General features: G+C 67.4%; 55 protein-coding genes, 6 pseudogenes and 1 riboswitch (1 of these 62 running past the window's edge). Of the genes and pseudogenes, 32 read left to right on the forward strand and 29 right to left on the reverse strand.

Going from position 1 to position 55,292, the window contains the following annotated elements:
* Positions 1-197: 197 nt before the first annotated feature.
* The 3 genes and pseudogenes from AYX06_RS17835 (at position 198) to AYX06_RS17845 (ending at position 1,432) form a co-directional block, all read left to right on the forward strand.
* The gene (locus AYX06_RS17835; RefSeq protein ID WP_062737280.1) at positions 198-569 is read left to right on the forward strand and encodes a hypothetical protein; all 372 of its coding nucleotides are present in this window, start codon (positions 198-200) and stop codon (positions 567-569) included.
* A 66-nt stretch (positions 570-635) separates the two neighbouring features.
* Positions 636-884: pseudogene (locus AYX06_RS20985) on the forward strand (transposase); the annotation flags it as partial.
* Positions 885-1,015: 131 nt separating this feature from the next.
* Complete coding sequence (locus AYX06_RS17845) at positions 1,016-1,432, forward strand: IS3 family transposase (RefSeq protein ID WP_062737282.1); 417 nt, start codon at positions 1,016-1,018, stop codon at positions 1,430-1,432.
* Here the strand turns inward: AYX06_RS17845 and AYX06_RS17850 are convergent.
* The 4 genes and pseudogenes from AYX06_RS17850 to AYX06_RS17855 form a co-directional block, all read right to left on the reverse strand.
* Positions 1,427-2,466 (reverse strand): annotated as a pseudogene (locus AYX06_RS17850) (IS481 family transposase). The gene AYX06_RS17845 and the pseudogene AYX06_RS17850 overlap by 6 nt on opposite strands.
* 463 nt (positions 2,467-2,929) lie before the next feature.
* A pseudogene (locus AYX06_RS19525) lies at positions 2,930-3,154 on the reverse strand (helix-turn-helix domain-containing protein); the annotation flags it as partial.
* Positions 3,141-3,287 (reverse strand): hypothetical protein, encoded by a 147-nt coding sequence (locus AYX06_RS19530; protein WP_222596089.1) that lies wholly within the window; start codon positions 3,285-3,287, stop codon positions 3,141-3,143. The pseudogene AYX06_RS19525 and the gene AYX06_RS19530, both read right to left, overlap by 14 nt.
* A gap of 70 nt (positions 3,288-3,357) precedes the next feature.
* Positions 3,358-3,615: a metal-sensitive transcriptional regulator gene (locus tag AYX06_RS17855; protein ID WP_062737283.1), complete on the reverse strand. Its 258-nt coding sequence runs from the start codon at positions 3,613-3,615 to the stop codon at positions 3,358-3,360.
* 129 nt (positions 3,616-3,744) lie between these two features.
* Here AYX06_RS17855 and AYX06_RS17860 point away from each other — a divergent pair, with 129 nt between their 5' ends.
* The 10 genes and pseudogenes from AYX06_RS17860 (at position 3,745) to AYX06_RS17905 (ending at position 12,616) form a co-directional block, all read left to right on the forward strand.
* Entirely contained in the window at positions 3,745-4,338 is a 594-nt protein-coding gene (locus tag AYX06_RS17860; protein ID WP_062737284.1) for a rhodanese-like domain-containing protein, read from the forward strand.
* Positions 4,339-4,396: 58 nt separating this feature from the next.
* Positions 4,397-4,694, forward strand: a pseudogene (locus tag AYX06_RS17865) (rhodanese-like domain-containing protein).
* A 33-nt stretch (positions 4,695-4,727) separates the two neighbouring features.
* Positions 4,728-5,591, forward strand: coding sequence for a sulfite exporter TauE/SafE family protein (locus AYX06_RS17870; protein ID WP_062737285.1), 864 nt, complete (start codon positions 4,728-4,730; stop codon positions 5,589-5,591).
* Between the two features lie 50 nt (positions 5,592-5,641).
* Positions 5,642-6,003 (forward strand): annotated as a pseudogene (gene trxA / locus AYX06_RS17875) (thioredoxin).
* Positions 6,004-6,200: 197 nt separating this feature from the next.
* Positions 6,201-7,553, forward strand: coding sequence for an MBL fold metallo-hydrolase (locus AYX06_RS17880; protein WP_062737286.1), 1,353 nt, complete (start codon positions 6,201-6,203; stop codon positions 7,551-7,553).
* Between the two features lie 172 nt (positions 7,554-7,725).
* Positions 7,726-8,754: a HoxN/HupN/NixA family nickel/cobalt transporter gene (locus AYX06_RS17885; RefSeq protein ID WP_186815705.1), complete on the forward strand. Its 1,029-nt coding sequence runs from the start codon at positions 7,726-7,728 to the stop codon at positions 8,752-8,754.
* 120 nt (positions 8,755-8,874) lie between these two features.
* Positions 8,875-9,141 carry an SHOCT domain-containing protein gene (locus tag AYX06_RS17890; RefSeq protein WP_062737288.1) on the forward strand — a complete coding sequence of 89 codons (267 nt, stop codon included), beginning with the start codon at positions 8,875-8,877 and terminating at the stop codon, positions 9,139-9,141.
* Positions 9,138-10,652, forward strand: coding sequence for a multicopper oxidase family protein (locus AYX06_RS17895; RefSeq protein ID WP_062737289.1), 1,515 nt, complete (start codon positions 9,138-9,140; stop codon positions 10,650-10,652). The genes AYX06_RS17890 and AYX06_RS17895 overlap by 4 nt, the downstream gene beginning before the upstream one ends.
* 214 nt (positions 10,653-10,866) lie before the next feature.
* Entirely contained in the window at positions 10,867-11,364 is a 498-nt protein-coding gene (locus AYX06_RS17900; RefSeq protein WP_062737290.1) for a hypothetical protein, read from the forward strand.
* A 283-nt stretch (positions 11,365-11,647) separates the two neighbouring features.
* Positions 11,648-12,616, forward strand: a complete 969-nt coding sequence (locus tag AYX06_RS17905) for an IS481 family transposase (RefSeq protein WP_157093483.1) — start codon at positions 11,648-11,650, stop codon at positions 12,614-12,616.
* Positions 12,617-13,227: 611 nt separating this feature from the next.
* Here the strand turns inward: AYX06_RS17905 and AYX06_RS17910 are convergent.
* A complete protein-coding gene (locus AYX06_RS17910; protein ID WP_062737292.1) occupies positions 13,228-13,449 on the reverse strand; it encodes a hypothetical protein in 222 nt (73 codons plus the stop codon).
* A gap of 324 nt (positions 13,450-13,773) precedes the next feature.
* Here AYX06_RS17910 and AYX06_RS17915 point away from each other — a divergent pair, with 324 nt between their 5' ends.
* The 4 genes from AYX06_RS17915 (at position 13,774) to AYX06_RS17930 (ending at position 16,992) form a co-directional block, all read left to right on the forward strand.
* Complete coding sequence (locus AYX06_RS17915; protein ID WP_062737293.1) at positions 13,774-14,100, forward strand: hypothetical protein; 327 nt, start codon at positions 13,774-13,776, stop codon at positions 14,098-14,100.
* A 124-nt stretch (positions 14,101-14,224) separates the two neighbouring features.
* Entirely contained in the window at positions 14,225-14,407 is a 183-nt protein-coding gene (locus AYX06_RS17920; RefSeq protein ID WP_062737294.1) for a hypothetical protein, read from the forward strand.
* Positions 14,408-14,544: 137 nt separating this feature from the next.
* Positions 14,545-15,360 carry a carbonic anhydrase gene (locus tag AYX06_RS17925; RefSeq protein ID WP_062737295.1) on the forward strand — a complete coding sequence of 272 codons (816 nt, stop codon included), beginning with the start codon at positions 14,545-14,547 and terminating at the stop codon, positions 15,358-15,360.
* 897 nt (positions 15,361-16,257) lie between these two features.
* A complete protein-coding gene (locus AYX06_RS17930; RefSeq protein ID WP_062737296.1) occupies positions 16,258-16,992 on the forward strand; it encodes a ZIP family metal transporter in 735 nt (244 codons plus the stop codon).
* 133 nt (positions 16,993-17,125) lie between these two features.
* On the opposite strand, the gene AYX06_RS17935 is transcribed toward AYX06_RS17930, so the two are convergent.
* The gene (locus tag AYX06_RS17935) at positions 17,126-17,500 is read right to left on the reverse strand and encodes an ArsR/SmtB family transcription factor (RefSeq protein ID WP_084271825.1); all 375 of its coding nucleotides are present in this window, start codon (positions 17,498-17,500) and stop codon (positions 17,126-17,128) included.
* An 84-nt stretch (positions 17,501-17,584) separates the two neighbouring features.
* Here AYX06_RS17935 and arsB point away from each other — a divergent pair, with 84 nt between their 5' ends.
* The 7 genes from arsB (at position 17,585) to AYX06_RS17970 (ending at position 23,660) form a co-directional block, all read left to right on the forward strand.
* On the forward strand, positions 17,585-18,679 hold the full coding sequence (gene arsB / locus AYX06_RS17940) for an ACR3 family arsenite efflux transporter (protein WP_062737297.1): 1,095 nt from the start codon (positions 17,585-17,587) through the stop codon (positions 18,677-18,679).
* 39 nt (positions 18,680-18,718) lie between these two features.
* Complete coding sequence (locus tag AYX06_RS17945) at positions 18,719-19,144, forward strand: arsenate-mycothiol transferase ArsC (RefSeq protein ID WP_062737298.1); 426 nt, start codon at positions 18,719-18,721, stop codon at positions 19,142-19,144.
* 54 nt (positions 19,145-19,198) lie between these two features.
* The gene (gene arsD / locus AYX06_RS17950) at positions 19,199-19,642 is read left to right on the forward strand and encodes an arsenite efflux transporter metallochaperone ArsD (protein WP_062737299.1); all 444 of its coding nucleotides are present in this window, start codon (positions 19,199-19,201) and stop codon (positions 19,640-19,642) included.
* A 43-nt stretch (positions 19,643-19,685) separates the two neighbouring features.
* A complete protein-coding gene (arsA, locus tag AYX06_RS17955; protein ID WP_062737300.1) occupies positions 19,686-21,443 on the forward strand; it encodes an arsenical pump-driving ATPase in 1,758 nt (585 codons plus the stop codon).
* Between the two features lie 47 nt (positions 21,444-21,490).
* The gene (locus AYX06_RS17960; RefSeq protein ID WP_062737301.1) at positions 21,491-21,922 is read left to right on the forward strand and encodes an arsenate reductase ArsC; all 432 of its coding nucleotides are present in this window, start codon (positions 21,491-21,493) and stop codon (positions 21,920-21,922) included.
* A gap of 11 nt (positions 21,923-21,933) precedes the next feature.
* Positions 21,934-22,923 carry a thioredoxin-disulfide reductase gene (gene trxB / locus AYX06_RS17965; RefSeq protein WP_062737302.1) on the forward strand — a complete coding sequence of 330 codons (990 nt, stop codon included), beginning with the start codon at positions 21,934-21,936 and terminating at the stop codon, positions 22,921-22,923.
* Between the two features lie 107 nt (positions 22,924-23,030).
* Positions 23,031-23,660, forward strand: a complete 630-nt coding sequence (locus AYX06_RS17970; protein WP_062737303.1) for an arsenate reductase ArsC — start codon at positions 23,031-23,033, stop codon at positions 23,658-23,660.
* Between the two features lie 102 nt (positions 23,661-23,762).
* Here the strand turns inward: AYX06_RS17970 and AYX06_RS17975 are convergent, their stop codons facing one another.
* On the reverse strand, positions 23,763-24,353 hold the full coding sequence (locus tag AYX06_RS17975) for a recombinase family protein (protein WP_062737396.1): 591 nt from the start codon (positions 24,351-24,353) through the stop codon (positions 23,763-23,765).
* A gap of 252 nt (positions 24,354-24,605) precedes the next feature.
* Between AYX06_RS17975 and AYX06_RS17980 the strand changes: the two genes are divergently transcribed.
* Positions 24,606-25,067, forward strand: coding sequence for a hypothetical protein (locus AYX06_RS17980; RefSeq protein WP_062737304.1), 462 nt, complete (start codon positions 24,606-24,608; stop codon positions 25,065-25,067).
* A gap of 81 nt (positions 25,068-25,148) precedes the next feature.
* On the opposite strand, the gene AYX06_RS19535 is transcribed toward AYX06_RS17980, so the two are convergent.
* The 3 genes from AYX06_RS19535 to AYX06_RS20640 all read right to left on the reverse strand — a co-directional run bounded on the left by AYX06_RS19535 (position 25,149) and on the right by AYX06_RS20640 (position 26,979).
* Complete coding sequence (locus tag AYX06_RS19535) at positions 25,149-25,721, reverse strand: PIN domain-containing protein (RefSeq protein WP_084271826.1); 573 nt, start codon at positions 25,719-25,721, stop codon at positions 25,149-25,151.
* Between the two features lie 20 nt (positions 25,722-25,741).
* The gene (locus tag AYX06_RS17985; RefSeq protein ID WP_062737397.1) at positions 25,742-26,272 is read right to left on the reverse strand and encodes an excisionase family DNA-binding protein; all 531 of its coding nucleotides are present in this window, start codon (positions 26,270-26,272) and stop codon (positions 25,742-25,744) included.
* 164 nt (positions 26,273-26,436) lie between these two features.
* The gene (locus AYX06_RS20640) at positions 26,437-26,979 is read right to left on the reverse strand and encodes a class F sortase (protein WP_255250919.1); all 543 of its coding nucleotides are present in this window, start codon (positions 26,977-26,979) and stop codon (positions 26,437-26,439) included.
* Between AYX06_RS20640 and AYX06_RS20645 the strand changes: the two genes are divergently transcribed.
* A complete protein-coding gene (locus AYX06_RS20645; RefSeq protein WP_232319483.1) occupies positions 26,921-27,154 on the forward strand; it encodes a hypothetical protein in 234 nt (77 codons plus the stop codon). The two genes, AYX06_RS20640 and AYX06_RS20645, sit on opposite strands and share 59 nt — an antisense overlap.
* A 9-nt stretch (positions 27,155-27,163) precedes the next feature.
* On the opposite strand, the gene AYX06_RS17995 is transcribed toward AYX06_RS20645, so the two are convergent.
* Positions 27,164-27,805: an excalibur calcium-binding domain-containing protein gene (locus tag AYX06_RS17995; protein WP_062737305.1), complete on the reverse strand. Its 642-nt coding sequence runs from the start codon at positions 27,803-27,805 to the stop codon at positions 27,164-27,166.
* Between the two features lie 1,078 nt (positions 27,806-28,883).
* Between AYX06_RS17995 and AYX06_RS18000 the strand changes: the two genes are divergently transcribed.
* Together AYX06_RS18000 and AYX06_RS18005 are read left to right on the forward strand one after the other, a co-directional pair.
* Positions 28,884-29,858, forward strand: a complete 975-nt coding sequence (locus AYX06_RS18000) for a matrixin family metalloprotease (RefSeq protein ID WP_062737306.1) — start codon at positions 28,884-28,886, stop codon at positions 29,856-29,858.
* Between the two features lie 264 nt (positions 29,859-30,122).
* Positions 30,123-30,611, forward strand: a complete 489-nt coding sequence (locus AYX06_RS18005; protein WP_141246792.1) for a hypothetical protein — start codon at positions 30,123-30,125, stop codon at positions 30,609-30,611.
* A 260-nt stretch (positions 30,612-30,871) separates the two neighbouring features.
* Here AYX06_RS18005 and AYX06_RS19540 read toward each other — a convergent pair whose 3' ends face one another.
* A complete protein-coding gene (locus AYX06_RS19540) occupies positions 30,872-32,140 on the reverse strand; it encodes a replication initiation protein (protein WP_141246793.1) in 1,269 nt (422 codons plus the stop codon).
* Between the two features lie 1,004 nt (positions 32,141-33,144).
* On the opposite strand from AYX06_RS19540, the gene AYX06_RS18015 reads away from it, so the two are divergent.
* Entirely contained in the window at positions 33,145-33,426 is a 282-nt protein-coding gene (locus AYX06_RS18015) for a hypothetical protein (protein WP_062737309.1), read from the forward strand.
* 136 nt (positions 33,427-33,562) lie between these two features.
* On the opposite strand, the gene AYX06_RS18020 is transcribed toward AYX06_RS18015, so the two are convergent.
* Positions 33,563-34,585, reverse strand: a complete 1,023-nt coding sequence (locus AYX06_RS18020; protein ID WP_062737310.1) for a hypothetical protein — start codon at positions 34,583-34,585, stop codon at positions 33,563-33,565.
* 2 nt (positions 34,586-34,587) lie between these two features.
* The gene (locus tag AYX06_RS18025) at positions 34,588-35,349 is read right to left on the reverse strand and encodes a ParA family protein (RefSeq protein WP_062737311.1); all 762 of its coding nucleotides are present in this window, start codon (positions 35,347-35,349) and stop codon (positions 34,588-34,590) included.
* Between the two features lie 1,698 nt (positions 35,350-37,047).
* Here AYX06_RS18025 and AYX06_RS18030 point away from each other — a divergent pair.
* Positions 37,048-37,581, forward strand: coding sequence for a recombinase family protein (locus tag AYX06_RS18030; RefSeq protein WP_062737312.1), 534 nt, complete (start codon positions 37,048-37,050; stop codon positions 37,579-37,581).
* 182 nt (positions 37,582-37,763) lie between these two features.
* Here the strand turns inward: AYX06_RS18030 and gnd are convergent, their stop codons facing one another.
* The gene (gnd, locus tag AYX06_RS18035; RefSeq protein ID WP_062737399.1) at positions 37,764-38,702 is read right to left on the reverse strand and encodes a phosphogluconate dehydrogenase (NAD(+)-dependent, decarboxylating); all 939 of its coding nucleotides are present in this window, start codon (positions 38,700-38,702) and stop codon (positions 37,764-37,766) included.
* A 478-nt stretch (positions 38,703-39,180) separates the two neighbouring features.
* On the opposite strand from gnd, the gene AYX06_RS18040 reads away from it, so the two are divergent.
* Together AYX06_RS18040 and AYX06_RS19545 are read left to right on the forward strand one after the other, a co-directional pair.
* Positions 39,181-39,930 (forward strand): hypothetical protein, encoded by a 750-nt coding sequence (locus tag AYX06_RS18040; protein WP_062737313.1) that lies wholly within the window; start codon positions 39,181-39,183, stop codon positions 39,928-39,930.
* A gap of 211 nt (positions 39,931-40,141) precedes the next feature.
* A riboswitch (cyclic di-AMP (ydaO/yuaA leader) is annotated at positions 40,142-40,315 on the forward strand.
* A 59-nt stretch (positions 40,316-40,374) separates the two neighbouring features.
* Positions 40,375-41,475, forward strand: a complete 1,101-nt coding sequence (locus tag AYX06_RS19545; RefSeq protein WP_147017687.1) for a LysM peptidoglycan-binding domain-containing M23 family metallopeptidase — start codon at positions 40,375-40,377, stop codon at positions 41,473-41,475.
* Between the two features lie 352 nt (positions 41,476-41,827).
* Here AYX06_RS19545 and AYX06_RS18050 read toward each other — a convergent pair whose 3' ends face one another.
* The 14 genes and pseudogenes from AYX06_RS18050 to AYX06_RS20010 form a co-directional block, all read right to left on the reverse strand.
* Positions 41,828-42,217 carry a heavy metal-responsive transcriptional regulator gene (locus tag AYX06_RS18050; protein WP_062737314.1) on the reverse strand — a complete coding sequence of 130 codons (390 nt, stop codon included), beginning with the start codon at positions 42,215-42,217 and terminating at the stop codon, positions 41,828-41,830.
* Between the two features lie 129 nt (positions 42,218-42,346).
* Positions 42,347-43,734: pseudogene (locus AYX06_RS18055) on the reverse strand (FAD-dependent oxidoreductase).
* Positions 43,731-45,116, reverse strand: coding sequence for a glucose-6-phosphate dehydrogenase (locus AYX06_RS18060; protein WP_062737315.1), 1,386 nt, complete (start codon positions 45,114-45,116; stop codon positions 43,731-43,733). Before AYX06_RS18060 ends, AYX06_RS18055 begins: the two are co-directional and overlap by 4 nt.
* A gap of 61 nt (positions 45,117-45,177) precedes the next feature.
* Complete coding sequence (locus tag AYX06_RS18065; protein ID WP_062737316.1) at positions 45,178-47,052, reverse strand: glycoside hydrolase family 15 protein; 1,875 nt, start codon at positions 47,050-47,052, stop codon at positions 45,178-45,180.
* A 112-nt stretch (positions 47,053-47,164) separates the two neighbouring features.
* A complete protein-coding gene (locus tag AYX06_RS18070) occupies positions 47,165-48,514 on the reverse strand; it encodes a dihydrolipoyl dehydrogenase family protein (protein WP_062737317.1) in 1,350 nt (449 codons plus the stop codon).
* Positions 48,515-48,605: 91 nt separating this feature from the next.
* Positions 48,606-49,265 (reverse strand): organomercurial lyase MerB, encoded by a 660-nt coding sequence (merB, locus tag AYX06_RS18075; protein WP_062737318.1) that lies wholly within the window; start codon positions 49,263-49,265, stop codon positions 48,606-48,608.
* Between the two features lie 45 nt (positions 49,266-49,310).
* The gene (gene merA, locus AYX06_RS18080) at positions 49,311-50,756 is read right to left on the reverse strand and encodes a mercury(II) reductase (RefSeq protein ID WP_062737319.1); all 1,446 of its coding nucleotides are present in this window, start codon (positions 50,754-50,756) and stop codon (positions 49,311-49,313) included.
* Between the two features lie 139 nt (positions 50,757-50,895).
* A complete protein-coding gene (locus tag AYX06_RS18085; protein ID WP_062737320.1) occupies positions 50,896-51,084 on the reverse strand; it encodes a cation transporter in 189 nt (62 codons plus the stop codon).
* Positions 51,085-51,320: 236 nt separating this feature from the next.
* Complete coding sequence (locus tag AYX06_RS18090; protein ID WP_062737321.1) at positions 51,321-51,842, reverse strand: TlpA family protein disulfide reductase; 522 nt, start codon at positions 51,840-51,842, stop codon at positions 51,321-51,323.
* Positions 51,839-52,816: a cytochrome c biogenesis CcdA family protein gene (locus tag AYX06_RS18095; protein WP_062737322.1), complete on the reverse strand. Its 978-nt coding sequence runs from the start codon at positions 52,814-52,816 to the stop codon at positions 51,839-51,841. Before AYX06_RS18095 ends, AYX06_RS18090 begins: the two co-directional genes overlap by 4 nt.
* Positions 52,813-53,157, reverse strand: a complete 345-nt coding sequence (locus AYX06_RS18100) for a hypothetical protein (RefSeq protein ID WP_062737323.1) — start codon at positions 53,155-53,157, stop codon at positions 52,813-52,815. Before AYX06_RS18100 ends, AYX06_RS18095 begins: the two co-directional genes overlap by 4 nt.
* A gap of 216 nt (positions 53,158-53,373) precedes the next feature.
* On the reverse strand, positions 53,374-53,640 hold the full coding sequence (locus AYX06_RS18105) for an SHOCT domain-containing protein (RefSeq protein WP_062737324.1): 267 nt from the start codon (positions 53,638-53,640) through the stop codon (positions 53,374-53,376).
* 108 nt (positions 53,641-53,748) lie between these two features.
* Complete coding sequence (locus AYX06_RS20005; RefSeq protein ID WP_157093484.1) at positions 53,749-53,895, reverse strand: hypothetical protein; 147 nt, start codon at positions 53,893-53,895, stop codon at positions 53,749-53,751.
* Between the two features lie 511 nt (positions 53,896-54,406).
* On the reverse strand, positions 54,407-55,292 hold the 3' portion of the coding sequence (locus AYX06_RS20010) for a hypothetical protein (RefSeq protein WP_143709999.1). The gene runs 14 nt beyond the window's last position; only the last 886 of its 900 coding nucleotides appear in the window; its start codon lies off the right edge, out of view; the stop codon is at positions 54,407-54,409.

The following is a 55,292-nucleotide window of genomic DNA, read 5'->3' on the forward strand; positions in this document are numbered from 1 at the left end:
CGGCACCAGCTCCTGCCCCGCCCGGCCCCACAACGGCACCACCCCAACCGGCACCAGCTCCTGCCCCGCCCGGCCCCACAACGGCACCACCCCAACCGGCACCAGCTCCTGCCCCGCCCGGCCCCACAACGGCACCACCCCAACCGGCACCGTCACCGTCTGCGGACACTGGGAGCGAGAAGGAGCTCCTGCCCGGAGTGGCGCCCCGGGTTCCGGACACCAAACGGGACACCGATCGCGACGGCACCCTCGACATCAATGACACCGACCTCGACGGGGACGGCATCGACAACAAGGCTGACGACAACCTCGACGGCGATAAGTTCATCAATGAGGTTGATCCGGACATGGATGGGGACGGCCTGCTCAATGAGGAAGACCCGGACATCGACGGGGACGGCATCCTCAACGACAAGGATGAGGAACCCATACGCCCGGCACGAGTGGCGCCCGCCAAACCAACTCCCGAGACTGGTGTGCCCAGCGATCCTGTAGGGATTACGGCCCCTGCCGGGGGAACTCAGGCTGCTGGGACCTCGTCGGCCACCGGTGCAGTGCCGTCCCGCTGAGTTACACCTGGTCTCATAACTTGGTCGCCTGGGGGATGGGGTTAGCCTCCTTTCGTGGACACCAGGATGGCGGGATCATTGCCTGCCAGGGAGGATGTCCGCGTGGGACAGCGGAAGAAGTACACCCCGGAGTACCACATCGAGGCGGCGCGGCTAGTGATCGACACTGGGCACTCGATCGCCGAGGTGGCTCGGGAGCTCGGGGTCGGTGAGCAGCTGCTGGGCCGGTGGGTGAGAGCCGAACATGAGCGCTCGGGCGCCACCGGGGCGGAGGAGCCGTTGACGGTCGATGAGCGGGCCGAGCTGGACCGGTTGCGCCGTGAGGTGTCGGAGCTGAAGCTGGACAACGAGTTCCTGGGAAAAGCAGCAGCTTCGCGTCGAAGCAACACCGCAGGAACGGTACGAGTTGATGCACGCGCAGAAGGCGAACTTCGAGATCACCGTCGATGGCCCGACTACTGGGGGTGTCCCGCTCCGGCTACTACGCCTGGGCAGCCCGGTGCGCGGCGGGGCCGGGCCCGCAGGCGGTGCGCCGGGCGCAGATCGATCAGGCGGTGCGAACCGCCCATGAGCGTTCTGACCGGGTCGACGGGGCGCCGCGCATCACCGCGGCCCTGGCCCGGGAAGGGCTGGTGGTGAACCAGAAGACCGTGGCCGCCTCGATGCGTCGGCAAGGCCTCGAGGGCATCAGCCCACGCAAGTGGGCCCCGGTGACCACCGCCCCCGGCACGGCCACGCATGCGATCCCCGACCTGGTCGAGAGGGCCGTGCGGATGGACCACACCCTGCGGGGGAACGTCCCGGTCGGTGTGGTCTTCCACGCCGACCGGTTGAATACGCCCTCTAAGTGTACCCGGTCATGAGGTTGGTCGCAGGCGGCTAACCGGTGGGTGTCCGCCGAGTGCGCTGTGGCGTCTTTCAGTGTTGTAGTGCTCGATCCAGGGGGCAAGGGCCGCGGTGCGTGCGTCGTTGGTCGTGAAGACCTGCCGGTAGGCCCACTCGGTGGCCAGGGTGCGGTTGAGGCGCTCGACCTTGCCGTTCTGCCACGGGCAGTGCGGACGGATGAACACCTGTTTGGCCCCCAGCATCGCGACCACCTCCCGCACGGCCGCGGAATGACGGTAGGCAAAGGCGTTGTCGGTCATCACCCGCTCGATCCTCGGGATCCCGTGGCCGGCGAAGTAGACGGCCGCCCGGGCCAGGAACCCGGCGCAGGTGGTGCCCTTCTCATCGGCGTGGATCTCGGAGTACGCCAACCTGGAGTGGTCATCGACCACCGAGTGCACGTAGTCGAAGCCGGGTCCGTGGCGACGATCTCTGACCGCGTTCGCGCGCCCCAGGGCACGCCAGCCGCCACCATCAGGGATCCGCCCGAGCTTCTTCACGTCCATGTGCACCAGCTCCCCAGGGTGCTCGCGTTCGTAGCGCACCGCGGTGGTCTTCGAGGACCGGATCACCGCACCGGTGAGCGGGTCCAGCTCGCGCAGGTACGGGACCTGATGGCGGCGCAGGATCCGCCCTACCGTGCGTGCCGGGATACCCAGCTCACCTGCGATCCAGTCCTGGCCCTGCCGGGTCCTGGCGCGCAGCGCCAGGACCCGCTGCTCCGTGCTCGTACGTGTGCGGGTCGGGGTGGTGTGCGGGCGCGAGGACCGGTCCTGCAGGCCGGTCTCACCCTCGGTCTCGTAACGGGTGATCCAGTGGGCCACGCACTTGCGCGAGATGCCCATGGCCTTTGTCAACGACGGTCGAAAAGTGAGCAGTAGCGTCGCATCTGCTCAGTATTCGTCCGGCGTCGACAGGCCTTGGCGATGTGGGACTTCGGCATCCCGGAACGGTGCCGGGAGACGATGAGCAGCCTGCCGTGGACGGTGGTGCGGGCGTTACGGTGGGACACGGGAGCCTCCGTGGTGGATGTGGGCCTTAGACAAGCCACACCCCACCCGGAGGCTTTCCTCACGTCAACACCGTCCTGCTACCAATGTCCCGACTGGGTACATCTAGGCGGCCGAGGTGCTCCCCCAGACGACCGAAGCACGAGACGAGGAAAGGGGAACACAGCGCAGAACCCGCGAGACAGCCCAGGGTCCACCGGGTCCCCCGATCCGGGCCAGGTCACCCCTTCACGTTAAAGACGAGTGCCCCAGCTTCTGGGGAGCAGAGCCGGGGCACCCGAATGTCCGTGCACGAACGGATGAGAACGGGGTGTTCTCACTAGCAAACTATGCCCTCATTGACCCGGAAAATCAGGCCGTAGAGCACCCAGGGGAGCAAGCTTCAGGGAATCTTCACGTCGTCTTGAAAGAAGCTCAACAAACGACCTCGACTTCAGTCGTCAACCTCCAGCAACCAGAGGCCCCTCATCGGTGAGCGACCTCCGGGCGACCCCTTCGTGTGCCGAAGGAGCCTCGGACAATGGAGGGCGGAAGCTCTCGAATTCGCCGATAGAGGGTAGCCCTGGACATCCCGAGATCCCGGGCTACGTGAGTGGCCGACTCCCCCGACTCGATCAACCGGAGGGCACTTCGCATCTGACTGTCCGTGAAGATGGGGCGCCGACCACCCAGATCCTCATCCATAGCCCTGCTTGGTGTTGAAGGTCGCCTTGACGTCGATCTCGGTCAGGATGCCAAAGTCCTGGTCGGCCAAGGCGGCGCGGGTGTGCTCCACGGCCTGCTCGTAGGACACAGGGACAGTGCTGGCGCGGGTGTAGGTCATGGATGGCTCCTTCGACGGTTCTTCGACGACGTTGAGACTTCCGGATCCCAGGCTGTCAGGTTCCCGGGGATCAGGCCAGGGAAAGGAACAACTTCTCCAGATCCTTCTTATCCAGGGTTTCCTCGGGATTGGTCAGGCACTGCTCCAGGCCGCTGGCGATGATCGCGAAACCGGCCCGGTCCAGGGCCTTGGACACCGCCGAGAGCTGGGTGACGACGTCCTTGCAGTCACGGCCCTCCTCGATCATGTGCACCACGGCTCCGAGCTGTCCTTGGGCGCGCTTGAGGCGGTTGAGGGCGGGAATCAGGTTGGTCGGATCGAGCTGCACGAGGTTCTCCTGAGATGGTGCGGGGCGTATCGCCATCCTATACCCCAGGGGGTGTATTGACATACCCCGTGGGGTATAGGTAATACTGGGGCCACGACCTGCTTCAGAGAACCTCCCGGAAGGATTCCCATGACCTCCGCTTCCCCCACCATCACCACGCTCGAGCCCGGCACCCTGCGTCAGTGGACGACCGAGCACGAGGACCTGGTAATCATCGACGTCCGCTCGGCAGTCGAGTTCGCCTCCCTGCACATCGCCGGTTCCTACAACGTGCCCCTGCCCCTGTTGTCCGAGCACACCGCCGATCTGGCCGCGCGACTGGGTGAGCGGGTCGTGCTGGTCTGCCAGTCCGGGGCCCGCGCCGAGCAGGCCCGCCAACGGCTGGCCGCCGCGGGGATCGGCACCGCCTACGTGCTCACCGGCGGGGCGCCGGGCTTCGCCGACGCCAGCGGCGACGTCGTGCGCGGGGCCGCCCGTTGGGACCTGGAGCGCCAGGTGCGCATGGTCGCCGGTTCCCTGGTCCTCACCGGGCTGGTCGGGGGCCGGTTCGTCTCCCCGAAATTGCGCACCGTGGCCGGGGTCATCGGCACCGGGCTGACCTTCTCGGCCGCCTCCAACACCTGCGCGATGGGCAAGGCCCTGGCCGCGATGCCGTGGAACAAGATCGCCGAGGAGCCCACCGCCGCCACGGCCATCAACCAGATCCCCACCCTCTCCGCCTGACCCCGGCCGGCCCCGGCATCCCAGCCCGTTCCGGACCCGAGCACCGCGAGGAGCAGTCATGTCAGAGATCACCGTCACCGACGCCCAGAAGCGCCACATCCAGGACCAGGTCCTGGATGTGGCGCGAGGACTTCGAGGTCGCCGATGGTGTGTTTCCCGGCGCCCTCCACATTCCTATGGGGCAGCTGAACGCCTGGCACCAGGAGATCGACCAGGCCCGTCCGGTGATCGTGGTGTGCCGCAGCGGCCACCGCAGCGCCCGGGTCGCTGATGCGCTCAATGCGGCCGGTTACACCGCCGACACCATGGCCGGGGGCATGGCCGCCCAGCAGCGCGCCGGACTGCCCACCCGCTGACCCCCCGGTTCCGTCAAGACAAGGACACCCCTCATGACCCTCACGCTCGTGCTGACCTTGCTGCTGTCGGTGGTGATCGGGCTTTCGCTCGGTCTGCTGGGCGGGGGCGGGTCCATCCTCACCGTCCCGATCCTCACCTACGTCGCCGGGCTGGACCCCAAGGAGGCCATCGCGGCCTCTCTGTTCGTAGTTGGAGTGACTTCGGCCGTCAGCGCGATCACCCACGCCCGCAACGGACGGGTGAAGTGGCGCACCGGGCTGGTCTTCGGCGCGACGGGCATGGCCGGGGCCTTCGCCGGCGGGCTGGCCGGCAGCCGCATCCCCGGCACCGTGCTGATGATGGCCTTCGCCCTGATGATGATCGCCACCTCGCTGGCGATGATCCGCGGCCGCAAGAACAAGGCCTCCAGGACCCATGACGGCGAGCTGCCGATCCTCAAGGTCATCGCCGAGGGCCTGGTCGTGGGCCTGGTCACCGGCCTGGTCGGGGCCGGCGGCGGCTTCCTCGTCGTCCCGGCCCTGGCCCTGCTCGGCGGGCTGTCGATGCCCGTGGCCGTGGGCACCTCCCTGGTAGTCATCGCCATGAAGTCCTTCGCCGGGCTGGCCGGCTACCTCACCACCGTCACGCTGGACTGGGCCCTGGTGGGCGCGGTGACCGTCGCCGCCATCGCCGGCTCGATCGCCGGGGCACGGCTGGCCGGGCGGATCCCGGAGGCTGCCCTGCGCAAGGGGTTCGGGGTCTTCGTCCTGGTGATGGGGGTGTTCGTCCTGACCCAGGAGCTGCCCGGTGCGGCAGGGCTCGCCGTCGGGGCCACCGCCGCCGCGGCCGCTCTGGCTGCCGCGATCTGCTGGTTCGCCATTCCGAAGTGCCCGCTGCGCGCACCCCTGGCTGCCTGAGCAATCCCGTTCCGTCCCCGACCCCACCGACCATCGAGAAGGAGATCCCCGTGGCCACCATCGAGATCACCGAACAGAACTTTGCCGAGACCGTCGAGGGCAACGACGTCGTGCTCGTGGACTTCTGGGCGTCCTGGTGCGGGCCCTGTCGCATGTTCGCCCCCACCTACGAGACCGCCTCCACCCAGCACCCCGACGTCGTCTTCGCCAAGGTCGACACCGAGGCCGAGCAACGACTCCGGCAGCGGCGGGCATCAGCTCCATCCCCACCCTGATGGCCTTCCGCGAGGGCGTACTGGTCTTCTCCCAGCCCGGTGCCCTGCCGACATCAGGGCTGGAACAGGTCATCACCGCAGTGAAAAGCCTGGACATGGCCATCGTCCACGCCCAGACCGCACAACAGCAGGCGTGATCCGATCCCAGCGCTGAGGCCCAGCGCACCGCTATGCACCCCTCAGGACTCCTCCGGTTCGTGCTCTCGAGCGTGCGGCCGCTGGATTTGCCAGCAAGTACGATCTTTGCATCCACTATACCCCGGGGGGTATAGTGGACGGTGTAAGACCATCCTCTCGACCCCGTTCCATCCACCAATTCAGGAGGACTTCTTCCATGGACGTCACCGTCATCGACACCCCGCAGCTCGGGGACCGCAGCTACCTCATCCACGACGGGCAGGTGGGGCTGGTCATCGACGCCCAGCGCGACATCGACCGCGTCGAGACCCTGCTCGACCAAGCCGGGGTACAGCTCACCCACGTGGCCGAGACCCACATCCACAACGACTACATCACCGGCGGACTCATCCTGGCCCAGAAGCACGGGGCCGCCTACCTGGTCAACGCCGCCGATGACGTCTCCTTCGAGCGCACCCTGATCGCTGACGGGCAGACCGTGCAGGTCGGCGAACTCAGTGTGAAGGCCGTGGCCACCCCCGGGCACACCCACCACCACCTCTCCTTCGTCGTCGAGCACGGGGAGGAGCAGGCCGTGTTCTCCGGCGGCAGCGTGCTCTACGGCTCCGTGGGACGGACCGACCTGCTGGGTCCCGAGCACACGGAGGGCCTGACCCACGACCAGTGGGCCTCCGCCCGCCGCCTCGCCGCCGAGGCCAAGGAACAGGCCGCCCTGTACCCGACCCACGGATTCGGCTCCTTCTGCTCCTCGGGTCCGGCCACCGGGGCGAACGAGTCCACCCTGGGCGAGCAGTTCGAGGTGAACCACGTCTACACCGACGACGACGAGGAGCACTTCGTCACCGAACTGATCGCGAACCTGAGCGCCTACCCCAACTACTACGTGCACATGGGCCCGGCCAACGCGGCCGGACCCACCGAGCCCAACCTCGAGGTGCCCGACTCCCTGGACGCGGCCCAGCTCAAGGCCCGGCTCGAGGCCGGGGAGTGGGTGGTGGACCTACGTAACCGGGTGGCCTACTCCTCCAGCCACCTCAAGGGCACCATCAGCTTCGAGTACGGCAACGGCGGAAGCTTCACCACCTTCCTGGGCTGGGTCTTCCCCTACGACCGGCAGCTCACCCTCGTCGGCTCCCGGGAAGACGTGGAGAACGCAATCCGCGACCTGTCCCGGATCGGGATCGACAACCCGGACGCCGCCCTGGGGGAAGACCCCGAGAAGCTCGCCCCGGGGGCGACCGTGTCCTCCTACCCGCGGGTGGGCTGGTCCGAGGTGCTCACCGACCGCCCGGACCAGGAAACCATCCTGGACGTACGCCGGACCGAGGAGTACGAGACCTCCCACATCGCCGGCGCCGTGCACATCCCGCTGCACGAGCTGATCACCCGCATGGACGAGGTCCCGGCCGGACGACTGTGGGTGCACTGCGGCTCCGGCTACCGCTCCGGAGTGGCCGCCTCCCTGCTCGAGCGCGCCGGCAAGGACCCCGTGCACATCGACGCGATGTTCGACGAGGCCGCCGACGCCGGGCTACCCATGGACAGCTAACCGCCCCAGGCGCGGCCTGAGCACCACCAGGGGGCGGGCAAAACACTCCACAGCCCGCCCCCTTCCACATCCGATCCGCACGTTCCCGCACTCGGCACCCAGGAAAGGCCCCCGCATGGAAACCCCCACCACAGAGCCCCGACCCCGGCATCAGGTCCGCAGCCTCACCGGCATGGGGGCTACTGTCGTCGGTCTGCACGTGGCCGGTTGGGGGGCCCTGTTCGCCTGGCTGCTGCCGGCCCAGACCGCCGCCGGAGCCAACCCCGGGGTGCTGCTCGGGTTGGCCGTGGGCGCCTACGCCCTGGGGGTGCGTCACGCCTTCGACGCCGACCACATCGCCGCCATCGACAACGCCACCCGCCAGTTCCTCACCCGGGGGCGCACCACGGTGACCACCGGATTCTGGTTCGCCCTGGGCCACTCCAGTGTGGTTGTGCTCGCCGTGGCTCTGCTGGCCCTGGGCGTGGAGACCTTCGCACAGGGCCTGGCCGATGAGGACTCCACGCTGCGCCAAGCCGCCGGGATCTGGGGCGGGACCGTCTCGGGGTTGTTCCTGCTCACCGCCGGGGCGCTGAATCTGCCGGTGCTGCGGTCGCTGCACCGGCTGCGCCGGGCCATCGGGGACGGTCCCGTCAGCGAGCACCAATTCCACACGCACCTGAACCGGCGCGGGGTGCTGCACCGGGTACTGCACCCACTGGCCCGCCGGGTGGACCGCCCCGTGAAGATGTACCCGGTCGGATTCCTCTTCGGCCTGGGCCTGGACACCGCCGCCTCCATCAGCCTGTTCGTCGTGGCCGGGACTCTGGCCCCGTCCCTGCCCTGGTACGCCGCGATGGTGCTGCCGGTGCTGTTCACCGCCGGGATGACGGCCTTCGACAGCGCCGACGGGCTGATGATGGCCCGGATCTACAGCCGGGCCACCGGCGATGCCCGGCGCAGCCTCGACTACAACATCGTCGTCACCGGCGTCTCCGTCTTCATTGCCTTCCTCATCGGCGGGATGGGCCTGCTCTCCGTGGCCGCCGAGCTAACCCAGCCCACCGGCGGGCTCCTGGAAGCGGTCACGGCCGTGGACCTGAACTTCCTCGGCATCACCGTGATCGCCTTCTTCGCCCTGGCCTGGATGGCCACCGCCGCAACGCGCACGGCCAACCCTGCCCCGGCTCTCCTCCGGTCCCCCGGAAGACAGCGACGGTGAGGCCCCCGGCCCGCCCCCCCCCCCCTTGTTGACGCCCAGGGGCCCGAGAGGTCAAGACTGACCTGACCAGGTACTACGAGCGATCTGACCATGTACGACGAGAGACGAAGGAGCACGATCATGATGAATGGCGGCGGTATGGGCGGTATGGGATTGATGTGGATCTTCGGGCTGCTGACGCTCGTGGGGGTGATCGTACTGGTGGTGGTGCTGGTGAAGGCCTTCACCAGCAGGTCCTCGGCCACGGGCGGGTCCGGCGCCAGCCGTGGGACGGGCGCGGGTTCTGGCCGGGGGCGGGAGATCCTCGAGGAGCGCTACGCCCGCGGCGAGCTGAGCACCGACGAGTACCGCGAACGACTCCGCACCCTGGAAGAGGACGGCCGGTGAGCCCACTGACCCGCCGCCAGCTGCTGGCACTGGGCGCGGCCGGGGCCGGGGCCACCGCCATCGGCGGGACCGGTCTGTGGTGGACCACCACCGGCGGCCCCGGCTACACCGGTGGTGAGCAACTGATCGAACCGCAGGTGCTGGCCAGCCGCGACCGCGTACTGGAACTGGAGCTGACCGCCGCCCCAGCACGGATCCAGGTCGGCGGCCGGGAGGCCTCCGTCCAGGCCTTCAACGACTCCCTGCCCGGACCGACCCTGCGCGTGGCACCCGGGGACACGATCCGGGTAGCGATGACTAACCAGCTTCAGGCCCCGACGAACCTGCACGTGCACGGGCTGCACGTCTCCCCGGAGGGCAACGGCGACAACCCGTTCGTGAGCATCGCCCCGGGCGAGTCCTTCGACTACGAGTTCGCCCTGCCCGACGACCACCCGCCGGGCACCTACTGGTACCACCCGCACCGCCACGGCCACGTGGCCGACCAGGTCGCCGCCGGACTCTACGGCGCCATCATCGTGGAGGACCCCGAACCGGTCCCGGTCACCCGGGAACGGGTCATGGTGGTCTCGGACCTGGCCCTCGACGCCTCCGGCAACCTCGCCGACGTCTCTCCGATGCAGCAGATGATGGGCCGAGAAGGCGAGGTCGTCCTGGTCAACGGCCAGCTCGGCCCGCAACTCACCGCCGCCCCCGGGGAACGAGAGCGGTGGCGGATCATCAACGCCTGCCCCTCCCGCTACCTCCGACTGCAATTGGACGGCCAGCAGGTCCGGCTGCTCAGCCGCGACCTCGGCCGCCTGCCGATCCCCGAGGAGATCACCGAAGCGGTCATCGCCCCCGGCAACCGCATCGAACTCCTCGTGGACACCACCGCGGGCTCCTCCACGCTGGTCGCCGCACCGGTGAACCGCGGCGGCATGGACGCCATGATGGGCGAGGGCATGATGGGCGGGACCATGATGGGCGACAACGAGCCCGGCAACGACGAACCGATCGAGCTGCTGGCCCTGACCGTGTCCGGGGAGCCCGCCCAGACGCCCGCGCCGGTGCCCGAGGGCCGCCCCCTGCGCGATCTGCGCGGGGAGCCGATCACCGCCCGCCGCACCCTGGACTTCGCCATGGGCATGGCCGGTGGCATGGGTGGCGGCGGGGCCATGATGGGCGGTGAGGGGGACACCACCATGATGGCCTTCACCATCAACGGCCAGGAGTTCGCCCCCGACCGGACCGACACCGCGGTGGCGGCCGGGACCGTGGAGGAGTGGACCCTGGTCAACTCCAGCCCCATGGACCACCCTGTCCATCTGCACGTGTGGCCCATGCAGATCATCGAGGACGGGGACTGCGACCTCTCCGAACCGAGGTGGCAGGACGTCGTGAACGTCCCGGCTCTGGAGGAGGTGAAAGTCCTCATCGCCTTCGAGGACTTCCCCGGGCGCACCGTCTATCACTGCCACATCCTCGACCACGAAGACCAAGGCATGATGGGCACCGTCGAAGCCCGCTGAGGCCGGGCCTTGGCCCCACGCTGGGCAGCACCGGTGTGGCCAGGAAATGGGGGCGAGATGCCCCGCGGTCGTCTTGCGGGGCCACGGTCGCGGTGCACCAACCGACGAAGAGCAACACCCATACTGCCTTTTCGACAGTAGGCTGATCAAGAAAGCCGAGGAAGCGTGGTGTGGTTACGGCCTCGCGCGAAACCCTGATTAAGGAGGATTCACCATGACTGCGACATCGCGACTCAACGCCATTGTCCGGGCCGCTGGTGCCGGTGCGGCCGCCGGTCTCGCGGGGGCAGGGGTGATGGTGGTGGGCGAGAAGCTCGAGCAGGCCATCACCCACCGGCCCAACTCCTATGTGCCTGCCCGGGCTCTGCTGAGCCTGCTCGGGCAGCGCCCGGGCGACGACGCCCAACCACTGGTGTGGAACCACGTCATGCACTGGGGTTCCGGTGCTGTCCTCGGGACGTTGCGTGGGGTCTGGGCGGCCACCGGCATCCGCGGCCCGCAGGCCAACGCCTGGCACACGGTGGTGCGGCTGGCCTTCGACCAAACCATCGAGAACGCCACTGGGGTGGGTTCTCCGCCCGCTTCGTGGCCCACGGGGGAGAAGATCGTGGACATGGGTCACAAAGCGGTGTACTCCGTGGTGACCGGGATGGTCGCCGACCAGATGCTGGCCCCCGCGCTGGCCTCCACCCGGGGGCGCGCCAGCCACTGACCTCCGGGCAACGACGGCGAAGGGGCGGGTCCAGCGCTCACGTCGGGCTCATCGTTCCCCATCCTTCAATGCTGGCTCGTCGGCAATCAGCGCGGGGCCCCCCGCATCGTGCGGGCGGCACCCGCGGCCGATCGGTGCTCGATGATTCAGCTCAGCGGGCGGCTGTCCAGGGCGTCCTAGGTGTACCCAGTCGGGACATTGGTAGCAGGACGGTGTTGACGTGAGGAAAGCCTCCGGGTGGGGTGTGGCTTGTCTAAGGCCCACATCCACCACGGAGGCTCCCGTGTCCCACCGTAACGCCCGCACCACCGTCCACGGCAGGCTGCTCATCGTCTCCCGGCACCGTTCCGGGATGCCGAAGTCCCACATCGCCAAGGCCATGGGCATCTCGCGCAAGTGCGTGGCCCACTGGATCACCCGTTACGAGACCGAGGGTGAGACCGGCCTGCAGGACCGGTCCTCGCGCCCGCACACCACCCCGACCCGCACACGTACGAGCACGGAGCAGCGGGTCCTGGCGCTGCGCGCCAGGACCCGGCAGGGCCAGGACTGGATCGCAGGTGAGCTGGGTATCCCGGCACGCACGGTAGGGCGGATCCTGCGCCGCCATCAGGTCCCGTACCTGCGCGAGCTGGACCCGCTCACCGGTGCGGTGATCCGGTCCTCGAAGACCACCGCGGTGCGCTACGAACGCGAGCACCCTGGGGAGCTGGTGCACATGGACGTGAAGAAGCTCGGGCGGATCCCTGATGGTGGCGGCTGGCGTGCCCTGGGGCGCGCGAACGCGGTCAGAGATCGTCGCCACGGACCCGGCTTCGACTACGTGCACTCGGTGGTCGATGACCACTCCAGGTTGGCGTACTCCGAGATCCACGCCGATGAGAAGGGCACCACCTGCGCCGGGTTCCTGGCCCGGGCGGCCGTCTACTTCGCCGGCCACGGGATCCCGAGGATCGAGCGGGTGATGACCGACAACGCCTTTGCCTACCGTCATTCCGCGGCCGTGCGGGAGGTGGTCGCGATGCTGGGGGCCAAACAGGTGTTCATCCGTCCGCACTGCCCGTGGCAGAACGGCAAGGTCGAGCGCCTCAACCGCACCCTGGCCACCGAGTGGGCCTACCGGCAGGTCTTCACGACCAACGACGCACGCACCGCGGCCCTTGCCCCCTGGATCGAGCACTACAACACTGAAAGACGCCACAGCGCACTCGGCGGACACCCACCGGTTAGCCGCCTGCGACCAACCTCATGACCGGGTACACCTAGGCGGCGGCCCAGGCGGCGGCCCAGGCGGCGTAGGAGTCCTCGAGTTCGACGGCGTCGGCCGGGGAAACAGCGATTGCTCATTACCGCGATCGATGATCTCGAACGGCTCGTCACCACCTTGGCCCCGCACCCATCACCAGCCGGCGCTACCTCGGCGACCAGTAAGCACTGAGGGAGAAGGCCCCACCACCGCAGGAGATGACGGCGGCATGCCTGCCCCTGCTTCCCCGGACACAGCGGGGGTCCTGGAGAACCTGGTGACCTGATTGGGAATCAACGCGGTCGCCAGTGAGGGAATACCCGTGAGGAAGATGCACCGGACAGACAGGCGTCCCAGCACAATCCCCCCGGATCGTATGCTGGGACGCCCTCCGCCGGAGTCCAACGGGTGGTGTGGAACCCGGACCGAAATCGCACCGACGGTTCAAGAACCAACAGGCTCTTGGGCTCTCTCCCCCCGGAGAGAGCAATGTTGACCCTACAACCATCCACTGCGTGTTCACCCGTTGTCCACCAACAGGGGAACGTTCCGCCCAGCCACAAGCATCTCCTCAGGTCTCGAGGCCAGCAGGTCCCGTACCGGGTCCCAGGTGCGGTTCAGTGAGAGCAGTCAGGCGAGCAGTGCCGCAGGTGGTACTGCTGGGCGTGGATCATCTTTCGCTCCCCGATCCCGTCCTCGAGGATCCACACGACACCATGGGCGGGGTCCACCTGGTCCACGGGGCCCGCATACAGCAGCTGATCCTGGTCCCACACCTCCATACGGCCGCCATGGGCGACCTTGCTCAGGTCCTGGATCCACGCCTCACTACTGCTCATGGGACTGTCCTCCTCTTGGTTTCATCCATCAGGCTACTTCCCGTTATGCTTCCGCAGCATGCTTCAGGCATTCTCCTCGCGCAGTCCCGGCGCATCCCCAGCAAAGGCGTGACCGCCAGCCCCTGGCCCTGCAACCAAGCCGCTCACAGGGGATGTCCTCACCCGCAGCTGGGGGCCCGTGTCCTTCGAAGCGCGGTGGATGGATGGAGGGATGACCGGGAGGATTTTGCCCGGCGCAGCAGGAGACCTCTACCGTCGATCATGAGCGGGTCGGGCAGCGCAGCCCGAAAACCTCGCTCGCCTCAAGGAAAGGGGATACTCTTCGTGGATCCCAAGATCTCCGTGCTCGCCGACATCGACATGGACGGCACCTACGTGAGCCTGGTCGTGACCGGGCGTCTGACCGAAGCCAACCAGCAAGGGCTGCACCCGTTGATCCGCCAGGCCAGGTCCATGGCCCCAGGTGGGGTGATCAGTGTTGACCTGCGTGGCGCTGAGGACGTCGAGGACGGCGCCGTGGAATCGTTGCGCTGGGCGATCGGCCACAACAACGACACCGGCCCCGCAACCGAGTCGGTGGACATCCTCATCCCCGACCACGCCCCGGACCACGAGCCCAGGGCCACTCCGGCCCCTGAGGCCGCGGTGTGACCTGAGGCACGCACCGCCCCGCCGGGCGCCCGGATGATGGAAACTGCCCCCCCCCCCCCCCGACCCCGTCCCCGCCACGACCGGCGGCACCGGCCTGGAAACCACTGAGGAGTTCCCGGCCGATGTGGCCGGCCTGTCCCTGACCCAGCTGCACGTGCTGCACAGCAAGCTCTGCCGTCAGCTGGACCACGAAACCCTTACCCATCCCGCCGGCGCTCATCCGCTCACCCAGGACCGCCACCAGGAAGTCGTCAGCGAACTCGACGCCCGCGCCACCACCGACACCGACCAAGGAGCTGCTCACTGAGCATCTGTCCGGCGCGCGATGATGTACGTCGAGAACATGCGGCTCTGATGCCTGCGAGTCAATCGACACAAGCGTGTCATCGAATCGCCGTCAAGGCAGGGCAACGGATCCGCCCTGAACCGATCCGAAAGGCAGAAATGCACAACACCTCGTTGATCACCAGGAGATCGGTCATCACCGGCTCCGGCGTGGGATTGCTGGCGATGATCACCGGTTGCACGAACACCGCCGGCCCCGACGACCCGGCCACCGCCTCGCCCCCGCAGGGAGGGGCATCCGGAGAGTGGTCCTACGAAGGGGCATCAGGCCCGCAGCACTGGGGCGAGCTCGACGACGAGTTCACGACCTGCAGCACCGGAACGGCCCAGTCCCCGATCGACGTCCCCAGCAACGCCCCCCTTTCCTCCAGCCCGACCACCCTCGACTACACGGTCGCGGACTTCCAGGCCCGCGACACCGGACACACGGTCGAACTCCACGCCCTGTCACCTCAACGCATCACGGTTGACGGAACCCAGTACACCTTCAAACAGATGCACTACCACGCCCCGTCCGAGCACACCGTCGGCGGCACGAGCTATGAAGCCGAGTTCCACTTCGTCCACCAGTCCGACGACGACGCCCTGGCTGTCATCGGGGTGCTTGCCACCGCGGGAAAGGACAACGCCGCGTGGTCTCCGGTCATTGACGCAGTGCCGGCCACCCGAGGCGGGAACTCACCTGAGGTCACCGGCCTCACGCTGACCTCCTTGCTCCCCGACTCCCTGGGCCACTACGCCTACGACGGCAGTCTGACCACCCCACCGTGCAGCGAAGGCGTCCGTTGGCTCCTGCTGCAGACACCGATCGAACTGAGCACCGGCCAGATCGAAGACCTCCGGTCCGTGCACTCCGGCAACAACCGCCCGACACGGCCGTTGAACAACCGGAAGATCAGCCAGACCGGCCAGTGATCAACCTGTACTCCAGCAACAAGGACTGGTTCGGATCCGCTTGATCTGTGACGGGCAGGCCCCATGAACACACCGTGACGCGCCACTGGACCGATACCTGCCGACGGGAATCGCGCACGAGGACTGACACGTGCGCGGGGCGAGGCGCACCTTGGGTGCGGTGAGTAGGGAACGGCCACGCGCACGCTCTGTTCGAGCTGCGGCGAGGTGCCCGGTGATGGAGAACTCCGCCAGATCAAGGCCCACGGTGAGTCGGAAGCGGGCACACCGTCGGGAGGTGCTGCATGGACGCTGAGATCGGCAACGGCCCAGGGGGAGAGCTTGCTGGGTGATACGAGGAGCCCTTCAGCTCGCGGCGGACCAGCAGCAGCCGGGAAGTGATGACCTCAGCAAAGTTGCGGTGGCCTCGCCACCACGCCGATGCCAGGATCTGCACGGTCCCGGGCGGACTCAGCCGGGATCTGAGTCGGCATGGCAGGGCTACCCAGCCAGATGCGCTGATCTTCACAGCTGCACGGGCAACTGGGCCATGGGTCAGTCCGGCGAGCTAACCGGAGCTTCAGCAGTCCCCGGGAAAACACCCAGGGGTGCTGACTAACGTTATCGGCAGGGGCGGGTGCGTTGTTGCCACTGCGGCGTGCCCGCCCCGCCGACCACATCCTGCAGCAGCGTACTGCGGCGATGTCCGGGACACCGGGTTGGTGAGCGGTGGTCCTTTTTCGTCCCTCAGGGGCCCGGAGGCGATCTCGGCGGGAGTAGTAGTGAGCATGCTTGTCATCGGGGTCGGGACATCAGGGTTTCCTCCTGTAAGACTGTGCGGAGTACCGGTCCCGCTAACCCGATGTGGTCGGCTCCAGCCGGGCCTGTTGTCACCGATCAGATCGCAGGAGGTGGCCCGTGGAGGGATTTGTTCTGGTGCTGGTCCTGGCCGCCCTGCCGGCGGCCGGGAATTTCCTGGGCGGACTTGCCGCGGAGCTGGTCGATGTCTCCGAGCGAACCCTGTCCCTGTCCTTGCACCTGGCCGCCGGCATCGTCATGGCCGTGGTCGGCCTCGAGCTCATGCCCGAAGCCCTGGAAGCCTCCGCCCCATGGGTCCCGATCCTCGCCTTCGTCGCCGGTGGGGCGTTCTTCATGGGCATCGAACGGACCATCGGCTCCATCCAGGCACGCCTCGGCGCCGGCAAGGAGAACGCCGGTCCGCTAGCAATCTTCACCGGGGTGTCCCTGGACCTGTTCAGCGACGGGGTGATGATCGGCACCGCCACCGTCCTCAACCCGTCCCTGGGCCTGCTGCTGGCCCTCGGGCAGGTCCCGGCCGACGCGCCGGAAGGCTTCGCCGCCATCGCCACCCTGCGCCGGGCCGGAATCCGGCGCCGCACCCGGATCCTGATGTCCCTGGGTTTTGCCCTGCCGATCCTGATCGGGGCGGCCCTGGGTTACTTCGCGTTGCGCCAGGCCCCGGAGATCCTCACCCTGTCGGTGCTGGCGCTCACCGGCGGGGCGCTGACCAGCGTGGTGGTCGAAGAAATACTCACCGAAGCCCACGAGGGAGACACCAGCGTGTGGGACCCGATCCTGCTCACCGGCGGTTTCGCCCTCTTCGCGGCGATCTCCGTCTACCTCGGCGCCTGACTACCATGCCGACTTGCGGCAGCGAGTCCACAAGCACCGCAGACGATCAGCTGACGTGGCGCCATGCGCCGAACAGCACCCGGACAGTGTGGCTAAAACGAGCCTTTTCGGGCACAAGTTTTGTAGAAACGGATCAGCGCAAGTCGAGGAAGGAGCGCAGCTGGGCGAAGGCTTCGGGGATCACGCTGTAGTGGGCCCACCGGCCGCGCTGTTCGCGGGTGAGCAGACCGGCGTCGACGAGCTTTTTCATGTGGTGGCTGACTGTGGGCTGGCTGATGCCCAGTTCCTCGGTGAGGTCGCATGCGCACACGGCCTCGCACCCTTGGCCGACGACGTGGGAGAGCAGGCGCAGACGCATGGGGTCGGCCAGGGCCTTGAGGACCCTGGCGATCTGCTGGGCGTCCTGAGCGCCGATGGGGCCGCCCGAGAGCGAGCAGCACTCGTTCCGGAACGGGTGCGGGGCGCACTCGGTGGCTGCGGTGGCCTGGAGGTCGGCTGCGATGGTCATCACTCCATTGTACATTGACGGAGTTCGATGTGACCCGTAATGTTCGGCATAGATGTTCGTCGATACGAAGGGTTGTCCCCGCCCATGAGCGCCACCACGACCGCCTCTGCTCCCGATCAGGGGGTTATGAAGGACCTGTCCTTCCTGAACCGCTGGCTGCCGGCCTGGATCCTGGCCGCCATGGCCGCGGGGCTCCTGCTCGGCCGGCTCGTGCCCGGCATCGACACGGCGCTGGAGGCCGTGAAGGTCGGGGAGGTCTCGCTGCCCATCGCGATCGGGTTGCTGGTGATGATGTACCCGGTGCTGGCCAAGGTCCGCTACGACGAAACCCACCGGGTCGCCGGCGACCGCCGCCTGCTGGGGGCGTCCCTGGTCCTGAACTGGGTCGTGGGTCCGGCGCTGATGTTCGTCCTGGCCTGGGCGCTGCTGCCCGACCTGCCCGAGTACCGCACGGGCCTGATCATCGTGGGCCTGGCCCGCTGCATCGCCATGGTCATGATCTGGAACGACCTCGCCTGCGGAGACCGCGAGGCCGCCGCCGTGCTCGTGGCCGTCAACTCCGTCTTCCAGGTGCTCGCCTTCGGCGTCCTGGGCTGGTTCTACCTCCAGGTGCTGCCCGCCTGGCTGGGCCTGCCCACCACGTCCGCAGAGTTCTCCGTGTGGTCGATCGTGGTGTCCGTCCTCGTGTTCCTGGGCATTCCCTTGGCCGCGGGCTTTTTGACCCGCACCCTCGGCGAGAAGGCCAAGGGTCGGCAGTGGTACGAGGAGCGATTCCTGCCCAAGCTCGGCCCGTGGGCCCTCTACGGACTGCTGTTCACCATCGTGCTGCTGTTCGCCCTGCAGGGCGATGCCATCACCTCGAACCCGTGGGACGTCGCCCGGATCGCGCTGCCCCTGCTGGCGTACTTCTTCCTCATGTTCGGCATCGCCCTGCTGGCCTCCCGCGCCCTGGGACTGAACTACGCGAAATCCACCACCGTGGCCTTCACCGCTGCGGGCAACAACTTCGAACTGGCCATTGCCGTGGCCATCGCCACCTTCGGGGTCACCTCCGGGCAGGCCCTGGCCGGGGTGGTAGGCCCGCTCATCGAGGTCCCGGTCTTGGTCGCCCTGGTGTACGTCTCCCTGTGGGCCGGGCGCAAGCTCTTCCCCGGCGACGCCACCGTCCCCACCCGCTAATCCCCGCATCCCGTCCCCGCGAGCATCCAGGAGCAACCGTTGAACGCCACCCAGCCGTCCGTCCTGTTCGTCTGCGCCAAGAACGGCGGCAAGTCCCAGATGGCCGCGGCCCTGATGGCGCGCCGCGCCCACGGCGCCGTGGACGTCCACTCCGCGGGCACGAGGCCCGGGAAACAGATCAACGCCCTGTCCGCCGAGGTCGTCGCCGAGGTCGGGGCGGACATGTCCCACGGAAAGCCGAAGGCGATCGACCCGGAGCTGCTGCGCCGCGTGGACCGTGTCGTGGTGCTGGGCGACGAGGCCGTCGTCGAACCCGTCGAGGGCATGACCGGCACGATCGAGACCTGGACCCTGAACGAGCCGTCCGAGCGCGGGATCGAAGGTGCCGAGCGCATGCGGATGGTGCGCGACGACATCGACGCCCGGGTCCAAGCCCTGCTCACCGAGCTCACCGGCACCCCCTGACCGCGTCCACCCTCCTGTCGTTCTTTTCCACGCCTTGAAAGGACTTTTCCTGCCATGACTCCCCAGACTTCCCAGACTGCCGAGATCCTCCCGTCCGGGCCCCGGATCGAGGTGTTCGAACCGGCCCTGTGCTGCAACACCGGAGTGTGCGGCCCCGATGTGGACGAGGCCCTGGTGGAGTTCACCGCCGACCTCGAAAACCTGCGCTCCCGCGGGGTGGACATCACCCGGCACAACCTGGCCAACGACCCCCAGGCATTCGCGGACACCCCGGCGGTGAGCGACTTCCTGCGCGTGGCCGGCTCCGCCGGGCTGCCCCTGGTCCTGGTCGACGGAGTCACCGTCGCCACCGGCGCCTACCCCGACCGGGCACGCCTGGAGGCCCTGGCCCAGTCGGCCTCCCCGGCCCCGGAGCCCGGGACACATCAGGACCTGGGCCTTAGCGCTGCGACCTCCAAGGACTCCGCCGGGTGCTGCGGCCCCACCGGCTGCTGCTGAACCTGCGGTGACCGACGATCTCCTGTTTCGGAAAGCGAGCACGATGACGTTCCTCGACCACACCCCCCGGTTCCTGTTCTTCACCGGCAAGGGCGGGGTGGGCAAGACCTCTCTGGCCTGCGCCGCCGCCGTGCACCTGGCCGGTGCGGGCCGGAAAGTGCTGCTGGTGAGCACGGACCCGGCCTCCAACGTGGGCCAGGTCTTCGGGGCGAGCATCGGCAACACGATCACCGCGATCCCGGAGATCCCGGGCCTGCACGCCCTGGAGATCGACCCGGAGCAGGCCGCTGAGGCCTACCGGGAGAAGATCGTCGGACCGGTCCGCGGGCTGCTTCCCGAGGCGGAGATCGCCTCGATCACCGAGCAGCTCTCCGGGTCGTGCACCACCGAGATCGCCTCCTTCAACGAGTTCACCGCGATCCTCGCCGACGCGACGATCGGTGAGCGCTACGACCACGTCCTGTTCGACACCGCCCCCACCGGGCACACCGTCCGGCTCCTGCGGCTGCCGGGGGACTGGACCGCGTTCCTGGACACCGGCAAGGGTGACGCCTCTTGCCTGGGCCCGCTCTCGGGCCTGGAGAAGCAGCACAGCACGTACGCCGCGGCGGTGGTCGCCCTGGCCGACCCGGCCCGGACCCGGTTGGTGCTGGTGGCCCGCGCCCAGGAGTCGAGCCTCGCCGAGGTTGCCCGCACGCACGAGGAGCTGGCGCGGATCGGGATGACCGAGCAGCACCTGGTGGTCAACGGCCTGATGCCCGCCGGGGAGGACCCCCTGGTGGCGGTGGTGCGGGCCCGCGAGCAGGCCGCCCTGGCCCAGATGCCGGCGGTCCTCACCGGCCTGCCGCGCGACGAGATAGCGCTGCGCCCGCAGAACATGGTCGGGGTTCCCGCCCTGCGGTCCCTGCTCACCGACGACGACGGCGCCCCGGAGCCGGCGGCGTCCACCCCGCCCGCGGAGCTCGACCTGCCTGGCCTGGGGGTCCTGGTGGACGAGCTCGCCGGCCAGGACCACGGCCTGGTCGTGTGCATGGGCAAGGGCGGGGTCGGCAAGACCACCGTGGCCGCGGCCGTCGCCGTGGCCCTGGCCCACCGCGGCCACGACGTGCACCTGACCACCACCGATCCGGCCGCCCACCTCTCTGGAACCCTGTCCGGGGGAGTCGAGCACCTGGCAGTCTCGCGGATCGACCCCGAACAGGCCGTCGCCGCCTACCGCGACCGGGTGCTGGCCTCCAAGGGGAGGAACCTGGACGAGACCGGCCGGGCGCAGCTGGCGGAGGACCTGCAGTCCCCGTGCACCGAGGAGGTCGCGGTCTTCCACGAGTTCTCCAAGGTGGTCAACGAGTCCCGCCGCCGCTTCGTGGTCATGGACACCGCCCCCACCGGGCACACCCTCCTGCTGCTGGACGCCACGGGCTCCTACCACCGGGAGATCGCCCGCAGCATGGGTGAGAGTTCCTCCTACACCACCCCGCTGATGCGCCTGCAGGACAAGGAGCTGACCAAGCTCGTGCTGGTCACCCTGGCCGAGACCACCCCGGTGCTGGAGGCGACCCAGCTGCAGGAGGACCTGGAACGGGCCGACCTGCACCCCTGGGCGTGGGTCGTCAACAACTCCGTGGCCGCCACCGATCCCGACTCGGCGTTCCTGCGAGAACGCGCCCGCCACGAGCTAGAGCAGATCCGCACCGTGCAGCAACTGGCCGCCCGGACCGCCGTGATCCCTCTGCTGGCCGTCGAACCCGTGGGCGAGACCGCCCTGGCGGAGCTCACCGGACCCGCCCGCGTCCGATCCTGAACCACGCGATCCTCTTTCCTCCTTCGACAGAACGGACACCACCCCCGATGAGCACCGAGACCACCAAGCCCAGCGTCCTGTTCGTGTGCGTGCACAACGCCGGCCGCTCCCAGATGGCCGCCGCCTACCTCACCCACCTCTCGCAGGGACGCATCGAGGTGCGCTCGGCCGGCTCCGCCCCGGCGGACTCCGTGAACCCTGCCGCCGTGGAGGCCATGGCTGAAGAGGGCATCGACATGAGCGCCGAGACCCCCAAGATCCTCACCGACGAAGCCGTCCAGGACTCCGACGTGGTCATCACCATGGGGTGCGGGGACGCCTGCCCCTTCTTCCCGGGCAAGCGCTACGAGGACTGGAAGCTCGACGACCCCGCCGGGCAGGGCATCGAGGCCGTGCGCCCGATCCGCGACGACATCAAGGGCAGGATCCAGCAGCTGATCGCCGAGCTGCTGCCCGCCGAGCACACCACCACCAAGTAAGGGCCCGGGAAATGAGCACGCACGAGGTGACCGACAAGCTGATCATCATCGGCTCCGGCCCGGCCGGCTACACCGCCGCCATCTACGCCGCCCGGGCCGGGCTGGCCCCGCGGGTGATCGCCGGCTCCGTCACCCACGGCGGGGCGCTGATGAACACCACCGAGGTGGAGAACTTCCCCGGCTTCCCGTCCGGCATCCAGGGCCCGGAGCTCATGGCCGGCCTCAGCGAGCAGGCCGAGCGGTTCGGGACGCTCATCGACTACGACGACGCCGCCTCGATCCAGCTCACCGGCCACCTGAAGGAGGTCACCACCCTGGAAGGGGCGACCTACCGGGCTCCGGCGGTGATCGTGGCCACCGGCTCCGCCTACAAGGAACTCGGCCTGCCCGAGGAGAAGACCCTCAGCGGTCACGGGGTGTCGTGGTGTGCGACCTGCGACGGGTTCTTCTTCCGCGACCAGGACATCGTCGTGGTCGGCGGCGGCGACTCCGCCATGGAAGAAGCCCTGTTCCTGACCCGCTTCGCCTCCTCCGTCACCGTGGTCGTGCGCCACGACGCGCTACGAGCCTCGAAGATCATGGCGCAGCGGGCCAAGGACAACGAGAAAATACGCTTCGCCCACAACAGTGCCGTCACCGCCATCCACGGCCAGGACAAGGTCACCGGGATCACCCTGACCGACACCACCACGGGAACCACTCGCGAGCTGGCCGCCACCGGTGTGTTCGTGGCCATCGGACACCTCCCGCGCACCGAGCTCGTACAGGGTCAGCTGGAGCTGGACGAGGAGGGCTACATCGTCGTCGACTCCCCCACCACCGTCACGAACCTGCCCGGGGTCTTCGCCTGCGGGGACGCGGTCGACCACCGCTACCGCCAGGCCATCACCGCCGCCGGCACCGGCTGCGCGGCCGGCCTGGACGCCGAACGCTACCTGGCCGCTCTGGAGGACGCCGACAGCATCGCCACCGCCCTGGTGGAAGAGAACACCCACGCCTGAGCCACTGCGGCCCGCGCCCCCTCGAGGACACACCTGTCCGCTGACGCTCCGGTGACCCCGGGGCCCCTCCCTCACCGCCGAACGCCGTCGATCGCCAAGGAGCCGTCATGACCCAGCCCGCCGAGACCAGAGACACCCACGTCCTGCAGCGCACCGCCGAGCACCTGGCCAAACGCTATGAGGGGATCTTCTCCCCGGAGACGGTCGAACGCTACGTCTTCGAGTCCTACACGACGCTCTCCCGCACCGCGCGCATCCGCACCTACCTGGCGGCCACCGCCGGGCACTTCGCCGACGACCGGCTCCGGGCACTGGCCCAGTCCCAAGGCAAGATCGACTCCCCCGTCCCGCAAGTGCTGTTCGTGTGCGTGCACAACATCGGCCGCTCCCAGATCGCCGCGGCACTGCTGAGCCACTACGCCGGGGAGAAGGTAGAGGTGCGCTCCGCCGGATCCCTGCCCGGGGCCGAGGTCCACCCCCTGGTGGTGCAGGTCCTTGCCGAACGCGGGATCGATTTGGCGCACGCCTACCCCAAGCCGCTGACCGACGACGTGGTGCGCGCGGCCGACTACGTGATCACCATGGGCTGCGGAGACGCCTGCCCGGTCTACCCGGGCAAACGCTACCTGGACTGGGGCATCGCCGATCCCTCCGAGCGGACCCTGGAGGGCGTGCGGACCATCGTCGACGCCATCGACACCCGGGTGCATGCCCTGTGGGACCAGATTCGCGACTGACCGCACACCCCTTCGTTTCTTGACCCCGCCCCGCACGCAGAGGCGGAACCGACCGCGTCCGAGAGCCAGCAGGGAAAGCAAACCACCGCAGACAGTCCCGACTCAGGCGCTCGGCATGGGCAGTTGACGGACACGACGGTAGAGCGTGGCCCTCGACATCCCGAGGTCGCGGGCGACCTGGGTAGCCGGCTCTCCGCCCTCGATCAGCCGCATAGCATTGCGGATCTGGGAGTCGGTGAAGGTCGGGCGCCGCCCGCCCAGGTCCTTGCCGGCGGCCCGACGCTTGGCCACCGAGTCAGTGATCCGCTCCCGCTTGATCTCCAACTCCATCTGCGCCAAGGCAGCCATGACGGTGAAGACCATCGAACCCATCGGGGTGTGGGTGTCCACGTCTCCCCCACCCAGGTTCAGCACCCGCAACCCCGCACCTCTCCCCCGCAGCGCCTCGGCGAAAGCCAGCATGTTCTGCGTCGACCGCCCCAGACGGTCCAGGGTGGTGACGACCAAGGTGTCGTCCTCCTCAAGCGCGGCCACGGCCTTGTTGAATTGTGGACGTAAAGCGTGGGCTCCAGACACTCCATGATCGACGTAGAGGTCATCGCGCCGCACGCCAGCGGCGATCAGGTCAGCCACTTGACGGTCCGCATCCTGCTGCCGCGTCGAAACTCGCGCGTATCCGATCAACTTCCCCATGGCAACCCCTATGTGTCTCGCAACCAATGTCTGGTACACGATTCTAGGCACGCAGATAAAGTACATAGTTGCAAGACTTGCCGGACCGCGGGAAACCGCCAAAATTCGTGGCCGCAAAATTCGCCGGACGAGACGTCTCGCATCCCATGCCTTCAGAGACACACTCGATGTGGTTCGCATGACTGCCGGGCAAGCGCATGCCATGGTTACGATGATGTGCATCGATGTCAGCTACGAGCCATAAGGGGAACGATGCCGTTCGAGGTGTTCGACAAGAGAATGACTCCGCTGGCTAAGGCACCGAGTGTGACTATCCAAAAGCGCGGGGTGATCTCGCTGAACAAGGCCGCTCACGACCTAATCAACAACGCCGAGACGGTCGAACTGCTCTACGACCACGACCGCCAGGTCATGGCACTGCGCGTCGCCGATGACTCCGCCCCGCACGCCTACGCGGTCCGGAACGGTTCCAAGCGTGGCCCTGGGCAGGCGGTTGTCTCGGCCACGGCCTTTACCGCCCACTACGACATCGACACCACAGCCACGAGGCGGTGGAAGCCCTTCGTGGAGGACGGCATGCTCTGCGTGGACCTCACCCAGGAGGGCACGGTCATCACCGGAAACCGGGCAAAGGCCATCGATGCTGCCGCCAGCACAGATATTTCCACGGCTGATCAAGCCGCTGATATCGGACTCACTGCAGAGACAGAATGAGCCGGGCATAGGCTACGGCAGACCCGCGGGTTTCTTGTCGGACAACTATCGAAGCTGGTTTCTTATGACTGCTGGTCCTGCCTAAACATGCGGCGCGAGGATTTCGGCAACATCATGCATGGCGTAGCGACTTTCGAGAAGAACAAGAATTTCTGCAGGTGTACGTGGGGGGTTGCGTAGTCGGCCTGCAAGGGTGTGAAGCGCGTACGCCGCCCTCAACGGATCGACGTCTGCAGTGTCTGCTGCGAACTCGGCAGGGTGTAGAACTTTGATGTGCGCGGGCACTTTTTCCGGCTGAATGTGCTTGAAATTGTCGGTGACAATCCCTCCCGCACCCCCCACGACGGCGGCTGCGACAACATGCTCGTCGTTGGGGTCGCGCAGCCCGTAACTTCCCTCCAGTGGTCCCCAGCCAGTCACGAGTGCGTCGTCGAAGTTCGTGCGCATCTTCATGATGAGGTAGTCAGAACGCCGCTGGGATTCTTCTGCCTCCACCCCACGCCCAAGTAGCTTCAGTTCCTCATGCCGGCGTAGTTCTCCGAGGATGGCCTCACTCCACAGCGGCCGATACAAACCTTCCGCCGCCATACTCAGGATGAAATCCCGTTGCAAACTGGGCCATAAAACACAGGTATCAAGGATGGCGGCGAACATGTTGCCATCCTTGCACTTGGTTACCCATGATTCTGTCGTGTCGCCGCAACCTCGGCCCGAACCTGGCGCAGTCGTTCAGCGACAACCTCGGGGCTTTCTTCAAGGTCGTAGTCATCGGCCGTATCGAAGATTGCTCGGTACTGCTCCTCGCGACGCTGCTTGCGGTAACGCAATACATCGTCCAGGCGAAGTAGCCGGCGGCGCTTCCCGGGCGTATCCGCGGGAAGCTTGCCCTCGTCAATGAGCTTCACGACGGTAGGTCGACTTACTCCTAAAAGGTCGGCCGCCTGCTGGGTCGTCAGCGTCTGCGTCTGTGGGACCACAGTCACCGCTCGACCAGCCTGCAGGGCCTCGACGACCTGGCGCAGGACGCGGTAGACGTTCTCAGGAATCTCGACACTATCGTTAGGCTCTGCCCCCACCAGGAGATATCGAGGCGCGGGGCGTTCACCCCTAGAGGCCTCATGCGCCTCGATGAAGTCGTACACCTTCGCTAGCTGGTCCGAACCCTCCGGCAGATAGGTCTGCTGCTCAAGCGTCTGTGCGGACATCGTCACCACTCTCCCTTAGATATGAAACAATCGTAACCCCTTTCGTTTGCTTCGTAAATGCCTTGGAGGCCGCACCACGCCCTTGAGTCGGGGCACGCCCCTATCGCCCGCCAGGAAAATTTCAAGGTGTCTGAGGCCAGCGAACCGGGGCTTCCCTTGCGGGGTCAGGGCGCAAGCTGGGCGTAGACCACGTAGTTGTCCTCGAACTGGCCGGTCAACAAGTTGTACCCGTCGCAGGTGATCAGGCGCAGCTCAGCCCCTGCGGTGTCGCCGTAGACGGCTTGGGTGTCGAAGTTGTCCTTGGAGTACTGCTCACCGCGCTGAACAACGAACACCGCGGTGGTGCCGTCGTGGCGGGCGACCTCGATGGTGTCCCCAGGCTCGAGCTCCCGCAGGCCTGCGAAGACACCGGGGCCCCCATCGGTGGCATTGACGTGGCCCAGCAGGATCGCCGGACCCGGCTCGCCCGGGACCGGGGACTGGTTGTACCAGGCCGCCGGTGAACCCGGCTCCCCCGGCGGCACTTCCAGGCTCCCATCGGCCCGCAACCCCAGGTGCAGCAGGGGCGAGTCGGTGCCTGTGGCGGGGATGCGCACGGACACCGGAGGGGCTTCGTCGTCGGCTTTGGGCGTCGCAGAAGGCGACGGCGTGGCAGAGGCGGACGGTGCCGGTGCCGTGGACGGTGAGGTGGCGGTCCTCGAGGGCACGGGATCAGCTGTTGCCGACGATGTCGTTGCCGGCGGCTGGGTGCTGGCAGAACCGGTGTCGGCGCAGCCGCTGACCAACAGCAGCGTGAGCGCCGCACCGGCCAGAAGGCCGGTGCGGCGCTCACGGGCAGCACTCATCACGGAGAAGGATTCCGTCCGGTCAGAATCGGTGTAGCTATCAGGCTCAGACCTGGGCAGCGCGGCGGCGGGCCACGATGCTCGCACCGGCGGCGGCCAGCAGGGTCAGACCACCGGCCACGGCCAGGCCGGACACGGTGTTCTCGGACTCCACGGCGACACCGGTCTCAGCCCCACCCACGGGGACCTGACCGACCTGATTGTACTGGCCGTTGCCCCAGGACTCTGGCACGTAGTCCACGATGACGTCCGTGCCACTGTCGGCCTCGTCGTCGCCGCCCTGCTCACAGGCGATGCCATCGAGGTCACGATCCAGGTGCGGAGCATAAGCCGGGTCCCCGACCGGGATGTTCACCCGGCCCGCGGCACGAGCCTCAGCGCAGTTGTCGAAACCAGCGACATCCGTCGGGGTCTCAGCAACCGGAGTGACCGGGGGAACGGAGACACCGTCATCGGGCACCAGGGCGGCGTTGTAGACAGCGCCGTCCTTCTCACACCCGACACCGTCGACGGGTTGGTCCAGGTGCGTGCCGTACCCGGGGGAACCGGCCGGAATGTTGTAGACGCCGTACTGGGCCGCCTGCGTGCAGTTGTCGAAAACGATCGGGGCCGCTGCGGCCGGAACCATCGACAGGCCGGTGAACCCGGCGGCGGCCAGCACGGCCATCCCTGCGGTGATCTTCTTCATTGTGTCCCCTTTGAACGAAAGCAAATGGATGTATCTGGATCCTATGGACTGGGATCGACTCTTGTGGGGACACCACGACTTTCCGGTCGTCGCAGTGCTATGGAACCCGTAAATCTAGGCCTTCTTGCACCCGACCCAGGCGTCAGTGTTGTGGATTCCTGCTCCGTGGACGCCGTGAGGGCTGCTTGCAGTCCCCCTGAAAGGGGACATGTCCACCACCGCACGGGTAGGTGTGCGATAGCCCCATGAGTCCTCGCCACCATGAGCTGCCTCAGCAAGTAGGAGCCGCCGCACGCATCGACGCTCATGGGCGTTCCTTTGAGCTAGGTCATCCCGAAGGGCCGTGCGGGCTCATCGGCCGGCAAGACCAGCAAGACCAGATTGCCGGGCACCGGGGCCGGAGGACATGACTTCGTGCCAGGTCGCCGGGGACTACCCGCCTCTACAGGGCCGAACGCGTTGACCCCTCGTCCCTTTGGCACAGGACAGGTACCCGCTCAACTCTTCCGGAGATCAACGACGTACATCACACATGTCAGGCGTCGCCGTGCTGGGGAGGATCCGTGACGTGGGCTGATGCCCGTGCGAACCAGCAACACGGTAAAGATCGGACACCCTAGTAATTTGCAGATGCTACCAAGTGGTATTTCTTTGACTGTCGTCCTCCATCGCATCGAAGTCCAAGACCGGCAAAGTCATCTCCGTCTCCTGAGGCCGTGGCACTGGCGGGCGCAGGACGGTGGCGTTGTGATCAGTAACGGCCACGAAGACGAGTAGCACACAGGGACGACCGGCTGGATGGTTTCCCCTCCCCCACCGAGCACAGGAAACACCACCCATGACCCCCCACCGTGGCCTGCCCGACCCCCTGCCGCCGTTGCCCAAGTCCCCCTCCGGGCGCACCCCACAGTGGGTGATCGATGAGGCCCTGAGCCGACAAAACGGGTCTGCTGCGGCCGGCCAACGTCGGCGCCGCCGTCGGGCCGACCGGACCATGAACCGGGAGACGCCGGTCTCGGACTGGCGCCGCTGGGAGCCTCCAGTGTCGGACCGTAGTCCCCGCCGGAACTCATGGGGAATGACCCTTCTGGTGCTCACGCTCGTCGTGGGAGTACCGGCGATCGGTGGATACCTCGTGCTGCCCCATGTCCAGGAGCGACTGATCAGCGCCTCCTCCACCCCGGCACTACCATCCCCGCCACCACAGGATCCCGGCCCCGCCTCCGGGCCCGCGGAGCAGGCCGCACATGAACCGCCGATCGACATCACCACCGTCCATCCCGTGCCCGAGGGGGACGTCATCGTGGGACCTGCCGATCTCGACGTCCCAGGGCATTCCACGGATGGGCGCATCCCGGTGCCGGCGGACGCCGACAACGCCTACGGCCCCTCGGCCGGGGTGGACTCAGCCGCCCACCCCCTCGGGAGGCCCCCGGTTGTGCCCGACACCGGTGGGTACAGCCTGCTGGCCACCCAGAGCCCCGGGGACCAGGTCGTCGCCTACGATCCGTGCCGCCCGATCCGCTATGTCGTGCGCCCCGATGGCGCCCCCGCCGGTGGACAGCAACTGCTCGAACAAGCCATCGCGGAGATTTCGGCGGCCACTGGGTTGCAGTTCCTCGACGACGGCCCCACCACAGAGGCACCCCGGCAGGACCGGGAGCCCTACCAGCCCGAGCGCTACGGTGAACGCTGGGCGCCCGTGCTCATCACCTGGTCCACCCCGACGGAATACCCGGACCTGGCCGGCGAGGTCGTCGGCCTGGGCGGCAGCACCTCCCTGCAGGTCGGCAACAGCCCGCACGCCTACGTCACCGGTCTCATGACCCTCGACGCCCCCGACCTGCAAGAGACACTTCAGCACCCTGCAGGAGCCGAGATTGTCCGGGCCGTCATCATGCACGAACTCGGTCACGTGCTCGGCCTGGGCCACGTCGAGGACCCCACCCACCTGATGCACGGGGTGAGCACTGAGCACAACACCGCCCTCACCGCCGGCGACCGGGCCGGACTGGCCAAGCTCGGCGCCGGCCAATGCGTTCCCCAGCTCTAGCGAAAGCCCCGTCCAAGGGAGGCTTATCAGATGCACGCCTGGCCTCCTCACCCGACCCCCCCCCAGTACACTCGGCGGTGATCGATGAGCGTGATCGTCACCCTCCTCAGATGAGGTGACGATCGCTTTCGATACTTGCTGGAGCGACCGTAACAGTCCGCGCGCACGACGAAATGGGGGCCCGGTGACCACCGCGCCCCGGTTTCTCGAGGCGACACTGTGAGAGCCTGGGTCCGTTCGCATCCCCTCCCCCATGGAGTTCCCGTGAGTGCTGCCAGCACGCCCAATGCTGTGCTGGGCGAGGTCCCGGTCGTGGGCTCCTTCGCCGTGGCTGCCCAGCTGCGGAAGACCACCGCCGGCACCACCGCCCGGGTAATCGTGGCCCTACCCGAGGACGTGAAAATCACCCCTGCCGCCCTGGTGCCAGCACTGCTGAGCCTGGGCCAGCAGGTCCTGCTCGACTACCGACTCAGCGGCCACGAGCTGCCCGAGGTGGAGGTCACCGCCGTGGAACGGGTCGAGACCGCCCCGACAACAGTCACGGCAACCGGGTTCGCCCTCGGGGTCATCAACGATTTGGCGGCCAGGCGCTCGGCCATCGCCGTGGACTCGGACCTGCTGCTGGGCAACGACGGCGGTGTCCTGCTGATCGCCGCCACCCTTCTCGCCGGCGCCGAACACCTCCTGGAAGCCGGAGACCACTCCACCGACCGGCCCGCCCCGACCCGGAGTCGGTCCCACCACCGCCGCTGATCTATGGCAACACCTGGTACCGCCACCTGGAGGACCCCGGGCCTGCCAGCCGCGCTCTGCCCCGGAGCGCCCATCACGAGGCGGCCGTGGATGCTGTCCCTCTCCCCACTGGTGCGGTGCGGTCTCCGTCGAAGAACCGCTGAGCCAGCCTTGAAACACAGAGCCTGTCACCGGCATGGTCTACGCAAGACTGAAGTGACTCCTCATCAGACGGACATATCCGGCTCTACATGAAACCGACCTCACCACTCTCAAGCGCGTCAATGAGGTCGGGCTCGCGGAGGTCGACCGATTGCGCGCTGAAGAGTGGCCCAGACACGCGGCTCTGAAGGTCGGATAGGAGGCAGGACTTCTGGGCTGCGATAAATGGCGCCTTCGTCCATGCGCAGCGTTGGTTCAGCTGGCGTTTCGGCAGACTCAGGGTCAGGGACTGCACCGGTGTCCGCAGGAATCGATGCAGAGTGCCCCCATTCGGCGCTTTCCGACTGGTCAGATGGCAAAGCGCCGGGCTGCTCCTGCCTGGACATTCTTGAAGCTACAGGTGGTGTGATGGTCTCGGCACCCTCCACCGCCCGAGCTAACCAACGACCTACCGTCTTGACGGAGGCTCGCATCAGCTCGGCGATCGCCTGCTTCGATTCCCCCGCCAGGTGCAGGGCTTGGGCCTTCAGCGCTTTCGCATCGGTCATTGCAGAGCGCACGGTGCGGCCAGTCGCCGCGTTGGCTGCCGCTGCCTCAGCCTTCGCCTCCGAGGTGGCTTTGCCCCCTACCCGGCCCTTCCGTGATAGGAACTGGTTTTTTTTGCCTCCATGGCTAGACGTACGCGGTCGGCCGTTGCCCTTGCGTGCCTGACGGCACGCGGAGGCAGACAGCGCCCGGACTTCCTTGTCTGGCAACGGGTGCTCGAGGTCTCGATTGAGCGTTCGGGCATACGCCAGCGCATCAGGTTCGTGTGGCTCGCGCTCCTCCCCGAGCCACCGGGTCCAGAGCCACCGCAGGGTCTTACGGAACAGAGAGCAGTTGCGCCCAGAGGTGTTGGCAATCGCCTGCTGCACTACTCGCGACTGCTTGGCTCTGTCCGGAGTGGGTTGCCATGCCGAGACGGCTGGTCCGTCGAGGATCTCGTCGTGAAACGGATCGACGTAGGACTTCATGTGGTCCATCAACTCCCCCAGATGCCACGGAGTGGCCCTGTTCCCCCAGTAGACCTTCCCCACCGGGTTGCGGGCAGATGGATTCTGAACCAGGAATCGGGTGAAGTTCTCGTCGCCGTAGACCAACCGAGTTAGGGAACGTAATACCGAGTCGGCGTACTGCTTCGGGCCGGGACGGTGACCACGACCGACGAAGACCGGGTCGATCGCCCAGCCTGCCTGAGCATGACCAGACTCGGGCTTGTGGATGATCCAGGTGGCCGGTGGCACGGCGGGATGCATCAGCAGCATGAGCGCGTCGCAACGGTCCACGTCGACCACCAGAAAGTTGATGTTGTCGGCCGGGTTGATCTGGACATAGGGGAACTCGACCACGGACTGACCGTTGTTCGGCAAAGCCTGGTGCTTGGTGTACCCGGCCCTGAAATAGGTCAGGCGGTGGTGCGTGATCCATCTGCTGGCCGGGCTCGTCTCCTGCCTCGGAGGCAAGATTCCTAGCAGATCAAGGACTTCGTCTGGGCATGGGGGTATGGCGTCAGGGGCCCAGGGTGCTAATCTGGACGTAACGCACCCCCGGTGTGATAGGGCAAGAAATCACTCCGGTGCTATATGCGAAGCAGACCAACAGGTTTGGCGACTCAGGTGGTCGGCTTCGAGAATTGTTTTGAGAGGGACCCGTCTGGGAAGGCGGGTCCTTTCTCATGCAGTCATGGGATCAGGCGATACGTCGTTCCTCCAGATTGATCGTCTGCTGCTCGGGCTTCGTTGACGACATGGCCGTACGGTCCAACCAGTCGGTAATAATTTCGACTGCCAGGTCATTGGCGGTAGTGCCACGGGACTCCACGATGTCCCAAAACTGGTTGTACCGGTCAATGGGAAGGTTCGCAGATACCTTCTGTCGCTCGCCCTTGGACGGGCGGCCGCCACGGGGACTGCGCGTACGAGGCATAGTCGTCATGGTTGGAAGTATGTCAGTCGAACGACATCGTTTCCAGAAACACGCTGCATGAGTTTCCAAATTTCCCAGTCAACGTTGGCGTGTCCCAGGTGGTGGCAGGTTAGCTCTTCGAGTCAGCCGGTGGCCGCGGATCTGGCCGGCGAGAATTCGGAGATGGGCCGACTGCGTCATCGACCTGGACATCGCCGAGAACGGCCGCCGGGTGGTGATCGAGCTCAACGGGCTCCTCAACGCCGGGCTCTACGCCTCCGACCCGGTGCTCGTTGTCCAGGCCCTGGTCGCCCGGCCCGGGGCAGTACGTGCGCTGGATGTGTGGTCACACACGTGGGTGGCATGAGTACTCAGCAAATGACCCCTCCCCCACTACCGTCACACCCTGCCCACCGCCGCCGACGTCCACCGCTGGTGCGAAGACGTCGTGCTGATGGGTGAGTCGTCCGCCATCGAGCGCGACGTCGACCTCCACCCGTCCACCTTCGAGAACTACTTCATCCAGCTCGACGCCCACCGCACCTTCGTCGAGGTCTGCGGCATCATCGCTGACACCGAGCTCACCAGTTCGCTGGTGGCCGCCCGGCGCGACCTGGTGCTACACGCCACCGAGCTGCACTATGACTGGGACGAGCTATACGAGGTCGGCCAGCATCTCGCAAAGGCCAAGATGCCACTGGCGATCCAGCACTTCCCAAGTGATTCCTGACCGTCCACCACGACGACCGACGGCCCGCCGTCTCCATAGGGGACAGGCCGTCGGCCTGCGTGGGAGCATTGTTGTGTTCTACTTGTTGTACCTGTTCCACATGTTGAACTTATGCACCCAGTCAACCATGCGCCGGTCAGCGGGCGTGCTTGAGTTTGCCCTTCAGCGGCGGGAACTGGGTGACGTTCGCCCGGATCAGGGCCTGGCCGATCGCTACGGCTACCGCCTCGCGGACGAACGCCGACTTGTTTACCTGCCAGCCCTCCATCTCGGCTCGGTCAAGCTCGGCCATCAGCTGGTGGTGGAGGTCGTAGGGCAGCACGACGTTGTAGGAGATCTTCCTTCCGCCGTCATCCGGCGGCGGAGCGGACTGCAGCGCCGTCTCCCGCTCCTCCGGGCTCAGGGCCAGGTGCTGATGCACCGCCCGCTGCAACCAGCGGACGAAGGACGTCGGCCCGCCGCCGGGGATCCGGTGCTTGTCGGAGGAATACGCCCGCTTAGCGTGGTCCAGGGAGGTGCGTGAGAACGAGACTCCGATCGGGACGGTGGTGGCCCGCGGGCCCGCCAAGGGATGCGAGTACCGCTCGAGGCCCCTGACAGCCTCGGAGTCTGCGACGGCGAGCCCGCTCGGATGGATAGCGGGTGCTGACATGGCACTCCCCTCCCCCATCGGCTCCGCGGTCGGCACCACATTTTCGGTCTTCTCTCGAGTAGCAAGCTCCGGTCGCCTGGTCTCTCCGGCCGGCACCTGAGCTGGGACCTCGTCCTCGAGCGCCGGCTGCTCGGCGTGCTGCTGCGCGTCGTCGAGGGTCTGCCCGTTGGACCGCGGCTTCAAGATCTCGGCCACCGGCCACTCCCCCACCACCTCATCGGAGCCTTCCCCCACCGGCTCGGCGGTCACTGCCGGCACCAGAGTCCCCTCCCCCACCGGCAAGGTGACGGGTCCGGGCGTCGGCGCGGTCTCGTTCGCCAGCGTCTCGGCAGCCTGCTCGAAGACCGTGATGTCGGCCGACTCGTCGGAGCCGGCGGTGCTGCTGCGCTGGTTGGCTCTGGCATCCAAAAGCTGCTCGTCACGCAGGTGCTGCTGCTCCAGGGCTTCGTCGCGCACCTGGTTGCGGGTCTTCTTGCCCACCAGCTTGTTCACGCGCTTGGTCGGCATCGTCACGCCTCCCCAATCAGGGAGCCGAACACCCTTGCGTAGTCCTTAGCCGGATTCGACTTGGGATCGTACTGGCCCACCGGCATGGCCGAGCGTGTCGCATCACGAGCTGCGATGCCCTCACGGATCGGATCAGTGACCTTCGTGGACTCCCCGTACTCCTCGCGCAGCGTCAGCACGAGCTCACGGTCCAGCAGACGGCGGCCGTCGTAGCGCGTGGGGATGATCGCGCCGATCTTCAGCCCCCTGTTGATCCGCGGCGCCAGCCGCTTCTCGATCACCGACTCGAAGTAGTCGACCTGCGTGTACGCCTCCACGTCGCACACCACAGGGGCGATGAGGTACTCCGCCGCTGCCATTCCGGTAATGCTGAGGTCGCTCATGGCCGGCGGGGTGTCAATCACGACGTCGTCGTAGCGATCGGCCACGTCTGGCAGGAGGTCCCGTAGCGAGGTGATGAGGTCGTCAACACTGTTCACATCGACCAGAGACAGGTCGTGCTGGCCGACCAGCACCTCGACGCCCTCGATGTCAGGCGCCTCGGTCGCAGCCTCTTCGATGGTCATCCTGGCGGTCAGCACATCTGCGGCTGTGCCGTTGAACTCCGTGGCATCGGTGAAGCCCAGGCGCTGCGTCAGCGTGCCCTGCATGTCCAGGTCGACGGCTAGGACTCGCCGGCCTCGCTGGGCCAGTGTCCAGATCAGTTCGGCCGCGGTGGTGGTCTTGGTCGTTCCGCCCTTGGGGAAGGCGACGGTGTAGATCATCGTGGATGTCCCTCTCGGCCGGGTGTACGGCCGGTGACTTGGGGAAGGCTGTCGTCCATCACCCTAACCGGTTACACGCTTCAACAGGTCAAACACGTTCAACGTAGTGAACACAACAATATTTATCCCTTGCTCGGTGCCAGCCGCAGCCAGCGACGAGCGGAGCGTGGGGCGTACCTGGATCAGAAACGCTTGTCACGTTATGCAGGTTCAGCATGTGGAACCGGCGCTATCGGGCTAGCACCTGATGGCACCCCGGCATGGAGCGTGGGTTGGACCGACTCACGTGGTCGAGCGGGTGAGACTCGTTGAACTTGGCACTACATGCAGACTCTGCACCATGCGTTATGCAATGACGCGGCCGACGCCGCCCGGTCCACTTCGACACCTATCAGCAATAGAAGTCTCTGCAAGACCTATGGGTAGAACAAGGCAAGCATGGGCAACACAACAAGGGACCCTGTGGCGCCAACACACGCCAGGGGATCCATTGGGCGGTTAAACTTATCGAACATGTGAAACAAGTAGAACGAGATAAACATGCACGACGCAACAATAAGCTGGCTATGCCGGTGAGCCTTGACGGGTCATGGCGTCGTTGCTTCTTACATCGAACTTGTGCCACATGTGCAACATGACAAGACCGCACAACACAACAAGAGTCCGTCGCCAGCCGCTATCGAGTTCGAGTTTCATCGATCAGACAGCTGACGCAATGCAACAGCGGCACTTGTTGGACATGGTGAACCGGTTAGACCCAACAACGTAATGCGGTACGGCTGTCAATCTCGGTCAAGGCCCTAGAATCCGGCCAGGTCGCCGGCAAGGCGCTCTGCCTCAGCGGCACCCTAGGTTTCCATAAAGCGGGGCCCGGTCTCGTCGTTGAACATCTTGACGGCAAACTGGTCCGCACCGAGGGACTCGACGGCGACTCGCAGTTGACCGTCCCGGGAGGCGTAATGGACGCGGCCCGGGCTGGCGCAGTCGAACATGCCCTCGTCGTCGTACTCAGGGCGTGGCCGAGGTACTCGTCGCGATCCAGGAGGGCTTCGACCTCCTCGAACGTCTCCTTGGCGCTGGTCGCGGTGGTCAGGTCTGACAGCATCTTGGCGAGAGAGTGCTGGATCGACTCCGACACGTGTTAGTTCTCCGATTTTGATCGACTGATCGCCCGTCGTCAGGGAATGTCCGCGGTCGGCTGCGGCGGTGGGGGAGGGGCAAACCGTCGCCATGGCCGTCATGTGTGCGGTTGACCGTGTCGGGATGCAATGGCCTGAGGTTGTCCAACGTCGACGGGTGGCTACAGGCGACACGCTGGGATCTAGCGGTTACGTCCGTTTTGGACACTACTGACGTTTCCGACTGGATGGCGGTATGCCACAGCCTATAGCCACATGGGACTGCCCCGACTTTGGTTGGCTCTGACCTGCCCCACGGTTGGGACTGTCGCAGCGACAGGTGGCAGGTTGACCTAGCAGTGCACCAGTCCCCTTCTCTCAATCCAAGGGATGTGAGACGTCTCGTCGGAAAAATTTGCACCCGCATGTTTCCGCGGTTCGGCCTGTCTCGCATCTATGTGCTTTATCCGTGGGCCTAGAATCAGATACTCAACGTTAGTTACGAGACAGATGGAGTGGACATGGGGAAGCTGATCGGTATGCCCGGGTATCGACACGGCAGCAGGACGCAGACCGTCAAGTGTCCGACCTGTTGGGTGCCGGCGTGCGGCGCGATGACCTCTATGTTGATCATGGAGTATCTGGAAGGCGTGCGTCCCGTCCGCAGTTCGACAAAGCCGTGGCTGCGCTCGAGCCGTGCGACACGCTGGTGATCACCACGTTGGACCGTCTGGGGCGTTCGACGCAGAACATGCTGGTCTTCGCCGAGGCCTTGCGGGGGAGAGATGCCGGGTTGCGGGTGCTGAATCTCGGTGGGGGAGACGTGGACACGGCCACCCCGATGGGTTCGATGGTCTTCATCGTCATGGCCGCGCTGGCGCAGATGGAGCTGGAGATCAAGCGGGAGCGGATCACCGACTCGGTGGCCAAGCGCTGGACCGCCGGCAAGGACCTCGGTGGGCGGCGTCAGACCTTCACCGACTCCCAGATCCGCAACGCCCTCCGGTTGATCGACGGTGGGGAGCCGGCCACCCAGATCGCACGGGATCTCGGCATGTCGAGGGCTACCCTCTACCGGCGGATCCGGGAGTTGCCGCAAGCATCGACCATTTGAATCGTCCCTCTGCGATTGACGTTGTGATGCTCGCGACGCACTTGAGCGGGCTTTTCGCCGGCCGGGGCGCCATCAATCAGGTATGACAGCCCCGCCTGGTTGATGGCGCCCTGCACGGGCGGATCCCGGTCCGCTCGAGGTGCGTCTTGTGCGGTGTCCTGGCCGACGTGGACGAGCTGGTTCTACTGCTTGGCGGGGTGGGCCGGTTCCTCGCCGGGAGCGGATTCGACGTGGTCGGGGGCCGCGGCTACGTCCTTGACCGCGTGCCCGCCGAACTGGTTGCGCATCGCCGCGATCATCCTCATCGCGGGGGACTCGTCCTGGCGGGAGGTGAACCGGGCGAACAGGGCGTTGGTGATGTTGGGCACCGGGACCGCGAGGTCCAGGGCCGCCTCGACGGTCCACCGGCCCTCGCCCGAGTCCTCGGCGTACCCCCGGAGCTGCTCGAGGTGCTCGTCCTCGTTGAGGGCGTTGACCGCCAGGTCGAGCAGCCATGACTTGATCACCGAGCCTTCGCGCCAGGAGTTGAAGGTTTCTCGCACCGAGCGGACATGGCCGGCTGCTTCGAGCAGTTCCCAGCCCTCGGCGTAGGCCTGCATGATCGCGTACTCGATGCCGTTGTGGACCATCTTGGCGAAGTGGCCCGCACCGTGGTCCCCGGCGTGGACGAAGCCGAAATCACTCGCGGGTTTGAGGGAGTCGAAGATCGGCTGCGCCTTGGCGACCGTGGCCTCCTCGCCGCCGACCATGAGCGCGTAGCCCTGGGTGATGCCCCACACGCCCCCAGAGACGCCGCAGTCGAGGTACTCGATGCCTCTGGTGGCGAGTTTCTCAGCCCGTGGGGCGTCGTGGATCCACCGGGAGTTGCCGCCGTCGATGATGACGTCGCCCTCGCCCAGCAGCTCGGCGAGTTCGTCGATCACCACGTCGACGACCGTGTCCGGCACCATGACCCACACGATCTGGGGCCCATGGTCGATCCGCTCCACCATCGCGGCCAAGCTCTCGGCGTCGGAGAGCTCGGCGTCGGTGTCGTAGCCGATCACGGTGTGGCCCGCCTCGCGCAGCCGTTCGCGCATGTTGCCACCCATCTTGCCCAGCCCTACCAGTCCCATCTGCATGGCGCGCTCCATCCTCGGTCATCCGCCGTGGGGACGGGCATCCTCCAGCTCCGTCTCACCGCGGAGGGGCGCCGCACAGGAGTGGTCCTCTTCCGCGGGGTGCAGCCGTTCGGGAGCCTTCCCGCCCCGGGTGCTCATCACGGTCTCACGATGGAATCTCTGCCACCACCCCAGGGGTGAAACGCATGGTGCGATACTCGTGGCTTCCACGGATCCGTCCGTCCGCGCAATGGTTCTCCGGGCTGACCGTTGTGGCCCTGGACGGTGCTGGACGTGGTGGTTGGCCACCACGGTGTTGCGGTGGTCCGGCACGGACTGCAGGACTCGGGTCACTTACCCCGGCTACCCCGCCGTTTGACGTTGCCTAATAGGGGAAGGTTCAGAATGGCGGGCGTGCCTCGGGTGCGTTCTGCGTTGCCCGGTGAAGGGCCATGAGGGCCTGTGGTGCAGACGACCAGCATGGAAAGAGCACAGTGACATGAGCGGATACCAGCTGGACGCAGTCGTGTTCGAAAAGAACTCAATCAATGGTGACGGTGCGGTCCGGGATGAGGGATCCATGATCGCGCGAGAGGCCTGGTTGACCGTTCTGGCCCTGGTGGCTGGAGGCACGCCTTCGCTGCTGGTGGTCGCGGCTTCGATGAAATTGGCCCCCATGCCGTTGCTGTTCTGGGCTGTGGCGGTGCCGGGCATGCTGGTCCTGCTCGGGATCCTGGTCTATGCGCGGTGGTCGGGGCTCGATCGGCTGTACAACCGGCTGTGGGTCGGGGTAGTCGGCGGGGTGGTGCTCACGATGGCCTTGGACGTCGTGCGCGTGGCCGGGGTGCACCTGGGGTACCTGCCGGACTCGGTGACCATGTTCGGCAACATGATCGCCGGGGCGGCTCCGATGTCAGACCCCAGCCCGCTGAGCTACTTCTTGGGGGCTGCCTATCACTTCTTCAACGGCATCTCCTTCGCCGTGATCTATTCGGTCTTGTTCGGCCGCACCCGGTGGTGGGGTCCAGTGCTGTTCTCCGTTGTGTTCGTGGAGAGCGCGATGATGCTCCTGCCGCCGATGGCTTTGAAGTTCGGCCCGTTCGGTCTCGATGCGTTCGGAACTCTCTGGAACGGGTACTTCCTCGACACACTGCTGGCCCACGCCGCCATGGGCGTAGCCCTGGGGGCTGTCATCCAGACCTCCGCCCGGTACCGCGGCATCCTGCTGAGGCCATTGGGGTGTCGTTGACGGTTCCTCGCTGGTGGGACGCGCGGAGCTGGGGGACCGACGGTACCCGTTCGCCCAGGGGCGGATTCAAGTCGATCAGGGTCGGGGTGGCGCGGCGAGGCCGGCGCCAACCGACCTGGATTTGACGTTCCCCTATGAGGGAAGGTCGACACTAGGTTCGGCAACGCCATCAGAGGCGTTCCCCTCTTGGGCGGACTGTCGAATCCTGCCGCTGTCCAAGGGGCCGCTCGTAGTACATGTCAGGCAGGAGCGGGGGAACCACCAGTGGGCTTCGCAGGAAGCTCTTGGGGCTAAGCCGCTTGGGGGCCGTTCCGCGGTTCTTCGAGCGTCCGGATGATCCCATCCGAGTCCGACAGCTAACTTCGCAGGCATTGGGAGAGGTACATCTTGTCCAGGAATCACCGTTCAGCGCGTCATCGTGTGACCCCGGCGCGCCTGCGTCCGATGAAGGCCGTTTCACGTGCCGTGACCTCGGAGGCCGGAAACATCGGCCGGTCAGCAGCTGTGGCCTTCGCCGCCACGGGTCTGCTTTTGGGTGGGGGCCTGCCGGCCAACGCGACGGAGGCAGCCGGGTCCTATGAGGCGGCGAGCTCGGTTCCCGCCGGCGGCCTTGTTGCCGCCGCGACCTCGGTCTCCGAGGGGTCGCCGACCACGCACGAGGTCGTGCCCGGTGACACGCTGGGGGCCATCTCGAGCGCTTACGGGGTGGAGCTGGAATCAGTGTTCGCCCTGAACGGGATGGGGTGGGAGACCACCATCTACCCCGGCGACGTCATCGCACTGACCGGTCGAGCAACCCTCTCCGAGGGAGCTCCGGTCACGCACGAGGTCGTGCCCGGAGACACGCTGGGGGCGATCTCGAGCGCTTACGGGGTGGAGCTGGAGTCGGTGTTCGCCCTGAACGGGATGGGGTGGGAGACCACCATCTATCCCGGCGACGTCATCGCGCTGACCTCTGACGGGGCGGTAGGCGGGCCTGTCGGCGCCCCGGCACTTGTGGCGGCCCCGGCCCCCGTCGCTGCCCCGGCTCCTGTGGCTGCGCCGGCACCTGCTCCCGCCCCGGCACCGGTCTCTGTTCCTGCACCGGTTAGGGCGATGTCGGTGGCGCCGGCATCGGCGTCCGAACCGGCGGTGGTCCCGGTGTCGGCGCCGGTGGGTCGGCTCAGTGCGCCCGTGGCCAACATGGTGACGAACTCGCCTTTCGGGTACCGGGTCAACCCGTTGACCGGTGGGGCTGCGGAGCTGCACACGGGCGTCGATTTCGCGGCAGGGTGCGACACCCCGGTGCTCAGTTCGGCGGCCGGGACGGTCACCGAAGCGGGGTTCAGCGCCTATGGGGGCGGTAACCGCATCGTCATCGATCACGGAAACGGCCTGCAGACCACCTACAACCACCTTCAGAGCCTCGGGGTGCAGGCGGGTCAAGCCGTGGGGGCCGGTGCTCTCATCGGGATCGCCGGGGCCACCGGCAACGCCTCCGGCTGCCACCTCCACTTCGAGGTCGTCGTCAACGGCCAGACCGTCGACCCCGCCGGCTGGCTGTAACCACACGGTCTCTGAGCGCCCGGTCATGCGCCCGGGCGCTCAGACACCATCTGTCTTTAGGGCAAGCACCTCTAGGTGTCTCTGCATCCTCGGGGTGTGGTCGGTGCCGCACCCGATCCCTCTCACACCCGGGGATCGCATGTCGGCCATCCGGTGATGTGGCAAGCCGGGGTGCTGCTGGTTTGTTCGTGGATATAGAGACGCACCCGCCGGCTCCCGGAGGGCGCGGTGAATGTGGTTCCCGTCATGAGTGGTGACAGGCGGTTACTCAGGGATGGGGCTCGACAGGGTGAGCCCCATGCCTGCAGAAGGTTCCTGGTGTGGGCTTGGGCGCGGATCGTGGTCGCCGGGGTCACAGGTAGCTGCAGATTTGTTGGGCGTCGCATTGGTCGGGGTCGCCTTCGGCGGCTCTTCTGTAGTTCTCGGCCACGGATTCCCGGAGGGCGGTGAGCTCAGCGATCTGTCGGTCCAGGCCGGCCAGTTGCTGGGCCAGTTGCTCGGTCACATGGGTGCAGGGCACCTGCCCGGCGTCGCGGACCCGGAGGATGTCACGGATCTCGGCCAGAGGAAGCCCGGCAACCTTGCCGCGGTGAATGAACTCCAGCCTGTCGAGGAGCTCCTTCGGGTAGTCGCGGTAGCCGTTGGCGGCACGCTGGGCCGGTGGGAGCAGTCCCTGTTTCTCGTAGAACCTGAGCGCCTTGGTCGTCATGCCGACGGCTGCGGCCGCCTCGCCGATACGCATAGTTCCTCCCGGTCCTGAAATGATCCCTGCACCTTCCACAATAGTGGAAGGTGCCTGTGTGCGGCGGCTTCCACTGCGATTCATCGGGAACGGCTCAGTGCCTGCGGGGCGGGGCGGGTCCGGCGGCGGTCAGGGCTCGGTGTGGGAGCGGTCGTTCTCGACGGCCTGCCAGGCCTTGCGGGCGGCGATCAGGACCGGGTCCCACAGTGGGGAGAACGGCGGTGCGTAGGACAGGTCGATGTTGAGCAGCTCCTCCACGGGGGTCTCGTGCCACAGGGCGACGGAGAGGACGTCGATGCGCTTGGCCGCACCCTCCTCGCCGACGATCTGGGCTCCGAGCAGCCGTCCGGTGCCGCGTTCGGCGATGAGCTTGGTGCGGATGGGCTTGGCGCCGGGGTAGTAGCCGGCCCGCGTGGTGGAGTCGACCACCGCGGTGACGGGGTCAAAGCCGGCGGCGTGCGCCTCCGCGACGCCAAGCCCGGTGCGTCCTACTTCGACGTGGCAGATCTTGGTCACGGCCGTGCCGAGCACCCCGGGGAAGGTGGCGTAGCCGCCGCCGATGTTGATCCCGGCGGTGCGGCCCTCCTTGTTGGCGTGGGTGCCCAGTGGCAGCCGGACGTGGCGGCGGGAGACGCGGTGGAACTTCTCCACGCAGTCCCCTCCCGCCCAGACACCCTCGACCCCGGTGCGCAGCCGCTGGTCCACCGCGATCGCGCCCGTCGCGCCCAGGGGGATCCCGGCCTGTGCGGCGAGGGTCGTGTTCGGTGCCACCCCCAGACCCAGGATCACCAGATCGGTCGGGATGGTGGCCTGGTCGGTCACCACCGCGGTGACCTGTCCGCCATCGGTCTCAAACCCGGTGACCGTCTCCTCCATCCGGACCTCCATCCCGTACCCCTCCATCGCTGAGGTGATGAGGGCGCCCATGTCCGGGTCCAGTGCGGGCAGCGGGGCCGGGGGACGCCCGATGACGGTGATCTGCACCCCCAGGCGCACAGAGCTTCGGCCAGCTCCAGGCCGATGTAGCCGGCCCCGACGACCACCGCCCGCGCCGGCCGCTCCTGCTCCAGCACCGCCCGCAGGGCGAGGCCCTCGTCGAGGGTCTGCATCCCGTGGATGCCGCGGGCGTCGATCCCGGGCAGGGGCGGGCGGAACGGGACGGCTCCCGTGGCAAGCATGAGCTGGTCGAAGCCCTCCCAGGTCTCCCGGCCGGTGACCTGTTCCCGTACCAGCACGGCCCGGCGGTGAAGGTCGATCTCCAGGGCCTCGTGGCCGGTGCGGGCGTCGATGTTGTTGTGGTTGTCGCGGAACTGCTGCGGGGTGCGGGCGATCAGCTCCGAGGCCTCGGCCACGTCCTTGCCGATGAAATACGGGATCCCGCACGCGGAGTAGGAGGTGTAGTTGCCGCGCTCAAAGGCGACGATCTCGAGTTCGTCGCGCCCCTGCTGGCGGCGTGCGGCCGAGGCCGCGCTCATCTCGGCGGCGTCCCAGCCGATGACGACCAGCCGCTGTGTCACCGCTGCTCCTCGTGGGCGGCGCTCCAGTCGGGGCCGGGGGAGCCGGCCGGGTACTCCTCCAGAGGTACCCGGCCGGCCTGCCAGGCATCGCGGATCTGGTCGATGAGCGCCCAGGCGTGCTCTACGGCGTCGGAGCGCACGGACAGTGTGGGGTCGCGGTCGAGGATGCTCTGGAGCACTTCGCCGTAGGGATTCAGACGGCCCTCCCCGAAGTCAGTCGCCAGTTCCGCGCGGTCGATGGTGAGGGGATCGCCGGGGCCGTTGATGTTGAGTCCCAGGGCGATGGTGGGGGAGCCCAGGCCGATGCGCAGCACCGTGGGGTCCTCGGCCCCGCGCAACCCGTCCGGCACCCGCGGGGTCTGGCGGAAGGTCACGACGATCTCCTGACGGGGGTCGCCGATGGCCTTGCCGGAGCGCAGAGTGAACGGCACCCCGGCCCACCGCCACGTGTCCGCCTCGACGGTGACCTCGGCCAGCGTCTCCGTCCCCAGCTCCGGGTCCACGCCCTCCTCGTCCACGTAGTCGGGCAGGTCCTGCCCACCGACCGTGCCGGCCGTGTAGCGGGCGCGTCGGCTGGCTCGGGCGGGGTCTCCGGCCCACAGTCGCACGGAGCGCACAGCCTGGGATTTCGCGGCCTGCAGCTCGGTAGCCTCCACGGTGGCGGGCGGCTCCATGGTGACCAGCGCCATGGCCTGCAGCAGGTGGCTCTGGAGCATGTCGACCATCGCCCCGGTACCGTCGTAGTACCCGGCGCGGCCCTCCAGGCCCAGCTCCTCGTCGTAGACGACGTCGACGCGGGAGATGTGGTCCCGGTTCCACAGGGGCTCGAAGAGGCGGTTGGTGAAGCGCAGACCGAGCACGTTGAGCACGGTGGAGGTGCCGAGGAAGTGGTCGACCCGGAACACCTGCTCCTGCGGCACGAGCTCGGCGAGCATGGCGTTGAGCTCGGCCGCGTTCTGCCGATTGGTGCCGAAGGGCTTCTCCATCGCCAGCACGGTGCCCTCGGGCAGCTCGACCTCCTGCAAGGCGTCCACGGCTTTGGCCGTCACGGCCGGGGGCAGCGCGAAGTACAGGGCCGGGATCCCGGTGGCCGCGCCGAGGAGTTGCTCCAGGTCCTCGGGGGCGGACACATCGGCGCTGAGGTAGCGGGCGTCGGCCAGGGCGTGGTCCACGGCCGGTCCTGTCGCCCCGACGGTGTCGAAGGACCCCCGGACGGTGTCGGTCCACTGCTCATCGTCCCGGTCCTGCCGTCCGGAGCCGATGAGGCGGATCCGCCGGTCGGGTTGTTCCGTGAGCAGCCGGCCCAGGCCGGGCAGCAGCAGCCGGGAGGCGAGGTCGCCGGTGCCGCCGAGAATGATCAGGGTCGAGACGGTGTCGTCCATGGTTGTGCCTCACGTCGGTGCCCGGGGTGATGACCGGGCGGTTTCAGGATCAGTGGAAGCCTCAGCCGGTCCGTGGCGCGGGTGCCGGGGCCGGAGATGCGGGTGCTTGTCCTTTGGCGGATGTTCCGGCCAGGCGCATCCCGGCGTTGATGAGGCCGATGTGGGTGAAAGCCTGGGGGGTGTTGCCTAGCTGGGTGCCGGTGGTGGGGTCGATCTCCTCGGCGAACGAGCCCAGGTCCCCGGCCAGGGCAACCAGGGTCTCGAACAGTTCGTTGGCTTCGCGGGTGTTCCCGGCCAGGGCGAGGGCTTCGATGAGCCAGAAACTGGCGATGGTGAAGGCCCCTTCGGTGCCGACCAACCCGTCCTCGACGCTGTCGGGCCCGTCGAGGCGGTAGCGGTAGAGCAGCCCGGGGTGGACGGTGGGCTGGGGGGTGAGCTGGGCGCGGACGGTTTCGATGGTCTTGGTCATGATCGGGTGGTCGCCGTTGATGAATCCGATGATGGGTAGCATCAGCAGGCTCGCGTCCATGGAGGGATCGTCGTAGGCGCGGGTGAAGTGCCCGTCGGTGACTCCGGAGTCGAAGATCTCCTGGCGGCACTTATCTGCTGCTTCCCGCCAGCGGGGTAGGTCGCCGTCCAGTCCGTAGGTTTCCACCAGCTGGCAGCCGCGGTCCAGGGCCGTCCAGGCCAGGGCCTTGGAGTGGACGAAGTGGCGTGGGTGGTTGCGGACCTCCCAGATCCCGCTGTCGGGCTCCTGCCAGTGCTCGGCGGCGAAATCCACGAGCTGGCGGAAGTGCGGCCATTCGGTGCGCATCACGTCATCGCCGAACACCTCGCAGATGCTCAGGCAGTCGACCAGCTCACCGTAGCTGTCCAGCTGCAACTGGGCCTCGGCGTCGTTGCCGACCCGCACCGGGGTGCTGCCGCGGTAGCCGGTCACCTCCGTCAGGGAGGACTCGGGGATCTCGGTGGCCCCGTCCACCCGGTAGAGCACCCGCAGCGGCAGCCCCGCCCCGGCGGTGGCAGTGCACAACCAGCGGGCGTAGGCGTTGGCCTCGGGGTAGCACTGGAGCTGGTAGAGGGCGTTGAGGGTGAAGCTGGCATCGCGCAACCAGGTGTAGCGGTAGTCCCAGTTGCGTTCCCCGCCGATCTGCTCGGGCAAGGACGTGGTGGCCGCGGCCGTCACAGCCCCGCTGGGGGCGTAGATCAGCTGCTTGAGCGTGATCGCGCTGCGTAGCACCGCCTCCCGGGCCGGGCCCTCATAGACCAGGTTCTGGGACCATTGCCGCCACGCTTCATCGATGGCCTCCAGTGCCGCGGCCACCTCCTCCGGTTCCGCGGTGCAGGGGCCCGCCCCGGCCCCGATCATCAGGCGCCCGGCCCACCGCTCCCCGGCGTGCAGCACCGCCTGCCCGCCGGCGCTGCCCCCGTCTCGGTCCTCCAGCTGTAGGCCGGAGACGGCGAACTGCACCGGTTCAGCCTCGGAGGCGAGGGTCGCCAGCCCGTCACTGACTGTCAGATCGAAGGCCGTGGTCCCGAACCCGGGCCGGGGTTCCAGGACCGCTTCGACATCCACCGACCCGTTGACGCTCTCGAGCACCCACAGGATTTCCTGGCCGTGCTGCGGGGGCGGCCAGGTCATGGCCATCCTCATCCGCGCCAAGACCGTGGAGGCCCCACCCCACTCCAGGACCATCACCGCGCTGCCGGGCTGGTACCACCGCCGGGTCACCGGCAACGCGGCACCGGAAGGGGCGACCGCACCGAACCGCAGCCGGCCCCCACGCCGGCGGTCCAGCACCGGGAACACCAGGGCGGGGGCGTCGAAGCGCAACGGGCAGAAGAACTCCACGGCCGCGTCCGGGCCGACGAGGGCGGCCGAGAGCCCGTCACCGAGCGGGGCCAGGGCACCGATGTCCGGGAAGCCCCCGCGCACACCCGCATCCTGTCCGGTCGGTTCCGGGGTGGACGGGTCTTCAGGTGCTTCCGGGACGTTCACGGTGATCCTTACCTGGACGGGGCGGGGCATGGAACTCGGATCGGTGGCGTTAGACCTCCAGCTGCTCCAGGGCGGCCTGGTAGGCCTCGTGGTAGGTGGGGAACTGGGCGACCTGGTCCAACAGGGTCTCCAGCGGCAGCTGGGTCCGGATGGCCAGGGAGGCCTGGTGGATCCACTCCCCGGCCTGCGGGCCGACCGCCCACGCCCCGATCAGCACCTCCCGGTCGGCGTCGGCCAGCAGCCCCAGATGCCCGCGCGGGTCCTGCTCGTAGGTCCACGGGCGGGCGATGGCCTGGGCCAGATCCAGCTCGGTGGCGGTGGTGCGGATCCCGCGCTGCTCCGCCTGCTGCTGCGTGAGCCCGGCGGCGGCGATCTCCGGGTCGGCGAACACCACCCGCGGGATCCCCTCATAGGTCGCGGCGTGGGCCCGGCCCAGGATCGCGTCAGCGGCGATCCGCCCCTGGTACTTCGCCACGTGGGTAAACGGCATCACCCCGGTGACGTCGCCGATCGCCCACAGGTTGTCGGCGGCCCGGGCATGCTCGTCGATGAGCACCTCGCCGTGCTCGCCCAGTCGTGCCCCAGCCGTCTCGAAGCCCAGGTTTTGGGTGCGGGGGGCGCGGCCGGTGCCGAAAATCACCACGTCGGCGGCCACCTCGGTCCCGTCCTCGAGGGTGATGACGCTGTCCGCACCGTTCCGGTGGGCCTTGGCGGCGGAGGCGCCCAGGCGGATGTCGACCCCGGTCTCAGCCAGGTAGTCGTGGACGAGCTCCCCCACCCGGGGGTCCTCCCGGCCCAGCAGGCGGTCCCCGCGGTGGATGAGGGTGACCTGCACGCCGAAGCGGGCCAGGAACGTGGCGGTCTCCACCCCGACGGCGCTGCCGCCGACGATGACGGCGCGTGCGGGCAGGTCGTCGGTGGTGTAGGTCTCCCGATTGGTCCAGGCCGTGATCTCCTCGATCCCTTCGATCGGGGGGATCACGGCCTCGGAACCGGTGGCGATGATGATGTGCTCGGCGGTGATCTCCCGGTCCCCGGCCTGGATCCGGCCCGGGCCGGTGAGGCGGGCCTCGCCTCGGATCACGGTCGCGCCCTGGGCGGTGTAGCCCTCGGCCTGGGCGGAGTCGTCGAGGTCACGGATCATGTAGTCGCGGTATTCCCGGGTGGAGGCCCAGTCCACCTCGGCCCCGGAGACTCCGGCGGCCTTGTGGACCTCGGTGCGGGCCTCGGCCGGGCGCAGCACCGTCTTGGAGGGGATGCACGCCCAGTAGGCGCACTCCCCACCGATCAGCTCCCGCTCAAAGACCACGACCTTTTTCCCGGCATTGAGCAGGCGGCTGGCCGCGACCTCGCCACCGGGTCCCATGCCGAGGACGGCCACGTCGAAATGTTCGCTCATGATGTTTCTCCTTCAGATGCGTGGATCTTTCGGTTCTACTCGTCGAACTCGTCGTGCGGCCCCAGCCCGTGTCGGGGCAGGGCATGCGGTGTCAGCAGCAGCCGCAGTTTGCCCCGTTGCCGGAGGTGCCGGTGGGGGCTTGGGCGAGCATCTGCTCGGCCATGGTGGTGGCCAGCTGGTAGGCCTGGGCCACGGGGATCGCAGTGGCCCCGGGGTGGTTCTCCAGCCAGGGGGCGGCGGTCTCGGTGGAGGCGAAGAAGTGGACCTGGTGGCAGAACGCGGAGCGGATGGAGCTGAGGTCCTCCGGATTGACCAGGGAGACCACGGCGGTGGCCGGCTCCACGCTGGTGACCCCGGAGGCCTCGACGCGCAGCCGTACCGGTGCCCCGGTGGCGTGGTCGGCCGATTCGATCCGTGCCGCCGCACCCAACAGGGTGGGGAAGATCAGGGTGTCCAGGGCACACCAGGTGTAGAGCTGCTCCCCGCCGATCTCGAAGCGGTGCGGGGTCGCCCGCTGGGTCAGGCCCAGGCCGATGATCCGCCCGGAGCCGTCGTACTCGGTGTCGGGCACCGCTTCCAGGGCGCCACGGACCTCCTCGGCCGGGCGGCCCACCGCGGCCGCCAGGTCCTGGGGGTCCACCGGGTCGCCCTGGGCCAGCAGCCGCAGCAGCGGCAACCACAGCCACGGCTGCATCCCGGTTTCGGCGGTGCTCAACCGCTCGGTGACCTCGTGGGGGTCGTGATCGGTCATGGTCGTTCCTTCCGGCGGACTGGTGCGTTTGAAATGGTCCGGGCCTCAGGCGGCGCAGCAGGACAGTTTCGAGACATCGGTGCGGAAGGACTGGGCGGCGATTTTCAGGCCCTCGGCCATCGTCAGATACGGGCACCACAGGGTCGCCACCTGGTCCACCGTCATCCCCGCGGACAGGACGTAGACCCCGGCCGCGGCCAGGTCCCCGGCCTCCTTGGCCACCGCGGTGATCCCCACGATCCGCCCGGTGTCGGCGTCGGCGACGATCTTCACGAACCCCCGGGTGTCACGGTTCACCAGCGCCCTCGGCACGTATTCCAGGGGCAGCACCCGGCACTCGCACCGGATGCCCGCCTCCCGGGCCTGCTTATCCGTCATGCCCACCGCCCCCACCGCCGGGGAGGTGAAGGTGACCCGGGGAAGGTGGGTGTAGTCGACCCGTTGCCCGGTGTCGTGGAAGGCGTTCTCCACCGCGGTGACCCCGTGGGCGGAGGCCACGTAGACGAACTCCGGGTGCCCCGTGACATCCCCGGCCGCCCAGATCCGCGGGTGCGAACTCGCCAGGGTGTCCTCCACGAGGATCTCCCCCCGCTCCCCCGTAGCCACCCCGACCGTGCCCAGGCCCAGGCCCTCGGTGACCGCCCGGCGCCCGGTGGCCACCAGCAACCGGTCCGCGGTGTACTCCTGGCGCCCGGCCCGGGTGGTGGCGGCCACCACGACGCTACCGGTGGCCGGATCGGTGGCCACGGACTCGACCGCGGCCCGGCGCACCACCTGGATGCCCTCATCGGCGAAGACCCCTGTAAGGGTCTTCGAGACCTCCGGCTCCTCCCCGGACAGCAACCGGGAGCGGGCCAGCACCGTGACCTGCGAGCCCAGCCGGGCGAAGAGCTGAGCCTGCTCCAAGGCCACATAGCCGCCGCCGAGCACGATCATCGACTCCGGGACCTCCGGCAGCTCCATCGCCGTCGTGGAGGTGAGATAGTCGACGCCCTCCAGACCATCGATCGGGGGAGTCCACGGGCGTGAGCCCGTCGCCACGAGATAGTGGCGGGCCCGGACCGTCTGCACAGCCCCGTCCGCGTTCGTGATCTCCAGCACCGGGTCCTGGGCCGTGCCGGTGAAAGTGGCCTCCCCGCGGCGCAGGTCCCACCCGTAGTCGGCGATCAAATCCACGTACTTCTCCGAACGCATCCCTTCCACCAGAGCGTCCTTGCCCGCCATCAGCCCGGGCATGTCCACCGGCCCGGCGGAGGTGCTGATCCCCGGGAACCGGCCGGACGCGTCCAGGGCCACGTGCCGGGCGTCGGCTGCGGCCAGCAACGCCTTGGACGGCACGCACCCGGTGTTCACGCAGGTGCCCCCGACGGTGCCCCGCTCGACCATGACCACCTGCTGGCCCAGGCTGGTCGCCCGGATCGCGGCGGCGAACGCCCCACCACCGGAACCGACGATGGCCAGATCGAACTCAGGAACTGCAGTCTCGGGCACAGGGACCTCCACGAATCGTCGGGGAAGAACTTCCGACAGAAGCCTTCCTAACTGGTGTGCTGTCCCCACTGTGCACCTTGCCCATCGGGGGAAGGTCAAGGGACGGGCCCGAATCCGGGACGGGCAGGCAGTCGATCGGTCAGGCGCGGCGGAGGACCTCCACGGCGGGGAACCCCAGGTCGCGCACTACCTCTACGGCGTCGGTGAGGCGGTCCTCCATGTCCGGGTCGAGGATCACCGTGGCGGTCTGCGCCTGCGGGTCAACGGTGGCCGAGACGATCGCCGGCCAGCTGACCAGCTCGTCGTGGATCGCGTCCTCGGCGGTCACAGCACAGCACCCACCGCCGAGCACCGGTGATTCCCGCAATCCGGGCACGGACAGCACCACCGCATCGGCTGGCAGATTCTTCTCAATTGGCTGATCCGGCATGGCAACCTCCAGATGATCTTCGACAGGACAGTTATCCAACACGGCCGCGGACAAGGAACGTGCCCAGCCGGAACCGGCCGCGCAACGCCGGGGCAGTCAACGGTCGAGGTAAGGGTGGCGAACAGGGCTCCAGGTCAGGAGAGCGCTCCGTCCAGGAATGCCCGCAGCGCCTCGGCCTTCATAGGCGTGCCATCGGCGCGGTCCAGGACCTCACCGTCCGGGGCCACGACCACGGTGGAGTCCAATGACGTGATGCCGTAGCGCTTGGTGAGCTGCCCGGTCTCATCCACGACGTAAGGGTGCTCGGGGGCCCCAGCCGCGGTACGGAACCGGTCCACCTCGATCTTGGTGTTCTCCGGGGTCACATCCACGGCCACGAACCAGACCCGATCGGCATACTGTTCCTCCAGCTCGTCCATCGCAGTCGCCTGCGGGATGCAGGTGGCGCACCAGCTGGCCATGAAGTAGAGCACGGTCGGGCGGTCGGAGGGCACCGTCACCTCCTCGCCGTCGACGGAGGTGATCTCCACCGGCCCGCCCCCGGCCACAGTAGAGGCCGGATTTCCCCGGTTCAGGGCGATGACCGCCAGGACCGCCACCAGCACGGCGGCCAGGCACAGGGCGGCAAGGGTGTAGACGCGGCGGCTGCGGGTCATCGGTTTCCTCGCTGGTCTTCACGGTTACTGGAGGGCTCCAGGGCCTGCGGGCCCGGCGCACAGCACGAGGCCGGGTCGTCGTCGTGGTCCTCGGTGTTCTCGGCGACCTGCGCGGTGCGGCCGGTCCGGGCAGCAGGACGGCGGCGCCGGGACAGGACGGCGGCGAGGAGCACAGCGAGGACGGCAACGGCAGTCAGTGCAGGCCAGGTGCGGGCCACGAGCTCGGTGACAGCGACACTGGATGCGCTGATCGGTGTGGCCACAAAGCCCAGCAGCGATCCGGCCGCCCCGCCGGACAGGGCCGGGAGCCAGTAGAGCACCAGGTACACACCGGCTAGTATCAGCGCGACCGCGCTGAGGCGGTGCACCAGCGGCAGCAGCCGTTGCAGGCGCCGGGCCAGGGAGTGGCGGGCCAGCGCCGCCCCGACCGACAGCAGCATCAGCACCACCGAGGACCCCGCGGCGTAGGCCACGAAAACAGCCAGCAACCCGACCAGGCTGCCCGTGGCGGTGGCCTGGGCCACCACGACCAACAACAGCGCCAGACTGCACGAGAGCGCAGCCACCGCATAGGCGACCCCGTAACCGAAGACCCCTTTGAGACCGGAACCGGGCTTGTCCGGGGTGAGGAACCGGTTCAGGTTCAACCGGGACCCGGACAGCTGCCACCCGACCAGCATCCCCAGCCCAGCGAGCATCAGCACGCCCCCGATACCCACCGCAGCCCACGGCATGGCCGCAGCGATGGAACGCAACCCCACCGCCACCAACAAGCCCGCGGCGATGAACACCAGGGAGAACCCCGCGCTCAGCGCCGCCCCAGCTCGCACACCGGCCCACAACGGTCGGACGCCCCCCGCCCGGGAGTCAGCGCCGATGAAATACGCCAGATACGTCGGCAGCATCGCGAACCCGCACGGGTTGACCGTGGCCAGCATCCCCGCCAAGAACGCCAATCCCCACGAACTGCTCACTTGCCGGCCTCCGCGCCCGCCCCAGCCGGTGCCCGGTCCAGGGCCTCCTGTCCGTGCTCGCCGCGGGGGAGAGGATGCCGGTCGGGGGCGCAACAATCAGCCCCATCACCACCGGTACCTGCACGGCGGCGCCGGATGAACCAGACCACCAACCCCACGGCCAACAGGCCCGCACCGGCGGCCCACCAAACGTTGCCGGCCGCCAAGCCAACCCCGCCCACGCCGCTGAGGACTCCGGCGGCGATCAGCAGCGGCAACCCGCAGCACAGCACGTGCAAGATCACGAACCCACCCACAGCGAGGTGGATGAAACTGCTCTGACTCTTCGGTGTGGTGGACATGTCCGGCTTCCCTTCAGCGCGGCATCACCCTGCTTGTGTCACGGCGCCGCGAAGTTCCAACTGCTCTGGTGGAACCACTGTCCACCTTCCCCTATGGGGCAAGGTCAAGGCATGGATCCGGCAGCGCAAGTAGATCCGCCGGCCGCGGGTCGGCCCCTGCGTCGGCACCCGCCCCGAGGGGGGCAGGGCCGGCAGTCACCGGTGAGACCAGGAGGCCTACCGGCCGTCCTCCTCCAAGGTCCGAAGCCGTTCGTGGTACTCCTCGGTGCTGATCTCCCCGCGGGCAAAGCGTTCCTTGAGGATCTCCCGTCCCCGGCCGAATCCCGTGCCCGGCTCACGGCCGGCACCGGAGCGGCCCGCGTTCGGGGATCCGCCGGTGAAGGCCTTGATCAGCACGACCACGAGCGTGACCACCCCCACGAGCACCAGGAGGCCGAAAAGCCACATCAAGCCCATACCGCCCATACCGCCGCCGTTCATCATGATGACGTTCCTTTCTCTGGGAATGCGTAGCCAAGGCTAGTTCGAACCGGTGGTGACCCCCGGGAATACTGGACAGGGATCCTGATGGCCCCCGCTGTGCCGGGGCCATCAGCCGGTGAGGCCGGAGCGGAGACGGTCCAAATACTGGGTGCGGACGGTGTTGAGGGTCTCCAGGGCTTCGTGCAGAGTCACGCCGAGGAGCCCGCGTTCGTGGGTCTGGACGTAGACGCAGACGTAGGCGCTGAGCGTGACCATGCCGTCAGTGCCGGGCCTCCAGTCCTCGACCACACCGGACAGTGCTGACCCACCGGGCTAGATTTGCCGGCGGCCAGCCCACGACCGCGGCGGCCTCCACCTGAAACTCCCCGTAGAGGAGCGCCTCGTCATCGATGACTGCGGCGACCACCTGGGACAGTCCGCCAAGATCGACGTCGTCGGGGATGAGCCTTTGGCCTTCAGAGACGTTGGTGACAGTCAGTACCGCATCAGGATCACGAGGCAGAGCGATAGGGGACACGACGGAAACCGCCTTTCCGGGGCGCCAGCTTTCGTTATTGAGTGCCTCGAGCTCACGGCAACGCCATCGCCACAGCAACCGAGCGTTGTGACGCGGCCGGGCCCTTACGGCGTGCGGAGAGTGTAGATGAAGTCGCTCTACTTTACGTAAGGCCGGTTACCGGCTGACCGCCAGTCAGAGTCATGGAGATGGTGCTGGCCGTGGAGCCAACATCGACCATGTTCCGCACAGAATTTTTTGCAGTAGGAGTTAACTACCCGGGCTGGGGAAGAAGGAAGCTCCGGCGCCGGGTGCGCGCCATCGTTTCCAGGACATCGCGTTCGCCTCGTTGAACAGCAACAGTGTTCCGGTCACCATGTCGTTGAGCGTCGTGTAGTTGAGTGCGTGCACAAAGTGCGATGACTCGTTCACAGGATCGCGGCTCACCTCGGTCATTTGAGCAATGTGAAGATGGGACCACAGGCGCCCGTGTGCCTGCCCGCTTGTGAGCATCCAGAGACCTTTTGACGTCCTTAGATGTTCATTGTTTTCTTTAATCCACTCAAGAATGTCGGTCATGCTGACGCGCCTTTGGGTCGCCTTGATGTCTAGACCGGCGCGTTCGGCGAATTCGTCGAGGTGCCGGTTGTCATCCGGTAGGGAGCGGTGGCTATCCCTGGAGTCGGCACCTTGATCTTCGGGGAACAATTTTCTGAATTCGTTGATCGCTTTCCACCGAAGGTGCGTGTCCTCGCGCTGCCACACGAATGACCGGGTGAGGCGCTCGTCTGAGCTTTTCGGAGCAGCCAGCCAGTATGCGTTCGCCGCGCACTCGATGGCGGCTCGAACACATGCGTAAGGCCCCGCTACGCGGCCGCCAATCCGCAATCCTCCATCGGCTTCCTTGTCCGCCCGGAGCATGTCGCCAAGAGACTGAAGATTCTCTCCTGCCGCGATTAATTGGTGCATCACGGTGAGGTGGGTTGGGTACGCCTTGGAACGACGGTGGTCCGCGGCGAAGTCGGAGTGAGGATGGGGATTGCCCGCCGAATGTAACGCCCCGAGCTTGTGCGAGACGGCCCCCAGGTTCAAGCGAAGCTGTTCGATGGAACTCAATTCTGACTGTGAGACATCGAGACGTAGCGGGTATTCCGAG

It is taken from the genome of Kocuria turfanensis, from assembly GCF_001580365.1.
GTDB classification, from domain to species: domain Bacteria; phylum Actinomycetota; class Actinomycetes; order Actinomycetales; family Micrococcaceae; genus Kocuria; species Kocuria turfanensis.

What these genes read in the sequence shown, in the direction of transcription:
- AYX06_RS17845 (WP_062737282.1), top strand. Translation starts at nt 1,016, where the DNA reads ATGGCCCGACTACTGGGGGTGTCCCGCTCCGGCTACTACGCCTGGGCA.
- AYX06_RS19530 (WP_222596089.1), bottom strand. Translation starts at nt 3,287, where the DNA reads ATGACCTACACCCGCGCCAGCACTGTCCCTGTGTCCTACGAGCAGGCC.
- AYX06_RS17860 (WP_062737284.1), top strand. Translation starts at nt 3,745, where the DNA reads ATGACCTCCGCTTCCCCCACCATCACCACGCTCGAGCCCGGCACCCTG.
- AYX06_RS17870 (WP_062737285.1), top strand. Translation starts at nt 4,728, where the DNA reads ATGACCCTCACGCTCGTGCTGACCTTGCTGCTGTCGGTGGTGATCGGG.
- AYX06_RS17880 (WP_062737286.1), top strand. Translation starts at nt 6,201, where the DNA reads ATGGACGTCACCGTCATCGACACCCCGCAGCTCGGGGACCGCAGCTAC.
- AYX06_RS17885 (WP_186815705.1), top strand. Translation starts at nt 7,726, where the DNA reads ATGGGGGCTACTGTCGTCGGTCTGCACGTGGCCGGTTGGGGGGCCCTG.
- AYX06_RS17890 (WP_062737288.1), top strand. Translation starts at nt 8,875, where the DNA reads ATGATGAATGGCGGCGGTATGGGCGGTATGGGATTGATGTGGATCTTC.
- AYX06_RS17900 (WP_062737290.1), top strand. Translation starts at nt 10,867, where the DNA reads ATGACTGCGACATCGCGACTCAACGCCATTGTCCGGGCCGCTGGTGCC.
- AYX06_RS17910 (WP_062737292.1), bottom strand. Translation starts at nt 13,449, where the DNA reads ATGAGCAGTAGTGAGGCGTGGATCCAGGACCTGAGCAAGGTCGCCCAT.
- AYX06_RS17925 (WP_062737295.1), top strand. Translation starts at nt 14,545, where the DNA reads ATGCACAACACCTCGTTGATCACCAGGAGATCGGTCATCACCGGCTCC.
- AYX06_RS17935 (WP_084271825.1), bottom strand. Translation starts at nt 17,500, where the DNA reads ATGACCATCGCAGCCGACCTCCAGGCCACCGCAGCCACCGAGTGCGCC.
- arsB (WP_062737297.1), top strand. Translation starts at nt 17,585, where the DNA reads ATGAGCGCCACCACGACCGCCTCTGCTCCCGATCAGGGGGTTATGAAG.
- arsD (WP_062737299.1), top strand. Translation starts at nt 19,199, where the DNA reads ATGACTCCCCAGACTTCCCAGACTGCCGAGATCCTCCCGTCCGGGCCC.
- arsA (WP_062737300.1), top strand. Translation starts at nt 19,686, where the DNA reads ATGACGTTCCTCGACCACACCCCCCGGTTCCTGTTCTTCACCGGCAAG.
- AYX06_RS17960 (WP_062737301.1), top strand. Translation starts at nt 21,491, where the DNA reads ATGAGCACCGAGACCACCAAGCCCAGCGTCCTGTTCGTGTGCGTGCAC.
- trxB (WP_062737302.1), top strand. Translation starts at nt 21,934, where the DNA reads ATGAGCACGCACGAGGTGACCGACAAGCTGATCATCATCGGCTCCGGC.
- AYX06_RS17970 (WP_062737303.1), top strand. Translation starts at nt 23,031, where the DNA reads ATGACCCAGCCCGCCGAGACCAGAGACACCCACGTCCTGCAGCGCACC.
- AYX06_RS17975 (WP_062737396.1), bottom strand. Translation starts at nt 24,353, where the DNA reads ATGGGGAAGTTGATCGGATACGCGCGAGTTTCGACGCGGCAGCAGGAT.
- AYX06_RS17980 (WP_062737304.1), top strand. Translation starts at nt 24,606, where the DNA reads ATGCCGTTCGAGGTGTTCGACAAGAGAATGACTCCGCTGGCTAAGGCA.
- AYX06_RS19535 (WP_084271826.1), bottom strand. Translation starts at nt 25,721, where the DNA reads ATGTTCGCCGCCATCCTTGATACCTGTGTTTTATGGCCCAGTTTGCAA.
- AYX06_RS17985 (WP_062737397.1), bottom strand. Translation starts at nt 26,272, where the DNA reads ATGTCCGCACAGACGCTTGAGCAGCAGACCTATCTGCCGGAGGGTTCG.
- AYX06_RS17995 (WP_062737305.1), bottom strand. Translation starts at nt 27,805, where the DNA reads ATGAAGAAGATCACCGCAGGGATGGCCGTGCTGGCCGCCGCCGGGTTC.
- AYX06_RS18000 (WP_062737306.1), top strand. Translation starts at nt 28,884, where the DNA reads ATGACCCTTCTGGTGCTCACGCTCGTCGTGGGAGTACCGGCGATCGGT.
- AYX06_RS18020 (WP_062737310.1), bottom strand. Translation starts at nt 34,585, where the DNA reads ATGCCGACCAAGCGCGTGAACAAGCTGGTGGGCAAGAAGACCCGCAAC.
- AYX06_RS18025 (WP_062737311.1), bottom strand. Translation starts at nt 35,349, where the DNA reads ATGATCTACACCGTCGCCTTCCCCAAGGGCGGAACGACCAAGACCACC.
- gnd (WP_062737399.1), bottom strand. Translation starts at nt 38,702, where the DNA reads ATGCAGATGGGACTGGTAGGGCTGGGCAAGATGGGTGGCAACATGCGC.
- AYX06_RS18040 (WP_062737313.1), top strand. Translation starts at nt 39,181, where the DNA reads ATGAGCGGATACCAGCTGGACGCAGTCGTGTTCGAAAAGAACTCAATC.
- AYX06_RS19545 (WP_147017687.1), top strand. Translation starts at nt 40,375, where the DNA reads ATGAAGGCCGTTTCACGTGCCGTGACCTCGGAGGCCGGAAACATCGGC.
- AYX06_RS18050 (WP_062737314.1), bottom strand. Translation starts at nt 42,217, where the DNA reads ATGCGTATCGGCGAGGCGGCCGCAGCCGTCGGCATGACGACCAAGGCG.
- AYX06_RS18060 (WP_062737315.1), bottom strand. Translation starts at nt 45,116, where the DNA reads ATGGACGACACCGTCTCGACCCTGATCATTCTCGGCGGCACCGGCGAC.
- AYX06_RS18070 (WP_062737317.1), bottom strand. Translation starts at nt 48,514, where the DNA reads ATGAGCGAACATTTCGACGTGGCCGTCCTCGGCATGGGACCCGGTGGC.
- merB (WP_062737318.1), bottom strand. Translation starts at nt 49,265, where the DNA reads ATGACCGATCACGACCCCCACGAGGTCACCGAGCGGTTGAGCACCGCC.
- AYX06_RS18090 (WP_062737321.1), bottom strand. Translation starts at nt 51,842, where the DNA reads ATGACCCGCAGCCGCCGCGTCTACACCCTTGCCGCCCTGTGCCTGGCC.
- AYX06_RS18100 (WP_062737323.1), bottom strand. Translation starts at nt 53,157, where the DNA reads ATGTCCACCACACCGAAGAGTCAGAGCAGTTTCATCCACCTCGCTGTG.
- AYX06_RS18105 (WP_062737324.1), bottom strand. Translation starts at nt 53,640, where the DNA reads ATGATGAACGGCGGCGGTATGGGCGGTATGGGCTTGATGTGGCTTTTC.
- AYX06_RS20005 (WP_157093484.1), bottom strand. Translation starts at nt 53,895, where the DNA reads ATGGTCACGCTCAGCGCCTACGTCTGCGTCTACGTCCAGACCCACGAA.